General features: G+C 65.1%; 47 protein-coding genes and 7 pseudogenes (2 of these 54 cut by a window edge). 34 read left to right on the forward strand and 20 right to left on the reverse strand.

Features of this window, described 5'->3' with window-relative positions:
- The 8 genes from WS92_RS05455 to WS92_RS05490 all read left to right on the forward strand — a co-directional run.
- Positions 1–1,814, forward strand: partial view of an alpha/beta fold hydrolase gene (locus WS92_RS05455; RefSeq protein WP_059931882.1) — the end only. The gene continues 7,363 nt to the left of window position 1, outside the view; 1,814 of the gene's 9,177 nt are visible here — the last part of the coding sequence; its start codon lies off the left edge, out of view; it ends in the stop codon at positions 1,812–1,814.
- 67 nt (positions 1,815–1,881) lie between these two features.
- Positions 1,882–2,766: an ACP S-malonyltransferase gene (gene fabD, locus WS92_RS05460; RefSeq protein WP_015602775.1), complete on the forward strand. Its 885-nt coding sequence runs from the start codon at positions 1,882–1,884 to the stop codon at positions 2,764–2,766.
- Between the two features lie 49 nt (positions 2,767–2,815).
- Complete coding sequence (locus WS92_RS05465) at positions 2,816–4,075, forward strand: hydroxymethylglutaryl-CoA synthase family protein (RefSeq protein ID WP_171845185.1); 1,260 nt, start codon at positions 2,816–2,818, stop codon at positions 4,073–4,075.
- Positions 4,076–4,125: 50 nt separating this feature from the next.
- Positions 4,126–4,848, forward strand: a complete 723-nt coding sequence (locus WS92_RS05470) for an enoyl-CoA hydratase/isomerase (protein ID WP_006028561.1) — start codon at positions 4,126–4,128, stop codon at positions 4,846–4,848.
- A gap of 54 nt (positions 4,849–4,902) precedes the next feature.
- Positions 4,903–5,142, forward strand: a complete 240-nt coding sequence (locus WS92_RS05475) for an acyl carrier protein (protein WP_009916223.1) — start codon at positions 4,903–4,905, stop codon at positions 5,140–5,142.
- On the forward strand, positions 5,129–6,397 hold the full coding sequence (locus WS92_RS05480) for a beta-ketoacyl synthase N-terminal-like domain-containing protein (protein ID WP_006028563.1): 1,269 nt from the start codon (positions 5,129–5,131) through the stop codon (positions 6,395–6,397). The genes WS92_RS05475 and WS92_RS05480 overlap by 14 nt, the downstream gene beginning before the upstream one ends.
- Positions 6,398–6,402: 5 nt before the next feature.
- The gene (gene fabD, locus WS92_RS05485; protein ID WP_059931976.1) at positions 6,403–7,581 is read left to right on the forward strand and encodes an ACP S-malonyltransferase; all 1,179 of its coding nucleotides are present in this window, start codon (positions 6,403–6,405) and stop codon (positions 7,579–7,581) included.
- Between the two features lie 87 nt (positions 7,582–7,668).
- Positions 7,669–8,637 (forward strand): acyltransferase domain-containing protein, encoded by a 969-nt coding sequence (locus WS92_RS05490; protein WP_082743709.1) that lies wholly within the window; start codon positions 7,669–7,671, stop codon positions 8,635–8,637.
- 49 nt (positions 8,638–8,686) lie between these two features.
- Here the strand turns inward: WS92_RS05490 and WS92_RS34300 are convergent.
- From WS92_RS34300 to WS92_RS05505, 5 genes and pseudogenes are all read right to left on the reverse strand, one after another.
- Positions 8,687–8,848: pseudogene (locus WS92_RS34300) on the reverse strand (IS110 family transposase); the annotation flags it as partial.
- A 225-nt stretch (positions 8,849–9,073) separates the two neighbouring features.
- Positions 9,074–9,190, reverse strand: a pseudogene (locus WS92_RS36375) (IS630 family transposase); the annotation flags it as partial.
- Between the two features lie 55 nt (positions 9,191–9,245).
- Positions 9,246–10,685 (reverse strand): cytochrome P450, encoded by a 1,440-nt coding sequence (locus WS92_RS05495; RefSeq protein ID WP_231755936.1) that lies wholly within the window; start codon positions 10,683–10,685, stop codon positions 9,246–9,248.
- Between the two features lie 665 nt (positions 10,686–11,350).
- Positions 11,351–11,788: a lipocalin-like domain-containing protein gene (locus tag WS92_RS05500; protein WP_171845186.1), complete on the reverse strand. Its 438-nt coding sequence runs from the start codon at positions 11,786–11,788 to the stop codon at positions 11,351–11,353.
- 145 nt (positions 11,789–11,933) lie between these two features.
- A complete protein-coding gene (locus WS92_RS05505; RefSeq protein ID WP_059931890.1) occupies positions 11,934–12,959 on the reverse strand; it encodes a TauD/TfdA family dioxygenase in 1,026 nt (341 codons plus the stop codon).
- A gap of 1,088 nt (positions 12,960–14,047) precedes the next feature.
- On the opposite strand from WS92_RS05505, the gene trpC reads away from it, so the two are divergent.
- The 3 genes from trpC (at position 14,048) to WS92_RS05520 (ending at position 17,553) form a co-directional block, all read left to right on the forward strand.
- Positions 14,048–14,833 carry an indole-3-glycerol phosphate synthase TrpC gene (gene trpC, locus WS92_RS05510; protein ID WP_015603689.1) on the forward strand — a complete coding sequence of 262 codons (786 nt, stop codon included), beginning with the start codon at positions 14,048–14,050 and terminating at the stop codon, positions 14,831–14,833.
- A gap of 291 nt (positions 14,834–15,124) precedes the next feature.
- Positions 15,125–17,158 (forward strand): patatin-like phospholipase family protein, encoded by a 2,034-nt coding sequence (locus WS92_RS05515; protein ID WP_059931892.1) that lies wholly within the window; start codon positions 15,125–15,127, stop codon positions 17,156–17,158.
- Between the two features lie 32 nt (positions 17,159–17,190).
- The gene (locus WS92_RS05520) at positions 17,191–17,553 is read left to right on the forward strand and encodes a hypothetical protein (protein ID WP_009916227.1); all 363 of its coding nucleotides are present in this window, start codon (positions 17,191–17,193) and stop codon (positions 17,551–17,553) included.
- A 214-nt stretch (positions 17,554–17,767) separates the two neighbouring features.
- Here WS92_RS05520 and WS92_RS34305 read toward each other — a convergent pair.
- The 3 pseudogenes from WS92_RS34305 to WS92_RS31125 form a co-directional block, all read right to left on the reverse strand.
- Positions 17,768–17,965: pseudogene (locus WS92_RS34305) on the reverse strand (IS110 family transposase); the annotation flags it as partial.
- A 104-nt stretch (positions 17,966–18,069) separates the two neighbouring features.
- Positions 18,070–18,369 (reverse strand): annotated as a pseudogene (locus tag WS92_RS05530) (transposase); the annotation flags it as partial.
- 199 nt (positions 18,370–18,568) lie between these two features.
- Positions 18,569–18,859, reverse strand: a pseudogene (locus tag WS92_RS31125) (IS630 family transposase); the annotation flags it as partial.
- A 71-nt stretch (positions 18,860–18,930) separates the two neighbouring features.
- Between WS92_RS31125 and WS92_RS05535 the strand changes: the two are divergent.
- Positions 18,931–19,206, forward strand: a pseudogene (locus tag WS92_RS05535) (LysR substrate-binding domain-containing protein); the annotation flags it as partial.
- A gap of 43 nt (positions 19,207–19,249) precedes the next feature.
- Here the strand turns inward: WS92_RS05535 and WS92_RS05540 are convergent.
- Positions 19,250–19,750, reverse strand: a complete 501-nt coding sequence (locus WS92_RS05540; protein WP_059931899.1) for a VUT family protein — start codon at positions 19,748–19,750, stop codon at positions 19,250–19,252.
- Positions 19,751–19,835: 85 nt separating this feature from the next.
- Between WS92_RS05540 and WS92_RS05545 the strand changes: the two genes are divergently transcribed.
- The 4 genes from WS92_RS05545 to WS92_RS05560 all read left to right on the forward strand — a co-directional run bounded on the left by WS92_RS05545 (position 19,836) and on the right by WS92_RS05560 (position 23,852).
- Complete coding sequence (locus WS92_RS05545; RefSeq protein WP_242425352.1) at positions 19,836–20,354, forward strand: phage tail protein; 519 nt, start codon at positions 19,836–19,838, stop codon at positions 20,352–20,354.
- Between the two features lie 513 nt (positions 20,355–20,867).
- On the forward strand, positions 20,868–22,292 hold the full coding sequence (locus tag WS92_RS05550) for a purine-cytosine permease family protein (RefSeq protein ID WP_015602709.1): 1,425 nt from the start codon (positions 20,868–20,870) through the stop codon (positions 22,290–22,292).
- Positions 22,289–23,212, forward strand: a complete 924-nt coding sequence (locus WS92_RS05555; protein ID WP_059931903.1) for an NAD-dependent protein deacetylase — start codon at positions 22,289–22,291, stop codon at positions 23,210–23,212. The genes WS92_RS05550 and WS92_RS05555 overlap by 4 nt, the downstream gene beginning before the upstream one ends.
- Positions 23,175–23,852 (forward strand): DUF938 domain-containing protein, encoded by a 678-nt coding sequence (locus tag WS92_RS05560; RefSeq protein WP_009916232.1) that lies wholly within the window; start codon positions 23,175–23,177, stop codon positions 23,850–23,852. The genes WS92_RS05555 and WS92_RS05560 overlap by 38 nt, the downstream gene beginning before the upstream one ends.
- A gap of 254 nt (positions 23,853–24,106) precedes the next feature.
- On the opposite strand, the pseudogene WS92_RS31135 reads toward WS92_RS05560, so the two are convergent.
- Positions 24,107–24,232, reverse strand: a pseudogene (locus WS92_RS31135) (6-phosphogluconate dehydrogenase); the annotation flags it as partial.
- On the opposite strand from WS92_RS31135, the gene gndA reads away from it, so the two are divergent.
- The 4 genes from gndA (at position 24,221) to WS92_RS05580 (ending at position 27,754) form a co-directional block, all read left to right on the forward strand.
- Positions 24,221–25,636, forward strand: a complete 1,416-nt coding sequence (gene gndA, locus WS92_RS05565; protein ID WP_015604050.1) for an NADP-dependent phosphogluconate dehydrogenase — start codon at positions 24,221–24,223, stop codon at positions 25,634–25,636. The pseudogene WS92_RS31135 and the gene gndA overlap by 12 nt on opposite strands.
- A 198-nt stretch (positions 25,637–25,834) precedes the next feature.
- The gene (locus WS92_RS05570; RefSeq protein ID WP_015603870.1) at positions 25,835–26,167 is read left to right on the forward strand and encodes a DUF4148 domain-containing protein; all 333 of its coding nucleotides are present in this window, start codon (positions 25,835–25,837) and stop codon (positions 26,165–26,167) included.
- Between the two features lie 342 nt (positions 26,168–26,509).
- Positions 26,510–26,872 carry a cupin domain-containing protein gene (locus WS92_RS05575; protein ID WP_171845187.1) on the forward strand — a complete coding sequence of 121 codons (363 nt, stop codon included), beginning with the start codon at positions 26,510–26,512 and terminating at the stop codon, positions 26,870–26,872.
- 126 nt (positions 26,873–26,998) lie between these two features.
- Positions 26,999–27,754, forward strand: a complete 756-nt coding sequence (locus WS92_RS05580) for a peptidoglycan DD-metalloendopeptidase family protein (RefSeq protein ID WP_082743716.1) — start codon at positions 26,999–27,001, stop codon at positions 27,752–27,754.
- A 106-nt stretch (positions 27,755–27,860) separates the two neighbouring features.
- Here WS92_RS05580 and WS92_RS05585 read toward each other — a convergent pair whose 3' ends face one another.
- Entirely contained in the window at positions 27,861–28,496 is a 636-nt protein-coding gene (locus WS92_RS05585; RefSeq protein ID WP_006028582.1) for a Pr6Pr family membrane protein, read from the reverse strand.
- A gap of 261 nt (positions 28,497–28,757) precedes the next feature.
- Between WS92_RS05585 and WS92_RS05590 the strand changes: the two genes are divergently transcribed.
- The 5 genes from WS92_RS05590 (at position 28,758) to WS92_RS05610 (ending at position 34,602) form a co-directional block, all read left to right on the forward strand.
- Positions 28,758–29,294, forward strand: a complete 537-nt coding sequence (locus WS92_RS05590) for a cytochrome b (protein WP_009915702.1) — start codon at positions 28,758–28,760, stop codon at positions 29,292–29,294.
- A gap of 160 nt (positions 29,295–29,454) precedes the next feature.
- Positions 29,455–29,850 (forward strand): DUF2946 domain-containing protein, encoded by a 396-nt coding sequence (locus WS92_RS05595; protein ID WP_059931906.1) that lies wholly within the window; start codon positions 29,455–29,457, stop codon positions 29,848–29,850.
- A gap of 86 nt (positions 29,851–29,936) precedes the next feature.
- On the forward strand, positions 29,937–32,141 hold the full coding sequence (locus tag WS92_RS05600) for a TonB-dependent copper receptor (RefSeq protein ID WP_059931908.1): 2,205 nt from the start codon (positions 29,937–29,939) through the stop codon (positions 32,139–32,141).
- A gap of 328 nt (positions 32,142–32,469) precedes the next feature.
- The gene (locus WS92_RS05605; RefSeq protein ID WP_043283076.1) at positions 32,470–33,564 is read left to right on the forward strand and encodes a triacylglycerol lipase; all 1,095 of its coding nucleotides are present in this window, start codon (positions 32,470–32,472) and stop codon (positions 33,562–33,564) included.
- 3 nt (positions 33,565–33,567) lie between these two features.
- Positions 33,568–34,602: a lipase secretion chaperone gene (locus tag WS92_RS05610; protein ID WP_059931910.1), complete on the forward strand. Its 1,035-nt coding sequence runs from the start codon at positions 33,568–33,570 to the stop codon at positions 34,600–34,602.
- 18 nt (positions 34,603–34,620) lie between these two features.
- On the opposite strand, the gene WS92_RS05615 is transcribed toward WS92_RS05610, so the two are convergent.
- A complete protein-coding gene (locus tag WS92_RS05615) occupies positions 34,621–36,150 on the reverse strand; it encodes a MocR-like pyridoxine biosynthesis transcription factor PdxR (RefSeq protein WP_059931913.1) in 1,530 nt (509 codons plus the stop codon).
- 108 nt (positions 36,151–36,258) lie between these two features.
- Between WS92_RS05615 and WS92_RS05620 the strand changes: the two genes are divergently transcribed.
- From WS92_RS05620 to WS92_RS05635, 4 genes are all read left to right on the forward strand, one after another.
- Positions 36,259–37,371 (forward strand): ABC transporter ATP-binding protein, encoded by a 1,113-nt coding sequence (locus tag WS92_RS05620; RefSeq protein ID WP_059931915.1) that lies wholly within the window; start codon positions 36,259–36,261, stop codon positions 37,369–37,371.
- Between the two features lie 74 nt (positions 37,372–37,445).
- Positions 37,446–38,492: an ABC transporter substrate-binding protein gene (locus WS92_RS05625; RefSeq protein WP_059931916.1), complete on the forward strand. Its 1,047-nt coding sequence runs from the start codon at positions 37,446–37,448 to the stop codon at positions 38,490–38,492.
- 100 nt (positions 38,493–38,592) lie between these two features.
- Positions 38,593–39,852: an ABC transporter permease gene (locus WS92_RS05630; RefSeq protein WP_059931919.1), complete on the forward strand. Its 1,260-nt coding sequence runs from the start codon at positions 38,593–38,595 to the stop codon at positions 39,850–39,852.
- Positions 39,853–39,882: 30 nt separating this feature from the next.
- On the forward strand, positions 39,883–40,722 hold the full coding sequence (locus tag WS92_RS05635) for an ABC transporter permease (RefSeq protein ID WP_006028592.1): 840 nt from the start codon (positions 39,883–39,885) through the stop codon (positions 40,720–40,722).
- 71 nt (positions 40,723–40,793) lie between these two features.
- Here the strand turns inward: WS92_RS05635 and WS92_RS05640 are convergent, their stop codons facing one another.
- Together WS92_RS05640 and WS92_RS36960 are read right to left on the reverse strand one after the other, a co-directional pair.
- The gene (locus WS92_RS05640; RefSeq protein ID WP_059931921.1) at positions 40,794–42,542 is read right to left on the reverse strand and encodes a S53 family peptidase; all 1,749 of its coding nucleotides are present in this window, start codon (positions 42,540–42,542) and stop codon (positions 40,794–40,796) included.
- A 346-nt stretch (positions 42,543–42,888) separates the two neighbouring features.
- Positions 42,889–43,023, reverse strand: a complete 135-nt coding sequence (locus WS92_RS36960; RefSeq protein WP_009915691.1) for a hypothetical protein — start codon at positions 43,021–43,023, stop codon at positions 42,889–42,891.
- Positions 43,024–43,220: 197 nt separating this feature from the next.
- Here WS92_RS36960 and WS92_RS05650 point away from each other — a divergent pair, with 197 nt between their 5' ends.
- The 3 genes from WS92_RS05650 to WS92_RS05660 all read left to right on the forward strand — a co-directional run bounded on the left by WS92_RS05650 (position 43,221) and on the right by WS92_RS05660 (position 46,636).
- Positions 43,221–43,583: a hypothetical protein gene (locus tag WS92_RS05650; protein ID WP_082743718.1), complete on the forward strand. Its 363-nt coding sequence runs from the start codon at positions 43,221–43,223 to the stop codon at positions 43,581–43,583.
- A gap of 226 nt (positions 43,584–43,809) precedes the next feature.
- Positions 43,810–44,184 (forward strand): DUF2784 domain-containing protein, encoded by a 375-nt coding sequence (locus tag WS92_RS05655; RefSeq protein WP_059931980.1) that lies wholly within the window; start codon positions 43,810–43,812, stop codon positions 44,182–44,184.
- Positions 44,185–44,470: 286 nt separating this feature from the next.
- Entirely contained in the window at positions 44,471–46,636 is a 2,166-nt protein-coding gene (locus WS92_RS05660; RefSeq protein ID WP_059931923.1) for a c-type cytochrome, read from the forward strand.
- 413 nt (positions 46,637–47,049) lie between these two features.
- On the opposite strand, the gene WS92_RS05665 is transcribed toward WS92_RS05660, so the two are convergent.
- Positions 47,050–47,919: a LysR family transcriptional regulator gene (locus tag WS92_RS05665; RefSeq protein WP_009915687.1), complete on the reverse strand. Its 870-nt coding sequence runs from the start codon at positions 47,917–47,919 to the stop codon at positions 47,050–47,052.
- A gap of 136 nt (positions 47,920–48,055) precedes the next feature.
- Between WS92_RS05665 and WS92_RS05670 the strand changes: the two genes are divergently transcribed.
- Positions 48,056–49,228, forward strand: coding sequence for a multidrug effflux MFS transporter (locus tag WS92_RS05670; protein WP_059931925.1), 1,173 nt, complete (start codon positions 48,056–48,058; stop codon positions 49,226–49,228).
- Between the two features lie 307 nt (positions 49,229–49,535).
- Here WS92_RS05670 and acnA read toward each other — a convergent pair whose 3' ends face one another.
- The 5 genes from acnA to WS92_RS05695 all read right to left on the reverse strand — a co-directional run bounded on the left by acnA (position 49,536) and on the right by WS92_RS05695 (position 56,709).
- On the reverse strand, positions 49,536–52,253 hold the full coding sequence (gene acnA / locus WS92_RS05675; protein WP_059931926.1) for an aconitate hydratase AcnA: 2,718 nt from the start codon (positions 52,251–52,253) through the stop codon (positions 49,536–49,538).
- A 47-nt stretch (positions 52,254–52,300) separates the two neighbouring features.
- A complete protein-coding gene (locus WS92_RS05680) occupies positions 52,301–53,752 on the reverse strand; it encodes a bifunctional 2-methylcitrate dehydratase/aconitate hydratase (RefSeq protein WP_015603447.1) in 1,452 nt (483 codons plus the stop codon).
- An 84-nt stretch (positions 53,753–53,836) separates the two neighbouring features.
- Positions 53,837–54,346 (reverse strand): hypothetical protein, encoded by a 510-nt coding sequence (locus tag WS92_RS05685; protein ID WP_006028601.1) that lies wholly within the window; start codon positions 54,344–54,346, stop codon positions 53,837–53,839.
- Between the two features lie 155 nt (positions 54,347–54,501).
- The gene (locus WS92_RS05690; protein ID WP_059931929.1) at positions 54,502–55,521 is read right to left on the reverse strand and encodes an HpcH/HpaI aldolase/citrate lyase family protein; all 1,020 of its coding nucleotides are present in this window, start codon (positions 55,519–55,521) and stop codon (positions 54,502–54,504) included.
- Between the two features lie 204 nt (positions 55,522–55,725).
- Positions 55,726–56,709, reverse strand: coding sequence for a malate dehydrogenase (locus WS92_RS05695; protein WP_006028603.1), 984 nt, complete (start codon positions 56,707–56,709; stop codon positions 55,726–55,728).
- Positions 56,710–57,006: 297 nt separating this feature from the next.
- Between WS92_RS05695 and WS92_RS05700 the strand changes: the two genes are divergently transcribed.
- Positions 57,007–57,671 carry the 5' portion of a GntR family transcriptional regulator gene (locus WS92_RS05700; RefSeq protein ID WP_080595196.1) on the forward strand. 136 nt of this gene lie beyond the right edge of the window, so the window shows 665 of its 801 coding nt (coding positions 1–665); it begins with the start codon at positions 57,007–57,009; the stop codon falls past the right edge of the window.

Consider the following 57,671-nt stretch of genomic DNA (forward strand, 5'->3'; position numbering starts at 1 on the left):
TCCCCGGCCATCCGCTGTCGCCCGATGCGAATCCCGGTGTCGATCTCGCCGGCAGCGGCTTGGCGATAGCCGGGGACGCGTCGCAGCCCTGGCCCGCGACGCGTGACGGCCAGCCGCGCTGTGCGGGCGTCAGCAGCTTCGGCGCAGGTGGCGCGAATGCGCACGCCGTGCTGCTGGAGTATCGGGCCGCCCCGGATCGCCAGGATGGGATCGGGGCGCCGGCGTCGGCGTCCCGCGTCTTTCTGCTGTCCGCGCACAGCGAGCCCGCGCTGCGCGCGCAGGCGCGCGCGCTGGCGGCGCATATCGCGCGGCACGTGCCGGCCGGCGAGGCTGGCGCAGCGGCGCTGCGCGACATCGCGTACACCTTGCAGACAGGGCGCGACGCGCTGGCTTGGCGCTTCGGCGTGGTGGCGCGAACGTCCGACGCGCTACAACAGCAACTGCGGCTGTTCGGTGACGCAGCGGCGGGGACGGAGGCGGCGCTCGCGGATTATCGCGTGGCGCGCGTCGCCGAAGCGCGCCACGAGTTCGACGGCGACGAAGACGTGAGGGCGCTCGCACGGCAATGGCTCGAGAAAGGAAAGCTCGCATACGCGCTGCGCCTCTGGCTCGACGGCATCGCGGTCGACTGGCGGGCGGCCTGGGACACGCGCGCGGTGGCGCTGGCCGATCTGCCGTCATACCCGTTTGATCACGCGCTGACGCGGAGCGAGGCTCGCGCGGCCGGCGACGACGCGCTCGACGCGCTCGACGCTCGCGTGCGGCATCTTCTGGTCGACGGGCGGGAAGGGGACGGCGCGGCGAACGGGGATCCGCACGCTGATGCGCGCACGCTGATGCAGCGCGTGCGCGAGGTCGGCGATCTGCTCGGCGTCACGCTGAGCGTGGGCGATGCCTACCGGCATCGCGATGTCGGTGCGCTGCGCGCCGGCCTGCGCAAGCGCGCCCGGCGCGACGAGCTGGCCGGCACGGCTGCCGCGCCGGCGCCCGACGATCCGTTCGCGCGCTACTACCGGATGGCGTTCGGCGCGCTCGACGGATTCGGCCGCGAGTTGCTCGCGCTCGACGACGAGGTCGTGCTCGACATCCTGCACAACGTCGCGCCCGAAAAGCCGCCGCTGTTGTTGCTGATGCCGATGGCCTGCCTCGGCACGGCGTGGCTGCACCAGGTGCGCGCGTTCGCGGCCGACCATTCGGTGATCGTCTGCCACTACCCGGACCATGCGGCGAGCACCGGCGCCGATGCGCTGCGGGCGACGGGCGACGGCCTCGATGGCGTCGCGCGGCTCTTCTGGACGGCGCTCGACCGGCTCGGCGTCGACGCGCCGGTCCATCTCGTCGGCTGGTCGCTGGGCGGGCTCGTCGCGCAATGCATGGCGGGCGCCGATCCCGGTCGAGTGGCGTCGATGACGCTGGTGAACGCGCTCGACGCGCCGGGCAGGGACGGCATCGACCGCGCGATGCGCGTGCTCGTCGACGAGATCTCGACACAGGTGATGCCCGAGGTGGACCGTCATTTCGAGGGCGACCCGCGTGCGATCAAGGCTTGCTACGACGCGCGCATCCTCGACGTCTACCTGGGTTTCGCCGCCGACGCCGCAGCGCAGGCGCGCCTCGCCGATCCGCCGTTTCCGGTGCTGGTGCTCGCGGGCGGCTGCGACCGCGTGGTGCCGCCCGAGGTGGCAAGGCGCTTGCACGCGCGGCTCGGCGGCGCCGCGCTCGAGCTGCTCGACGAAGCCGGCCACTACTTGCCGATGACGCACGCGGGCTGGTTCAACGCGCGGCTGCGGCAGCACCTGGAGGTGACGGTCTGACCGTCCGGCGTCGCCGCGATGCGCGCGGCGGCGTCTTGCATCCGACCCATCCCATCGAGCCCTTCACATGAGAAAAGTCTTTCTGTTCCCCGGACAAGGCGCTCAGCGCCGCGGCATGGGGCGCGAGCTGTTCGACGCATATCCGGCGCTGACGGCGCGTGCGAGCGAGCAGCTCGGCTACGACGTTGCCGAGCTGTGCACGCACGATCCGCGTCGCGAGCTCGGCGACACGCGCTTCACGCAGCCGGCGCTGTATGTCGTCAGTTGCCTGTCGTATCTGAACAGGATCGACGCCGGCGAGGCCTCGCCCGACGTCGTCGCCGGACACAGCCTCGGCGAATACGCGGCGCTGTTCGCGGCTGGCGCATTCGATTTCGCCACCGGCCTCGCGATCGTCGCAAAGCGCGCCGCCCTGATGAGCGAGGCGCCGGGCGGCGCGATGGCCGCGGTGTCCGGCATCGATGAGCGTCGTGTCCGGGAAATATTGGACCATTACCGCGGCGAAATTCATGACAATGAGCCGGGACCCGAGGTGGCCAACCTCAACCATCGCCTGCAATGCGTGATCTCGGGGGCGCGCGAGCAGCTCGCCGAACCGTTGCTCGCGCAACGGTTCGAGGCGGCAGGCGCGAGCTTCATTGCGCTCGACGTCGGCGGCGCGTTTCATTCCGTGCGCATGAAGGCGCTGGCCGCGCGTTTCGCCGATTTCCTGTCGGGCATCCGGTTGCGGCCGCTGCGGATGCGCGTCGTCTCGAACTGGACGGCGCGTGCCTATCCGGCTGGCGACTATCGGCCGGCAATGGTGAACCAGATGTTCAGTCCCGTGCGGTGGTACGAGTCGGTCTCATGGCTGCTCGCGCGGGGCTATCGCGAATTTCACGAGGTCGGGCCGGGCGACGTGTTGAGCCGGCTCCAGCGCCACATCGAGCGCGAGCCGTTGCCGGGCGCGTGACGCGGCGGCACGGCACCGGATGAATCCCCAGAGAAGGCGAGAGAAGAACGTGAACATGGTCGGAATCGAAGCAATGAATCTGTACGCGGGCGTGGCCCGCCTCGACGTCACGGCCCTGGCCCGTCATCGCGGCCTCGACATGCGGCGTTTCGAGAATCTGCTGATGAAGGAGAAGACGGTTGCGCTGCCGTACGAGGACCCGGTGACGTTCGCGGTCAATGCCGCGAAGCCGATCGTCGACGCGCTGACGCAGCAGGAGCGCGACCAGATCCGGATGGTGATCACCTGCACGGAATCGGGCTTCGATTTCAGCAAATCGATGAGCACGTATTGTCACGACCTGCTCGGGTTGGGCCGCCACTGCCGGATTTTCGAGATCAAGGGGGCCTGCTATTCGGGCACGGCGGGCCTGGAGACGGCGATCAACTTCGTGCTGTCGCGAACGCGTCCCGGCGGCAAGGCGCTGGTGCTGGCGACCGACGTGTCGCGCTTCATGGTCGAGGATCGCGGCGACGCGCTGTCGGCGGATTGGTCGTTCTCCGAACCGAGCGGCGGCTCCGGCGCCGTCGCGATGCTGGTCAGCGACCAGCCGCACGTGTTCCAGATCGATGCAGGCGCGAACGGCTGCTACGGCTACGAGGTGATGGACACCTGCCGTCCGGCGGCGGATGCCGACGCCGGCAATGCGGACCTTTCGCTGCTGTCCTACCTGACTTGCTGCGAGAACGCGTTCCTCGACTATCGCGAGCGCGTCGCTGACGCGGACTTTGCGGCGACATTCTCCTACCTCGCGTTCCACACACCGTTCGGCGGTATGGTCAAGGGCGCGCACCGCACGATGATGCGCAAGCTCGCGATGGCGAAGCCGCCTGCGATCGAGGCGGATTTCGAGCGACGCGTGGCGCCCGGACTCGCCTACTGCCAGCGTGTCGGCAACATCATGGGCGCGACCGCCGCGCTGTCGCTCGCGAGCACGATCCGCCACGGCGATTTCAGCGAGCCGCGCCGCGTCGGCGTATTTTCTTACGGCTCCGGTTGCTGTTCCGAGTTCTTCAGCGGCGTCGCGACGCAGGATGGCGCGCGCCGGCTTGCCGAACTCGGGATCGGCGAGCATCTCGACCGGCGCTACAACATGACCCTGGACGAATACGAGACCGTGCTCGCGCGCAGTCGCGAGATCCGCTTCGGCACGCGCGATCTCGACGCCGATGCGACGCTGCTCCGGCAGGCGCGCGGCGTGCATCGCAGGCCGACGCTGTTCCTGAAGTCGATTCGCGACTTCCATCGGGAGTACGAATGGGTGAGCTGAGCGGGACCTGGCACAACCTGCGGGTCCGGCTCGACGACGGTATTTGCCGGATGCGGATTGAGCGGCCCGATACCGGCAACGCGATCGATGCGCGGCTCGTCGACGAAATGGGCGACGTGCTCGATCGCTGCGAGCCGGCGACGCGGATCGTCGTGATCGAGGGCCTGCCCGATGCATTCTGCGTCGGCGCCGATTTCGCGCAGCTCGATGCGCGCCGCGCCACGGACGAGGCGCCGACGGCACCGGACCCGGCGCCGCTCTATGATCTGTGGCGGCGGCTCGCGACCGGCCCGTTCGTCAGCATCGCGCACGTCGAGGGCCGGGCGAACGCGGGCGGTGTCGGCTTCGCGGCCGCCTGCGATGTCGTGCTCGCCGCGCGTACAGCGAGCTTCGGCCTGTCCGAGCTGCTGTTCGGGCTGATGCCGGCCTGTGTGCTGCCGTATCTGATCCGTCGCGTCGGCATCGCGAAGGCGCACTACATGACGCTGACGACTCAGCCCGTCGATGCCGCGCGCGCGTGCGAATGGGGGCTCGTCGACGTTTGCGAGGCCGACAGCGCCGATTCGCTGCGCCGCCATCTGTTGCGGCTTCGGCATCTGAAGAAGGACGCGATCGCGCGCTACAAGCGCTATGCGGCGTCCCTTGACGGCAGCCTTGCCGCCGCGCGCGCGCCGGCCATTGCGGCCAATCTCGAGGTTTTCCGCGACGCCGCCAACCTGCATGGCATTTCGCGTTTCGTGAACGCCGGCAAGCTGCCGTGGGAGCACGAATGATGCGCCGGCCGTGCCGGCGCGCAACAGGATATCAACCGACAGGAGAGCAGGGCCGTGAGTCAACAACGGATTCTGGAATTGATCGCGAAGCATACCCGGGAAGTCGTCCCGGGGCTGGAGGATCACGTATTCGCGCCGGGCGACTCGCTGCGCGATCTCGGCGCGAACTCGATCGACCGCGTCGACATCATCGTGATGACACTCGAGGCGCTGTCGCTTGACGTGCCGCTTGCCGCGATGGCGAATGCGCGGAACATCGGCGAACTCGCGGGCATCATCGATGCGAACGCCTGACGCTCCCGTCGTCAGCGGCATCGGTGTCGTCTCCGCGATCGGCCAGGGTCGCGCGGCGTTCCTCGACGCGTTGCTGGAAGGGCGGCACCGATTCGACGCGATGCGCCGGCGCGGCCGGCAATGGCAGCCCCACGGCGAGACCCCGGCCACCGCATTTCCGGGTGCGGAGATCGATGCGCTGGCAATCCCGGAGTCGATGCCGCGGGGCATGTTGCGCACGGCGTCGCTGTCGGCGCAGGCGGCGCTCGTCACGCTCGACGAGGCGTGGCGCGATGCGCGCCTCGACGATGTCGCGCCGGAGCGCATCGGCCTCGTGATTGGCGGCAGCAATGTGCAGCAGCGCGAGCTTGCGTTGCTGCACGACGCGTATCGCGATCGCATCGCGTTCCTGCGGCCGACCTACGCGATGTCGTTCATGGATACCGATCTGTGCGGCATCTGCACCGAGGCATTCGGCATTCGCGGTTTTGCGCAGACCGTGGGCTCGGCGTCCGCGAGCGGGCAGATGGCGGTGCTGCAGGCCATCGAGGCGGTGGGCTCGGGGCGCGTGGACGCCTGCATCGCGATCGGCGCGCTGATGGACCTGTCGTACTGGGAATGTCAGGGTTTCAGCTCGCTCGGCGCGATGGCGGCCGGCCCTTGCGCGACGCAGCCGGCGCTGGCGTGCCGGCCGTTCGACGCCGATCGCAACGGCTTTGTCTACGGCGAAGCCTGCGCGGCGCTCGTGATCGAGCGCGACGGTTCGCGGCCGCGTGACGGCGTCGAACCGTACGCGCGGATCGCGGGCTGGAGCGTGGCGCTCGACGGCAACCGCAATCCCGATCCATCGCTGGAGGGCGAGGCCGCGGCGATCCGTGGCGCGCTCTCGTGCGCCGGCCTCGATGCGAGCGACATCGACTACGTGAATCCGCACGGCACCGGATCGGTGCTCGGCGACGTCATCGAATTGCAGGCGCTACGTGCTTGCGGGCTCGATCACGCGTGGCTGAACGCCACCAAGTCGATCGTCGGCCACGGACTGACCGCGGCCGGCGCAGTCGAGCTGGCCGCGGTGCTGCTGCAGATGCGGGCCGGGCGCCTGCATCCGACGCGCAATCTCGACAACCCGATCGATCCGGGCTTCCGGTGGGTACGGCAGGAGCCGGTGGCACACACGATCCGGCATGCACTGAACCTCAGCATCGGTTTCGGCGGTGTGAACACCGCCGTCTGCGTGAGCCGCCATGACGCGGGCGCCGATGTCTTCCAGGAGTGACGACGATGAAGATATTCATGTTTCCGGGGCAGGGATCGCAGGCGAAGGGCATGGGCGCCGCGCTGTTCGATCGCTTCGACGGTCTGGCTCGGCAGGCGAGCGACGTGCTCGGTTACTCGATCCGCGAGCTGTGTCTCGACGATCCGCGCGATGAGTTGAAGGACACGCGTTTCACGCAGCCAGCGCTCTATGTCGTGAATGCCTTGTCGTACTTCGCGCGCGTAGAGGACGGCGGGGGCGATCCCGACTTCGTGATGGGCCATAGCCTCGGCGAATTCAATGCGCTGCTCGCGGCCGGGTGCTTCGATTTCCTGACGGGCCTGAAACTGGTCCGCTACCGCGGCGAACTGATGGGGCGCGCCGCAAACGGCGCGATGGCCGCGATCGTCAATGCCGACCAAGCGAGCATCGAACGCATGCTCGCCGAGAACGGACTGACGCAACTGAGTCTCGCGAACTACAACACGCCCTCGCAGATCGTGATCTCGGGCGCGGCCGACGAGATGACGAAGGCCCGGCCGCTGTTCAGCCAAGGGCGCATGCGCTTTTATCCGCTCGCCACGAGTGGCGCGTTTCATTCACCGTTCATGCGTGCGGCGCGCGAGGAATTTGCGCGCTTCCTGCAATCGTTCCGATTCGCGGCGCCGCGCGTGCCGGTGATCTCCAACGTGACTGCGCGGCCCTACGAGCCCGACGGTATCGATGTGCGACTCGCCGGCCAGATCGACAGCGCGGTTCGCTGGTGTGACAGTGTCCAGTATCTGCTCGGCGTTGCCGAGCGGCGCGGCGAGCCGGCGGTATTCGAGGAACTCGGCTACGGCGAGGTGCTGGCCCGTCTCGTGCAGACCATCCGCGAGCAGACGCCTGCGGATCTGATTGCCGGCCTGGCCGGCGAGGCGGACGTAATGGCGATGACCGGCGAGAAGGAGGCGGAGGCGATGGTGGGAGCGGCCGCGCCTGCACGGCGCCCGGGCGCCGCGCTGACGGATTCGCGCAGCGCCGCGGAGAAAGTCTCGGACTGGAACCGTCATCATCCGGTCGGCACGCGCGTGAGCTCGACGCGGCCCGAATATCGCGACCTCGTTACGCGGACCGAGGCGGTGCTGCTGTTCAATCATCGCGCGGCGGTCTACATGAACGGCTATCACGGCTACTTCGATCTCGATGAGCTGACTGCCGTCTAATATTCGTACTACGTGCCGGCCGCCTGTCGCGCGCGCCGGTATCCCGATCGTTGAGCGGCCTTCAGGACGGAAGAAAGGTATAGACCGATGCCCCGACCGCGCGTTGTTTTCCTGTTTTCCGGGCAAGGCTCGCAATCTTTCCAGATGGCGCGCCCGCTCTACGAACGGCAGCCTCTGTTCCGTGAATGGATGGATCGGCTCGACGACGTCGCACGCGAGCTGGCCGGTGCGTCCGTGGTCTCGACGCTGTATTGCCGAAGCCGCGCGCAAACCGACGTGTTCGATCGCACGCTGTTCAGCCATCCTGCAATCTATATGGTCGAATACGCGCTGGCGCGCACGTTGATCGAGGCCGGCGTCGAACCCGATGCAGTGCTCGGCACGAGCCTCGGCACCTTCGCGGCCGCGGCCGTCGCCGGGTGCATCGATGCGCGCGACGCACTCGTCGCCGTGATTCGTCATGCCCAGGCTCTGGAAGCAAGCTGCGAGCACGGCAAGATGATCGCGGTGCTTGCCGGCCCACGGCTGTTCGACGAGGCCGGACTTGGCGCTCACGCTGAACTCGCGGCGCTGAATTTTGCCTCGCATTTCGTGGTGAGCGCGAGCCTGACCGGCGCATCCGAGGTGGAGCGCATCCTGCGTGCACGGGACATCGCCTATCAGTACCTGCCGGTTTCCTTCGCATTTCATTCGTGCTTCGTGCGCGCGGCTGAAATGCCGCTCGAAGCGGTGCTCGATACAATGGCCGTGGGCGCTGGGCGGCTGCCGGTGGTCTGCTGCGCGAGCGGAGAGATGGCTCAGCCCGTGCGCCGCGCGCATTTTCTCGCGGCGGTGCGCGATCCCATCCGCTTCGAGGCGGCGATCACCCGGCTCGAAGCCATCGGACCGTGTGATTACGTCGATGTCGGCCCTTCGGGCACGCTAGCCACTTTCGTCAAATATGCGGTGCCGGGTGCGGCGCCGCGTGCGCACCCGATCTTGACGTTGCTCGGGAACGACTTCGAGCAGCTTGCCGCCGTCGTTGCACGCTTCTCGGTGCGCGAGGCGATCCGCTAGGGTCCCTCCGCTGATTGGCGCGCAAAGTCCATGCCGCTCTATGCGGCTTGTCGGTCTTGGCTTCGCCGGCATGCAGATCGGCGATGCGACGCATGGCCAGTCCCGGCAGACGGGCGACGAGTACGCCTTCATTGCGGGCAACGGGCCACGGGAGCTGGCCTTTACCGACGACGAAGACATCGACGGCGATATGTTGTTGGGCTTCTTGCATCACAGTTTATGCAGAGTGAACGAATTGGCCTGCAACAACGGTGGCAAGTCTCGGCATCCACGTTACGGACGGCGCGGGATATCCCGGCCAAACCCCCTATCAGCGATCACCAGCCACCCATCAGGCCCGGTGACAACACCCCCTTATAAGGACCGCGACTGGGGGCGGGAATCATGTCGGACCTGGCTGGCCAAAGCACCGATTATCGGGGCGGGAAGATAGTAACGCGGGCACGGCACCGTCGAGCGCGTTCAGGAGGGGGCGCTGCGTGGTGATGCTGTGTCGGGCATCCTCATGCGCGACGCCTTCGACGTAGCCCACCGGCAACATGAGTTGCGTACGCGCGCGCACGACGCAGGCTCCTCTTGTCCACGCGACGTATGGGCAGCATGCCTGATCACAATCTCTCGACCTTCAACGCCACTTCGCCGGAGACACTACCCAAGGGATTCATGCAATGAACCGCATCGTAATCCTTGGCAAGACTGAATTTATACCGAGTCAGAACAATGCTCCAAAATACTTTCGCCTCAAGATTCGCCAAGGCGGCGCCGACACAAGTATGAACGCCGTGTCCGAAGGGGAGGTATTGGCCACGATGCCGTTGGTATTCCGCGCGCTCCGGCGAGAATCGCTCGGGGTCGAAGCGCTGTGGATGATCCCAAAGATCGGAATCCTGACCAAGCAGGCCGGTGAAATTGAAGACCAGCGTTCGAGGGGGAACGACGTAAGGGCCGACTTGACATTCGCCTAGGGAAACGCGGGGCGTGATGGCGGATACGGGATACATTCGAAGCGTTTCCTTCCAGACCTGGGTGGTTCGCTCCATGCCGTTGAAGTCCGCCAACGCCGCTTGCTCAGGTAGCCGCATGGATTCTGCTCGCAGGACCTCCTGCCAATGAGGATGCTTGGCAAGCAGATAGGCCATGCTGGTGATTCCCATCGTCGTCGTGTCGAACGCGGCGAAGACAATGTTGAGCATCAAATCAACCAGTTGGTCGTCGTCCAGGCCCCCCGTATCCTCCCTCGACTTGCACAGTTGACTGAACAGGTCCGTCCCTCCTTCGTCGCGGCGCTTTGGAATCAGGTCGTACATGATGCTGCTGAGCGTCGCGACCCCGTCCAAACCACGTCTCCATCGTTCGTTGAGGTGCCGATTCTTCAACACGACGGGAATCGCATTCCAGTAATCACGTGTGGCTCCTTCGAGACGTGCGGCTTCGCTCGAATCCTCAATGCCGAAGAAAAGGCGTGCTGCAAGTTGGGAAAAAATTTGACGGGCCTCCACTCGGAACGGCACTTCTCCATCGCGAGGCCACGCCTCGATATTCCGAGTGAATTCCTGCTGGATGATGGCCAAATAGCTAGCGAGCGCGCGATCGCTGAAAGCAGGTTGAACCAAAGTGCGCACCTGCCGGTGAGCATCGAAATCCAACGACATCAAGCGGCTCTTCTTCTTCAGGTCGATATCGAAACTGAGCCCTCGCGTCACTCTCTCTACCGCAAGTGCAGTCGACCAACATCGATCCCCGTTTTTTAATATTTGAGAAATGACCTCCTGATCGACCACGCCGACGATCGAATACGGGCCGAGCTGATTGCGAAACACCTTGCCGTGAATATTTGCCTGATTCGCGAAAAACTGTAGCCCTTCGCGCTTATAGGCGAAGAGGGATTTCATTCCTGCAATGAATCCGCTGGTTCCGGGGATGCTCTTGGGTACTTTTGCCAAAGGAGGAAAGGCTTCAGGCCGCTCCGGGTTTTTGATGATGGCTGCAACTTGAGGATCTATGTTGAAGGGTCTGATCTTGGCCGCATCATATTCAACTTTGCTCATATCTCTCATTTGCGAACTCCATTGTTCGTGATTTAACCGATCTTCCGGCGACCCGCTTCAAGCTCGCGCTTTTGATGGAGTTCGCCCGTTTCGCCGCATCGACCGTCTCCGCCGGCCATCCTCAACGTCGGCTTCACCCGGCTGCTGCGCCTGCGCGTCAAACACCGCGGATCGAACGCCGGCCTCGTCTGCAAGTACGTCTTGCCCTTGAGGATCTGCCGATACGGCTTCCTGAACTACTGCACGACCATGTCCTTCTTCGACGGGGCAACGATATGCGTCAAGCGCGGCAGTCCTGCCGCATGGTGCGACGAGATTGCCTACCGCCTCCCGTTCCAAACCGCTCGAGCTCATTGCCACGCTCGATCGATCGCAGTCGCTCAATTTGGCCACGCGGGCTCGCGGAGGCGGCAAGTCGCCGTTCACGCGAAAGTCGGCGCAGGAAATCTTCCTTCAGTACAGGCGTCTTCGAACTCATCGGCCCCTTGTCTGGATTTGCACGATTTACGCGTCAATATGCTTGCGCCTTGCAATTGCCACTGTGCCGTTTCTGCCTCCCTGTCTTGCTTGGCGCATTGTTTACGTTCAGGCGCGACTCAACGCTCAAGTCGAGTTGTTTCAATAAAATAGCCGGAATTACCAGAACCTCCGTTCTCGGCCGTTGATCAGGTTTCACGTATCCAAACCAGGCGGCTCGAGCCGGAGGCGGTTGCATTATCGAGAACGAGCTTGCCGTCGTCACATTTCATATCCCGCAACAAATTCATTCCGGTAAAATCCGGGTAACTGGACAAATCCACGTGATGCAAGACGGTTTTCCCCTCTATGGAATATTTTCCGGAGTAGCTCAGGATTCCGGAATTTGCGCGAATCAATCGAATCATGCCGATCATTTTTTTTATGCTGAATATGTTTTTCCAAAATGCCTCTGGAATGAATTCGATATTTTTCCTTCCTCGGGCGATCATGATCACGGACATGTACCCGGTGTCCGTATAGATGATGCGTCCCATCGGGCTGCGCCCCATCGGGTAGATGATTCGACCATTCGCCAACCTAAATTCGCTTGCCTCCAGCGACCAAGTTCCGGTCAACTCATTCATGATTTTCTCGCATCGAAAAATTGACTGGATGGTGAAGCTAGTCAAAGTGATGATTGTCCGGTTTGGTCGTCGATAATCGGATGCGATGGCGCCGATGCAATTTATCCAGTCATCGACGATCCAACCGGGATCGTGCCTGAAACATTCAGGAGTTGTGCGCCTCCAACTGCGCCATTGTCATGGAAGTACGGAACGAGCCGAGAATCGTGCGCGTACCGATGCACGCACGGCGGCCATGCGATGCGCGCATGTTGTCGATATAGAGAATGTCGGATTTTTCCCATTCCACATGATATTCACGCTGCTCGTAAGCATGAAGCAAATGCCGTATTACATCGTCGGGAATTGGAGCGCCGTTTCCGTATAAGGCCGTCTGCCATATTTCATCTTGCGAGCGCGGAGGCGGGGCGTTCGGGTACGCCCGCTTGACCAAATCCCACCAACTCGCTGGATGGCAGACGCAAACCGAACTAAAGAAGCTTTCTTCCTGGGTGATGGGGTGACGCCTGACGGCCGTGGCATGCTGGAGAATCTGCAGGTGGTCATCGCTGATCCAGATCGGTTCGATCTTCCGCTCCGCGCATATCTCGTTTACTCTGGTCCGGTCGCTCGTTCCAAAAGTATCTTCTATCGACTTGTACGGCATGTGTTTAGGGAAGTTCCGTACATACCGGATGCCAAATTTCAGGAACGGCTCCAGGATCGACGGAGCCATGTCGCGTAAGAATTGGCGGGAATCGCATACGGACGTCGTTCCGCCCGTGCCTGGTGCGGGCGGTTGTTCGCAGAAGAAGAGAACATGCATCGGCCAGTAAAAGTTATAGGCCATCTCATTGTGCTGCGGCAATGCCATGGAACCGGGTACGTCTATCGTGAAGACATTGGCGTCGACGGACGTATGCGGTCCGCTCCCGGCGGTGTAATCGAATTCGGACGGCTCGAGCAATTCCGCGATCGAGCCAAATGCTTTCCGGTCGCAATCCAGCCCGCGAATCAACACGACGCCATAGCGCAGAAGTGCTTCGCGCAGCAATTGACGGTGTTTCGTGACCCACGCGACCGCGGGCGGGCTGGAAGCCGCGTGAACGCGAAGGAGGAATTTCTGCTCGGGGAAGAGGAGTTCCGCCTGAAAATCCTCTATAGATCTAAGTCGGTCTAAAAGAGCTGTCATGAAATGATTCCAGCAAGTTGGATTTTGGTTCCGCCGATGGAAAGCGGGCAGCCGGCCTCTCCAAGGAAACATGGATTTACTCGATTCGGCAGTAATCCATGACGCGCCGAGAGGTTCGCAGATGTGAGCTTTCGGAGTGGAGCGTGCGAGTAAAGCGAGATGTGCCGACCAGCGCCGCGCTCATGGACTTTCAGCTACCGGTCGCTCTTGCCAGGCAGTGTCGTGTTCCGAACACCTTGGTTCACGAGACCGCGCTCCCGAAGGAATGGCCCGCAAAGAGTCGACGCCGAATCGGGCAATGTAATGCGCGACACAGAGCCTCGATCGAGAATGCGAGACAGGTTTTCGGAATGTGCACGCTGGCGAACCTGTCGGTTATGCGGAATTTGCCGTGGTCGATTCATGGGAGCAATTCGTCGTGCACATGAAAAGCGCTGCGTTATCAAGCGTGTTTACGAAGAAAGTTCATCGAAGCGGACGCTGCTTCACTCTTGCATTCCTACGATTCAATGCCATTTCGTCTTCAACGTGGGCAATGCCAATCGATTAACGTTTACGTGGGGCTGGTCAGTAGTCGGCGGCGTTTTGGTGTACTGAGAACAATAGTCGTCTGAAAGCAGTTTGTATGCACTGAATATCCGGTACAACGCGCGGATTTGACGGATGGGCGAGGCATTCCTTCAATGCAAGTGGGAGATTGTCCGGCGATGCGTCGAGCGTGCCGCCGCTCAGCATGCCGTGCTACGGGCCGGCGAGGTCGCGCAGGGTAAGCGGCGCGTCGGGGCGGTTGTCGTGATCGGCCTCAGCGTCGGACCGATCCTTGAAAAACCATTGCGACGAAGATTCCGGCAAACCTGATTGCGCTCTGGCAGCGAATCAGCATCCGATCGCCGATGCGAGGAATCATTCATCCATGAAAACCCGGATGCAACGAAACATACAATTACATTACAGTGGCAAATAAATATCCTTCCAATTGCACCTTTCGAGACGGCGCTGCCGCCAGCATGATCGCCTGACCGGATCATGTGCGCAATCTGCTCCTGCGGTCTCTATAACCTTGTTTTATGAATTGTGGAGAAACTCAAATGAGCGATATTCTCGAACGAATCATCGCGGTCAAGCGCGAAGAAGTCGCAGCGGCCATGCGCAGTACGCCAGTCGAGGCGCTAAAACGGGAAACCTCCACATGTGATTTGCGCGATTTCGTTGGGGCGTTGCGTTCGAAGCACGCGACCGGCGACGCGGCCGTCATCGCGGAAATCAAAAAGGCGAGTCCGTCGAAGGGCGTGCTGCGCGAGCATTTTGCGCCAGCCGACATCGCCCTCTCGTATGCGTTGCACGGAGCCGCGTGCCTATCCGTGCTGACCGATGAGCAATTTTTCCAAGGTGGAGTCCGCTATCTCAAGGAGGCGCGTTCCGCTTGTACGCTGCCCGTGTTGCGCAAAGACTTTATCATTGACGCGTACCAGATCATCGAAGCTCGTGCGATGGGGGCGGACGCGATCTTGCTGATTACCGCAGCGCTCGACACGTCACAGATGCAGGATCTCGAGGCGTATGCGCACTCGCTCGGGCTTGCAGTGCTGGTTGAAGTGCACGATAGCCATGAGATGGAGCAGGCGCTGACGCTGAAGACGCCACTTCTCGGCATCAACAATCGCAACTTGCGCACGTTTGAGACGACGATCCAGACGACTCTTGACATGCTCGACATGATTCCGCAGGACCGGATTGTCGTTACTGAATCGGGCATCTTGTCGAGGACCAGCGTCGAAACAATGCGCGCCGCGAACGTGAACACGTTTCTCGTCGGCGAGGCGTTCATGCGCGCGGAGCATCCGGGAGCCGAACTTGCACGATTGTTCTTCTGATGGTGATCGAGTATTTGCATCAGCGGAATTGTTCGCGGTTGAGATAGACAACTCGCTCTGTCGATGGTGGAACCCCGCGGCTTCGACACCCGGTTGCTTGATCGTCCGCGGAAACAGAATGATCTTGGTCGACATTCTGCTGAATCGGCTACTATTAGGTTTGCCGATTCAGTCGGCCACCAAATTATCGGTTTGAGATTGAAAGAAACAAAAAATCACTGAAATTTCAGTAATTATCAAAACGAATTTGGAAGCATTATTGACTCTGTTCAGTGAAACAGGAGTAAGTCGATGCCGATCAATAGACAGATTTTGATGGCTGGCCAGGTTCGCGAATCAAAGCCATTATCTCCAATCGCAGGTGCCGCGCCTGGCGTACACATTAATACCGAGTCGAACTTGCTCGCAGATGCTGCGAAAATAGCCGCCGGTATCGGGTTGAAGTTTAACGTGCAGGCAGGGCGAGTTGCCACGTCCGCATCAGCATACGTGCCATTGGCTCAGAACGTGGGTCCACGCAATTTGACATTGGAAAAAAATCAGGACGGCAAAGCACGAATTTCGCTGAACTATCCGGAAATAAAAAATCTTGTATTGAGTGGTGGAGGTGCAAAGGGAGCTGCGTATCCCGGCGCGGTAGTCGCGCTTGAGGCCCAAGGGGTCATGTCGAAAATTAGGTCAATATCGGGATCGTCAGCCGGCGCCATTACTGCCGCCCTACTTGCATCTGGTATTTCCAGCGAACATTTCACTAAACTATCCAATAGTGTTGATTTTGTGGATTTGCTTCGGCAGCGGGCTGGCCCGCCGGCATTCCAGATTGGCAGACACGTTGCGGAGGAGATTCTGCGCGATACAAGCAAGCGTATCGGCGAGAAAACAGGGATCGGCAAGAATGTAGGAGACACGCTCACGATTTTGATGAATGCACAAACACGTGCGCCTGCGCTGGAAAATCTGATCCGCGAAGAATCACGCGCGAGCGTGATGGCACATTTATCAGGTCTTGAGCTGAAAAAATGTGGCGAACAGAAAGCCGCCATCGAAGCAATTCGCTTCCGGCTCGAGGCAGGTGGGGCGGTGACGTTTGGGGATCTTCATACGTTGAGTCCACATATTCCAGCTATCAAGGAGTTGAGTTGCACGGGGACGATGATGGAGAAGAATCGTCCTCAGATCGCGATTTTTTCGGCGGAAACTACGCCAGAAATGGATATTGCAAAAGCGGCTCTCATTTCTAGCTCCTTACCCTTCGTTTTTGCGCAACAGACGCATAGTTCGGCCTTTGGCACCGCGCGCTATCAGGATGGTGGGATCATGTTCAATGTCCCCGCGCCGGCCCTTGTCAATCATGAATCCGCTAGCCGGGCGCTGCCGCACCCGGATGCATTGATTTTGATGTTCAGCGCGGTGCCGGACAAGCCGATCGCGCCTTCCGGCCTATCGGACGTCATCGCGGACTGGCTGACCGGTGCACCGATGTCAGCATTAAATTCGTTGCAAATGCGCGGCTTAGGTGATTTGCGTGAGCAGATTGTGCAAGTGCCATTAAAAAACGAGCGTGGCGACTTCTCGGGATTGATGAGCGGGACGCTGAACTTTGGCATGTCGATAGACGACAAGCGAGCGATGCAGCGCGACTTACAGTCGAAGGTTGAAGAGCACATTGCTCTACGCGGTCAGCAGAAAATCACCATGGAATTCCTGTCCACGGATGCCGCTATGTTGGCACTTGCCGATAGTGAATTTCACACATTACACGATGATCATCCACACTTGACTGCGAATCTGCATAGATTTCGTACTCGTGCGAACGAGATGCTTGGCGATCTCTCGAATTCAATTGCCGGGATGGAGCGTCTTGCACCGGATAGGCTGGCTTTGCTCGTTCAACGACTCGACGAATTGACCGAAGGCGATGCTGATAGGGCGACATATTTGGCGAGGAAAATGTTGGACCCGCAACAGCCCAAATCGCTCGCACGCATCACCGATGCGATTCGCGGCGCGGAGACAAATTCACCGACATTGCGTGCGGTACAGGCGCTGAACGAGAAGCAGGATACAGTCAACGCATCGCGTAGAGCAATCTCGGACATTATCTATCGTGCACGCTTCAAGTATGGTCAAACAGCAGCCAACCACGCATTACTCAATTTAACTGAGGATCGACTCAACAAAGCATCAACGCGTAAAGAGTATAACGAAGCGTTGTCAAATTTGGCGGCGAATTACAAACCGCGAATCAGTGTTTTATCTGAATCTATTTCTTCGAAAACTATCGATGACGCCAAGGCGTATCGCATTCCAGACAGGCGAGTGTGAGTTTGGTCGGCGAATGGAGAAAGGAGATATTGATGTTTGATTACCAGACTTGGGTCGAGAGTTGGCTCAGTGAGATGCGCGTTCAAGTGTCTGATTCTACCCTGATCACACTTACTATTGACGAACACCCCTTTCTGCTCAAGCAAATGAACGATGTTTATCTGATGGCGGTTGGTATCGGTCCAGTGCCACCTTCGTTGAACCAGGGGCAGGCACTACTACTGCTGAACCTCAATGCGTTCAATGCTAGGACACAGCCGTTGCAGGTAGGAATCGTCAATGGAGGGGACCTCGTGGCATGGCTTCGCGAGCCTTGGGCGACGGCTGATCTTTCTAGCCGTTATAGTTTGATGATGCAGACGGCGGCCGATTTGCGAAAAGAACTATCGATGTGAAGCGGAGCAGCCCCCTGAAACACCGGATATAGCCTCTCACTTAAACTAGCGGGTAGGCATAAGGCTGTGTTTTTGACTAACACCAGGCAGGAAGTGATGGAAGTGTTGACGGGCCCGGAGCGCCCGCCGGCGATGCGTCTCCGACCTCTGATTGACAGGAAATGGCATCAAGCAACGCCTGGATGCTCGGGCGTGTGACCGGGCGAGCCAGGCGCAGGCGCAGGCGCTGACGCTCGGAGAGTCGCATGGCCACAAGCTGGCATCGCCGGGTGACCAGAGCCGCCAGATTCTGCTGCGCGGGATCGCTGAGCGGTCGCACGAAGCGCTCGTAGTCGGGACGTTGGGCCAGTACGGCAGCGAACTCGGCGAGGGTGGTTGCATCGATGTGGTCGGTCTTGGCTACGCGCTGCATCTGTATTAGCCGGGACTCGATCTGACAGGTAGTCGGACCGACAAAGAACGAGTCTTTAATGGGGGATGAGTTTCTCCTTGGCGAGTTCGAGCGAATCGAGGAAAGTACGCAATCGCCTTCTCTATCACCGCCGTATCGACAATCATCCGCTTCAGGCTCGAAGTTTTGATGACGTTTGCACGTTTGGCCGCTTCGGTCGTCTCGGCCAACAGTTCTTCTACGCCGGCTTCGCCCAGTCGCTTGCGCCAGCGCGTCAGGCTCAAAGGATCGATCGGCGGCTTCGTTTGCAAGTATGTCTCGCCGGCGAACACTTGCCAGTATGGATTCTCTAACCATAGCCAAATGATCTCTTCGTCCGACAGGTCGAACGCATGTCGCGAGTAGAGCAGCCCGGCGATCTTCCTCTGGTGCTGGCGTCTTCGGATCCACTCATACATCATCAGGATTTTCAGGATTCACGTATCAATATGCTTGCTCCCTGCAAATTCAACAACACCGTTTCGATCTGGCAGCCTCGCTGCATAAATCTTTCAGAACTGTTCAGGGCCGGCTAATGAGGCAGGGCTGCACCGCGATAGAGGAAGAATGATTGCCGAGTTTGCGGAGGGCGGTTTCGACGGCAATCGTGCGCACGCTCCAGTGAGTGGATCCATCTGCCGGCTTCGTGTGCAGGGTCTTGTGAATCAGTTGAGCCAGCCGCTCATCGTCGATCGTGCGTGGCTTGCCGGGACGTTGTGCGATTGCGCTGTTGGATTCGCCGTCAGCAGCCGCCAGCACGATGCGCGCCCGCGCGACCAGCGCAGCCGAAATCGAACGAGAACGTGCTATCGACATCAGTTGCGAGCGTTCGTCTTCGCTCAGCACCAGTTCCGCCTTCGGTCGTCCCATTGGCATGCTGACGTCTCCCGTTCCGTTGACGTCAACATGCTACGCGAACATTTTTCAGTTAACAACGGAACAGGACACTAGCACGTGTCGTAATCGATCTTTGCATGAAGCGCGGTTTCGTGCCAACAGCTTCACGGATCGTTTCTCCCAAAACGTCGATGCTGAATTTGGTCGCGGCTGGTTACGGGGTGGCGATTGTTCCGGAGCGGATGACGACGTTAGGCTTGAGCGACGTGTCCTTCGTACCGCTTCCTGATGAGGGCGCGAAATCGAGATGTGCACTGCTGTTATCCGTCGAACCGACTATCTTGGCGCAGACATTCGCGGATCTATTTGTGCGCGCGCAGAGCTGAGCGTCAGTGCAGCCGTGCCGCCTTCAGCTCACTCCTTCCCGCTTCAGTTGCTTTCGCATCCGGCGACACGGACATTGCGAAAGACAAGCCACGACCAGACAGCGCCGCCGGCGACCTTCGCGAGGAACTGCAGAAACGCGATTGTCGGGAATATCGTGCCGAACGCGATCAGAGGGAAGATGAGCGAATCCACGGCGGCGCCGGCTATGTTGGCGCCGTTTGCGCGTGCGAGAACGGGATAACGGCGGGCAGCCTGGAACACGATTGCGCTGGCGACGGCCGCGGCACTGAATGCAGCGAGAGACGCCACCGCGATTATGCCCGACGCGGGATTGAGCAAATAGCTTGCGGCGCCCGCGCCTGCGATCAGCGCGAACATGCGTGCCCACAGCGCGCGCCCCCGCCAGTTGAGGTGCAGGCGATCACGGATCGCCAGATCGAGGCCGATCAGCAGGAAGGCGTTGATCGGCGTGGATGCCGGGCCGAAGTGCGCGACGCTCAGGTTCGCTGCGACGACGGCCGCGATGTAGATCAAGACGTACATGGTTCCTCTGCAGTAAAAGTCCTCGTTGCGCCGGCTCCGGAATGTTCGGCGGTGGCATTGCATCAGCGCGTCATGATGCTCGAGCATGAACTGCCGGTGCGCTAGGATAATCGTTCCCGCCATCTTGAGCATGCGTGCCTCGCCCGTCTTCGCGGACCGCACGTTCCTCGTCGACGGCAAGGCCGTCCGGCGCGAGGGCGCGCTGAAGGGCGAGCTGAAGCTCGATCCGGGCGCGCGCATCGTGCTGGCCGAAGGCTCGACCGCGTTCCCGTCGCTGACGTTCGCGAACGACGGCGCACCGGACGCCGGCCTGTTCCATATCGCCGACGGCCACTTCGGCGTGACGAGCAACGGCGTTCAGACCGTGCATTTCGCGCCGGAAGGAACGTACTTCGACAAACCGGCATTCGGCAGCCACCCGGACGCGAGCGACCGGTCGAATCGCTTCGCGACGACGCAATGGATCGCGAGCGAGCTCGCGTCGGCCACGGTCGGGCAGATTGTCTTCGAAATGCGCACGGCGGCGCGCGCCTGTACCGCATCGGCACCGGCGCGCCCGCCGAGATCACGCAGGCGGGCATCACGCCCGAGGACGCGGGCCTGACGCCGCCGCCGCGGCTGTCGGACGAATACGTGTGGCGCGACGGGACGTGGGTGGTCAATGCGGTGGTGGTCGCGGGCAAGGAGCGGGAGGCGGCGATGAACGCGTTCATGTCGCGGATGGAGAAGGCGCGCGCGAAGAATCTCGGCAAGGCCGACGCGCCCGCGCTTCGACGCGCGCGCGCAGTATCAGATGAAGCTCGTGCGCGTGGTGGACGCGCCGGCGGGGGCGCTAGGGCAGAAGTTGGTGTTGGAACCGCAGCGGTAGGCGAAGGTGTAGTCGGAGGCGAAGGTGGAAGTCTCGGCCTATCGAGAGCGGTGCGGCCCGCCATTTCGTTGCGGGCCTCGCAAAGCCTTCGCGTCCGGATTTGTCGCGGGGTGGTTTGCGGGATAGTGCGCGGGGATTCACCACATTGCCGCCTCGGTACAAACCCGAATCCCCAAAAGAGTTGTCTATACAATTTTGAGCGGCTACCGTGAGCATTCCGAACCTCAGACATTTCCGGGACCCGCCGCCATGCCGAACGTCACCGATGCCCAACGCCGCCCGCTGCGCGAACGCCGCACGATCGACCACATCCCCGACCACGAGCGTCACGGCAAGCTGTCGAGCCAGTTCACGCTGTGGCTCGGCGCGAACCTTCAGGTGACGGCGATCGTCACCGGCGCGCTCGCAGTCGTGCTGGGCGGCGACGTGTTCTGGTCGCTCGTCGGACTCGCGCTCGGTCAGTTGCTCGGCGGCGCGGTGATGGCGCTGCACGGTGCGCAAGGGCCGCGGCTCGGCTTGCCGCAGATGATTTCGAGCCGCGTGCAGTTCGGCATCTACGGCGCGGTGATTCCGCTCGTGCTCGTCTGCCTGATGTACGTCGGCTTCTCCGCGAGCGGCACCGTGCTCGCCGGTCAGGCGCTCGCGCAACTGCTCGGCGTCGCCGACACGGTCGGCATCTTCGCGTTCATCGCGGTCGTCGTCGTGCTCGCGGTGTTCGGGTATCGGACGATTCACGCGCTCGGCCGCGTGTCGAGCGTCGTCGGCGTGATCGCGTTCGTCTACATGTTCGCGCGGCTCCTCGGCGGCCATGATGTCGGCGCGCTGCTCGCGATCCGGCATTTCTCGCTGCCGAGCTTCCTGCTCGCGATCTCGCTGTCCGCGTCGTGGCAGATAGCGTACGGGCCCTACGTCGCCGACTATTCGCGCTATCTGCCGCGCGCGACGTCCGCGCGACGCACGTTCTGGGCGATCGGTCTCGGCTCGGTGCTCGGCGCGCAGGCGTCGATGGCGTTCGGCGTGTTCGCGGCGGCGCTCGCGGGCAAGCAGTTCGCCGGGCACGAAGTGCAGTTCATCGTGAGTCTCGGCGCGAGCGGCGCGACGGCCGCGCTGCTCTATTTCGCGATCGCGTTCGGCAAGCTGACGATCACGACGCTCAACGCATACGGCAGCGTGATGTCGGTCGCGACGATCGTCACCGGCTTCTCGGGCCGCGCGCAGATCACGCAGCGCGCGCGGATGGCCTACGTGCTCGCGATGGTCGCCGCGGTCGCCTGGCTCGCACTCGTCGGTCGTCACGCATTCCTGAAGGATTTCTCAGCGTTCATCCTGTTCCTGCTCGCATTCTTCACGCCGTGGAGCGCGATCAATCTGGTCGACTTCTACTGCGTGACGAAGGAGCGCTACGACGTGCCCGCGCTCTACGATCCCGACGGCCGCTACGGCCGCTGGAACATCGCGGGCGTATCGATCTACGCGATCGGCGTGCTCGTGCAGATGCCGTTCATCGCGACCGAGTTCTATACCGGGCCGCTCGTCGCGAAGTTGGGCGGCACCGACATCTCGTGGATCATCGGCCTCGCCGTGCCCGGCATTCTGTATTATGTGGCGGCACGCAGGCAGGCCGCGCACGTCCCCGAGCGGCTGATCCTGCCGGACGAGCCCTCATTGTCATGACCGATTCCGCCGTTGTTTCGTCGCAGCCGCTTTCATCGCCGGACGCCGCGCCGTCGGCCGATCCGCGCGCGCTCGACGCGCTGCACGCGTTCGTCGAGCGACATCCGCGCCTCTTCGTGCTCACGGGCGCGGGCATCAGCACCGATTCCGGCATTCCCGGCTATCGCGACCGCAACGGCGCATGGATGCGCTCGCCGCCGATCCAGTACCGCGAGTTTCTCGATTCCGACCATGCGCGCCGCCGCTACTGGGCGCGCAGCATGCTCGGCTGGCCCGTGGTCGGGCGCGCGCAGCCGAACGCATCGCATCATGCGCTCGCGCGGCTCGGCGCGGCGGCGCGCATCGGGCGGCTCGTCACGCAGAACGTCGACGGGCTGCATCAGAGCGCGGGCAGCGTCGACGTCATCGAACTGCATGGCGGCATCGGCGGCGTCACGTGTCTCGATTGCGGCGCGCATCACGCGCGTGCGGCGATCCAGCCCATCCTCGAAGCGGACAATCCTGCACTGCTCGTTGCCGAGGCGGAGCCCGCCGCCGACGGCGACGCGCATCTCGAATGGCGCGCGCTCGACACGTTTCGCGTGCCTGCGTGCCCGGCGTGCGGCGGGCTGCTGAAGCCGGCCGTCGTGTTCTTCGGCGAGAACGTGCCGCGCGAGCGCGTCGCGGCCGCCGCGCGCGCGCTCGACGACGCCGATGCGATGCTCGTCGTCGGCTCGTCGCTGATGGTGTATTCCGGCTACCGGTTCTGCGTATGGGCGAGCGACCAGCGCAAGCCGATCGTCGCGATCAATCTCGGGCATACGCGCGCCGATCCGCTGCTGACGCTGAAGGTCGAGGCGTCGTGCGGGCGGACGCTCGCCGCGCTCGCCGCGCGTCTCGGGCTTGCGGCGAGCGACGCGCGCGGCCCGCTTCACGTCTGACTCGTCCATCCTGATTCGTTTCGTCATGCCGATCGATTCCACTTCGCGCCAATGGGCGGCCGCCGCCGAACGCAACCGCGAGCCGATTCTCGCTGTGCTGAAGCGCGTGCTGCCCGCGCGCGGCGCCGTGCTGGAGATCGCGAGCGGCACTGGCCAGCACGCGGTCCACTTCGCGGCTGCGCTGCCCGATCTCGTCTGGCAGCCGACCGACGTGGAGTTGGCCGCGCGCGCGTCGGTTGCCGCGTGGGCGGCCGATGCCGCGCTGCCGAACCTGCGCGCGCCGCTCGCGCTCGACGTGTGCGCAAAGCCGTGGCCGCTAGCCGCCGCCGATGCGCTCGTCTGCATCAACATGATCCACATCGCGCCGTGGGCGGCCGCGTGCGCGCTCTTCGAAGGCGCGGCGCGCGTGCTGCCCGAGGGCGGCGTGCTGTATCTGTACGGGCCGTATCGCCGCGGCGGCGCGCACACGGCCGAATCGAACGCGCAGTTCGATGCGCAGTTGCGCAGCCGCAATCCGGCGTGGGGCGTGCGCGATCTGGAGGCGGTAGTCGAACTCGGCAGTGCGTCCGGCCTCGTGCTCGACGAGATCGTCGAGATGCCGGCGAACAATCTGAGCGTCGTGTTTCGAAAGCGCGCGTAGGCGCGTGTGCGTCGGGCGCGGCGCGGCGGCGCTGGCGTGAGCGTCGGATTCGTTGAACGAGACGAACGCGCGATCGTAGGGATCGTAGAACGAGCAGAACGAAACAATCGCGACGGCCCGCGATCGCAAGCATGGACACCGCCATCCGTTCGACCACGACACGTCGGCAGTATCCCGAATCAACGCCGAAGCGCCGCCGAAGCCGCATCGAGGGACCGCCAGACGTCGCGAGGCGTCAAACCGAGCCGCCACCCGATTCGCCTCCGGACGCCTTTCATTCGCGGCGCGCTCGCGCGGTTTCCCTTATCCTTGCGCCTGTGCGCGCGACCCCGGTGGGTCGCGCCCTGTTTTTTCCGGAGAATTGAACAATGGGCAAACAAGCAATCGGTGTGGTCGGTCTCGCGGTGATGGGGCGCAATCTGGCCTTGAATATCGAAAGCCGTGGCTACGCGGTGTCGGTCTACAACCGCAGCCGCGAGAAGACCGACGAACTGATCGCCGAATTTCCCGATCGCAAGCTCGTGCCGGCCTATACGCTCGAGGAATTCGTCGCGTCGCTCGAAACGCCGCGCCGCATCCTCCTGATGGTGAAGGCGGGCGAAGCGACCGATGCGACGATCGCGGCGCTCAAGCCGCTGCTCGGCAAGGGCGACGTGCTGATCGACGGCGGCAACACGCACTTCACCGACACGATCCGCCGCAACCAGGAACTCGCGCAGGCGGGCCTGCATTTCATCGGCACGGGCGTGTCGGGCGGCGAGGAGGGCGCACTGCGCGGCCCGTCGATCATGCCGGGCGGCCAGCGCGACGCATACGATCTCGTCGAGCCGATCCTCGAGCAGATCGCCGCGAAGGCGCCGGCGGACGGCGAGCCGTGCGTCGCGTACATGGGGCCGGACGGCGCGGGCCATTACGTGAAGATGGTCCATAACGGGATCGAGTACGGCGACATGCAACTGATCGCGGAGAGCTACGCGGTGCTCAAGCAGGTCGCGGGCCTGACGAACGACGAGTTGGGCGAGGTCTACGCCGAATGGAACCAGGGCGAGCTCGACAGCTACCTGATCGAGATCACCGCGAAGATCTTCGGCAAGAAGGACGACGAAACGGGCGAGCATCTCGTCGACGTGATTCTCGACCGCGCCGCGCAGAAGGGCACCGGCAAGTGGACGAGCCAGAACGCGCTCGACCTCGGCGTGCCGCTGCCGCTCATCACCGAATCGGTGTTCGCGCGCGTGCTGTCGTCGCTGAAGGCGCAACGCGTCGCGGCGAGCAAGGTGCTGAGCGGGCCGTCTCCCGCGCCGCTCGAAGGCGATCGCGCCGCGTTCGTCGAATCGGTGCGCCGCGCGCTGTACCTGTCGAAGGTGATCTCGTACGCGCAGGGCTTCGCGCAGCTCGATACAGCATCGAAGGAATACGGCTGGAACCTCGATCTCGGCACGATCGCGAAGATCTTCCGCGCGGGCTGCATCATCCGCGCGCGCTTCCTGCAGAAGATCACCGATGCGTATGCGAAGAACACCGCGCTCGCGAATCTGCTGCTCGACCCGTATTTCCAGGACATCGCGGCGAATTACCAGTCCGCGCTGCGCAACGTCGTGATCGCCGCGGTGAAGGCGGGCGTGCCCGTGCCGGCGTTCGCGTCGGCGGTTGCGTATTTCGACAGCTACCGGTCGGCGCGCCTGCCCGCGAACCTCGTGCAGGCGCAGCGCGATTTCTTCGGCGCGCACACGTTCGAGCGCACCGACAAGCCGGGCAGCTTCCACGCGAACTGGGCCGAGTGACACGCGAGATCGGTAATTGTTGCGATCGTCTACGTTATTGGTCGGGTTTTTCTAGGGATGGAACGGCGATTGTTATCGGTCTCGAAACAGTGTTTTCGTCGATACATGGTTTTCCCTAAGTGCCTCCGTGACTAGACTGTGATTAATCGCTGCTCGCATGGTGCTTGCGGCGAAGCAAAAAATCACGGAGGTTTGATCATGAAATCGCTTTTCGCTACCGTCGCAGTCGCCGCCGCCCTCGCCGTTCCGGCCGTTTCGTTCGCCCAGCAATCGAATGGCCCGGTGACCCGCGCGCAAGTCCGGGCCGAGCTCATCCAGCTCGAGCAGGCGGGCTATAACCCGGCTTCCGACCGCGTGAACTACCCCGAGGAAATCCAGGCTGCCGAAGCCAAGATCCACGGTCAGCAAAACGTCGCCGCGCAAGCCGACACGAGCGGCTACGGCGCGCAGCCGGCGGCCGCGGCCGAATCGGGCGCGCCGAACAAGGTGAAGCGCATCGCCGACGGCGCACCGGTCTACAAGGGTCGTTGAGCGGCACGGTTGTCCGTCGCGCGTCGCGGCTGAACGCGAGCGCGGCGAGTCGCGGCCCGCGCATGGCAGTTCTCAGCCCGCGTGTTCCATTCGTTGGAACGCGCGGGCTGAGCTTTTTGGCGCGCCGAAACAGGGCGGTCGCGCGTGTGCCGCCGTCAATTCCGATCCGGGCATCGGGCGAGCGGCGCGCGGCGGATGGCGCACCGGGATTCAACACCGCATTCCGGACGCTGCACCGCCGCTCGTAGCGGGTGAGCGCGCTCGTCGCGCGCGCCTTCGCCGATCGGCCGATTCCCCGACAACTTACGTCGGCGATGTCCGGCGAGTTACTATCCGTCCGGCATGGTGCCGCGCGATCGTCGCGCCGGCCGCCACGGTGCCACGGGAATGTCCATGAAGATCGTACGCAGCAAGAGCTTCACCGCGCCGCGGGCGTGGGGCGCCGTCGACATCGCCAACATGCGCGGCGTCACGACCCGCCTGCATTGGACGGATCAGCCGTACAAATGGCACGTCAACGATGGCGAAGAGGTGTTCGTCGTGCTCGACGGCCGGGTCGAGATGCGCTATCGCGACGCCGGCGTCGAGCACGCGGCCGTCCTGGAGGCAGGCGACATCTTTTTCGCATCGGCAGGGACGGAACATGTCGCGTGCCCGCTCGGCGAGGCCCGGATTCTCGTCGTCGAAACCGAAGGCAGCGTTTGAGGTCCGATCGGAATGGCGCGGCTCGCGATGCGTCGGCCCGGCCGGGTGCGGTTCGCCGGGCTTGCCGGGCCGATCGCGCACGAAGTCCCGGCGGCGGCGAGCGTGCCGCCGCAGCGAAGTGAATTGATGGAGGTACGCTTGAGAAGCATTCTGTTCGTCCAACGCTCCGGCATCGGCTGGACGGTGCGCACGGCGCTCGTCGCGGCAGGCGCGGCGCTCGCCGGCGGTTGCACGCTGACGCCGTGGACCGACTCCTGGCAGCCGACGCACGTGCCGCCGCAGTCGGCGCAGCGCGCGTCGTCGGGCGTGCCGGCCGGTTATTACCGCGTGAATTCGGGCGATACGCTCGCAAGCATCGCGTCCGCGTTCGGGCAGCGCCCGCTCGACGTCGCGAGCTGGAACCACATGGCGCTGACCGACATGGTGACGCCCGGCCAGGTGCTGCGCGTCGCGCCGCCGCCGAGCACGGCGACGTTTGCGCCACCCGCCGCGCAGCCGCAAGCGGCCGCGCCGGCGCTCGCGTGGCCCGCGCGCGGCACCGTGACGACGCCGTTCGGTGCCGGCAGGAACCACGGGATCGTGATCACCTCGGCGGGCGGCGATCGCACGGTGCGCGCCGCCGCGCCCGGCCGCGTCGTGTACGCGGGAACGGGCGTCGCCGCCTATGGCCCGCTCGTGATCCTGAAGCACGAGAACGGCCTCATCACCGCGTACGGCCACAACGACAGGCTGCTCGTCAACGAAGGCGACGCGGTGAGCGCGGGCCAGCCGGTCGCGGAGATGGCGACCGACGCGAGCGGCCGCTCGACGTTCGAGTTCGAAGTGCGGCGCAACGGCAAGGCCGTCGATCCGCTCGGCCTGCTGCCGCGCAACGGCTACTGACCGACTTCCAGCGCCGCCCCCCGCGCGCGATGCGCGGCTGAGCGGCGCGATCGTGTCGCCACCGGGCCCGGCCATCCGGCGTGCGCGCGTGCGCGCGGCGCCGTCGTCAAGCGTGCTCCGTCTGCGGCGCGAGCGCGCCGGCGCGGTTGCCGAGCAGCACGATCAGCGCGGCGAAACCGAGGCTGCCCGCCGCGATCGCGCCGCTGTATGCGGCGACCATCAGATAGCCGTGCGCGCGCGGATCGACGAACGGGTACGGGTACCAGTCGATCAGCGCGCCGCGCACGAGCGTATAGCCGAGATACGCGACCGGAAACGCGAGCCACCGCGCGAGCTGCGACCAGTCGATCCGCACGCGCGGCGCGACGTACAGCCAGTCGAGAAACACCGTGATCGGGATGATCCGATGCAATATCCAGTTCGTATAATAAGGCGTCGCATGATGCAGCGTGTCCAGATGCGCGAGCAGCAGCTCGTAGACGATGCCCGTGATCGCCATGTACAGCACGACGGCGCCGCGCGCGGACTCGTATCGTCGCGACGGCGGTTTCGTCGCAAGCCATAATCCCGCGAGCAGCACGATGGCCGCATACAGGCTGCTGAGCTGCGTGAAGTAGCTGAGGAAGTTGTCGAGCCGGAAAGTCGGCGTGTTCCATCGGCGTGCGATGCTGTGACAGGTCGCGGAAAGGATCAGTCCGCAGCCGACCAGTCTGTAGGCTGCGACAAAAGCGGCTTTCTGCATGATGGGGCCTTGCGTGTAGCGGTGAAGCGGGCGTCGTGGCGGATGCGTGCCCGACTGCTCGAATATTGATTCGAGAATAGTTCAAGCATTGCCGCGCCGACATGCGGCTCTACCCGAGCCCGCCCGGCACGCGATCCGCGATCATGCGGAAACTTGATCGAGCCGCAGGGCCCGCGCATCGCGCGTCATTACAATTCGACAACGTCGTGTGCGGCGCCGCGCGCGATCCGGTGGTTCCCTTCAATACGAACGAGACTGATCATGAATCGTATCCTCGCCGGCCAGGCGCGCTACAGCCGTCCCGCCGTCTTCTTCCATTGGGCGATTTTCCTGCTCGTCGCGCTCGCGTACCTCGCGATCGAAGTGCGCGGGCCGAAAGGGACCGACAGCCGGGTGTTCTGGTCGAACGTCCATTACCTTGCCGGCACGCTCGTGCTCGCGCTGGCCGTGCTGCGGATCGTCTGGCGCTTGGCGGGCGGCGCGCCGCGCGAGCTGCCGCAGCCGGCGTGGCTCGCGCTGTTCGCGAAGCTCGCGCATCTCGCGCTGTACGTGTTCATCGTCGCGCAGCCGCTCCTCGGAATCATGACGCTGAACTTCGGCGGCAAGCCGGTGACGCTCGCGGGGATCGACTGGTCGTTTACGCTGTTCGGTCCGAACGCGGCGCTGCGTTCGACGATCAAGGAAGCGCACGAATTGATCGGCAACGTGTTCTATTACGTGATCGGCCTGCACGCACTCGCCGCGCTCTGGCATCACTTCGTGAAGCGGGACGCGACGCTGCGCCGGATGACGTTCTGACACGCTTCGCCGCCGCGGCGCGCATCGTTGCGGATGCAACGATGCGCGTGCGCGGTTCGCGCGACCACGACCGGCCCCGCGACCGTTTCACGCTACCCAAGCCAGCCAACATTCTGTAACATTCGGGCGGCATTACATTCCCTTTACGCCATCCCGAACCATGTCCAACCGATTCCGCAAACTGACTGCCTGGCTGGGCATGCTTGCGGTCTGGTTGGCGAGCGTCGCGCCGCTCGTCTCGCAGGCAAACGCGCGGCTCGCCGCGCCGTCTTCCGCCGCGGTGATCTGCGGCGACGAGCACGGCGCACGGCCGGCTGCGGCGGGCGCCGCGCACGGCGGCCCGGCGCGCGACGGCGCGGCGCATCATGCGCTGCATCTCGACGCATGCGGATACTGCGCGTTCTTCGCGCACAGCCCGGCGATCGGCGCGGCCGCGCCATCGCTCTTCTCCATGCACGTGGCGGCCGTCGCGCCGTCCGTTCCTTCCGGGGCCGCCGCGCCCCCGCTCGAGCGCTACACGCACGCCTATCCGCGCGCGCCGCCGGCAGACGCCTGAACGCCTGACTTCATTTCCGTTCATGCAGTCCCCGCATCCGTTTGATCCGACGATCGCGCGGAGGGGCGTCTTTCGAGTTTCGATTCATGACATCCAAATTCTTGCGTCACGCGCACGCCGCGCGTGGAGACCGTGCGCGCCGTCGGCGGCGCGCGATCACGCTTACCGTTCCCGCGCTCGCAGCGGGTGCGTTCCATCTCGCGCCGGCCGCCGCGCAGACCGACGATGCCGCGCACCGTCACGGCGCGCCTGGCGCGATGGGCAGCGTTGCGCCCGACGCGACGGCCACCGCGACGAACCGCACGACAGCCGGCGCCGCGCCGGAAGCCGCGATGCTGCCGACGATCGAAATCGTCGCGGCGCCCGAATCGACGCCGCTCGTCGTCGTCACCGATCCGAAAACGCCGCGCCAGCCGTTGCCCGCGAGCGACGGCGCCGATTACCTGAAGACGATTCCCGGCTTCGCGTCGATCCGCAGCGGCGGCACGAATGGCGATCCGGTGCTGCGCGGGATGTTCGGCTCGCGTCTGAACATCGTCGCGAACGGCATGTCGACGCTCGGCGCATGTCCCGGCCGGATGGACGCGCCGACGTCGTACATCGCGCCCGAGAGCTACGACAAGGTGACGGTCGTCAAGGGGCCGCAGACCGTGCTGTACGGGCCGGGCGCGTCGGCGGGCACGGTGCTGTTCGAGCGCGTGACGCCGCGCTTCAAGACGCCGGGCATGCGCTTCGACGGCAGCGTCGTCGGCGGCTCGTTCGGGCGCAACGATCAGAACGTCGACGTGACGGCCGGCACGCCGGACTTCTACGGGCGCGTGACCGCGAACCACGCGCATTCGCAGGATTACGAGGACGGCAACGGCCGCACGGTGCCGTCGCAATGGGACAAGTGGAACGCGGATGCGGCGCTCGGCTGGACGCCCGACGACAACACGCGGCTCGAGCTGACGGCGGGCACGGGCGACGGCTACGCGCGCTACGCGGGCCGCGGAATGGACGGCGCGCATTTCCGGCGCGAGACGTTCGGCCTGAAGTTCGACAAGAAGCACATCGGCGACGTGCTCGACCGCGTCGAGGCGCAGGTCTTCTACAACGAAGCCGATCACGTGATGGACAACTACACGCTGCGGATGCCCGATCCGACGAGCAGCATGCCGATGCGCATGGCCTCCGAAGTCCGCCGCCGCACGCTCGGCGCGCGCGTCGCGGCAACGCTGCGCTTCACCGACGCGTTCCAGCTCGTGACGGGCGTCGACGCGCAGTCGAACCGCCTCGACTCGCGCTCGGCGATGGGGATGCAGAACTACGGCGACAAGCCGTGGAATCCGCAGGCGAACATGTGGAACGCGGGCGCGTTCGGCGAGCTGACCTGGTATGCGAGCGACGCGTCGCACGTGATCGGCGGCGCGCGGATCGACTATGCGGCCGCGCGCGACAAGCGCGCGACGACGGGCGGCATGAATATGAGCATGCGCAATCCGACGCTCGACGATCTTCGCTCGCGCGTGCTGCCGAGCGGCTTTGTGCGCTACGAGCGCGATCTCGCGTCGCTGCCCGTCACGTGGTACGCGGGCATCGGTCATGCGCAACGCTTCCCCGATTACTGGGAACTGTTCTCCGCGAAGCGCGGCCCGACCGGCTCGGTCAACGCGTTCTCGGCGATCAAGCCCGAGAAGACGACGCAGCTCGACATCGGCGCGCAGTACAAGAGCGACAAGCTCGACGCGTGGGTGTCCGCGTATGCGGGCTACGTGCAGGACTTCATCCTGTTCGATTACGCGACGGGCCCGATGGGGCAGACGACGCAGGCGACGAACGTCAATGCGCAGATCATGGGCGGCGAGCTCGGCGCGTCGTGGCGCCCGCTCGCGCCGTGGCGTTTCGATGCGTCGCTCGCGTATGCGTGGGGGCGCAACGTGCAAAGCGGCGCGCCGCTGCCGCAGATGCCGCCGCTCGAAGCGCGCTTTGGGGGCGAGTACACGCGCGGGCCGTGGTCGGCGGGCGGGCTGTGGCGAGTCGTTGCGCCGCAGCATCGCTATGCGCTGAACGAGGGCAACGTCGTCGGCAAGGACTTCGGCCCGAGCGCCGGTTTCGGCGTGCTGTCGCTGCACGCGCAGTACAACGTGAGCAAGGCGGTGCAGATCTCGGTCGGCATCGACAACGTGCTCGACAAGGCTTATGCGGAGCACCTGAACCTCGCCGGCAACGCCGGTTTCGGCTATCCGGCGAACGTGCCCGTCACGGAGCCCGGCCGTACCGCGTGGGTCCGTCTGAGCACCAAGCTCTAAGCTTCCCCCATCCGTTCCTTTCCCCCGCATCGCAGTGCAGCATCCGCGATGCGGGCGGCTTACCCGCTTGGCCTCGCCGCTAGCGTCAATCGATTAGAGAGCCGTGTCTAACCGACGGAAAATTTTCGTTAGGCATGCTTCACTCCTTTGGCCGGCGCAGGAGGCGCTCGTTTCAATCGTCAAAGATCGTCGTCGCGTCCTGTGCGGCGCCGTTGAGCCGTGCAACTGTGTCCGGCATGCAGGCTGCGTATTCGGGCAGTGCAAAACGTAGTCAGGCGCACAGAAACAATATCCTCATCCGATACGATTCAAACAAAAGGAGACGTACATGGCCAGATCGATGCGATCCAGAGCAGTGGCGGCGGCGGCCGCGTTCGCGATGAGCGCGGCGCCGGCCGCGAGCATCGGGACTTTTCTCTCGCTTGCCGGCACGCAATCCGCCGTCGCGGCGACGACCGTCGTCGACAGTTACGCGGCGACCCGATATCCGATCATCCTCGTGCACGGCCTGACCGGCACCGACAGATACGCGAACGTTCTCGACTACTGGTACGGCATCCAGGCGGATCTGCAGGCGCACGGCGCGCAGGTCTACGTCGCGAACCTGTCCGGCTTCCAGAGCGACGACGGGCCGAACGGCCGCGGCGAACAACTGCTCGCATACGTGCAGCAGGTGCTCGCCGCGACGGGCGCATCGAAGGTGAACCTGATCGGCCATAGCCAGGGCGGGCTGACGTCGCGCTACGTCGCAGCCGTCGCGCCGCAGCTCGTCGCGTCGGTGACGACGATCGGCACGCCGCATCGCGGCTCCGAGTTCGCGGACTTCGTGCAAACCGTGCTGGCGTACGATCCGACCGGATTGTCGTCGACGGTGATCGCCGCGTTCGTCAATGTGTTCGGCATCCTGACGAGCAGCAACAACAACACGAATCAGGACGCGCTCGCCGCGCTGAAGACGCTGACGACGTCGCAGACCGCGACGTACAACCAGAACTATCCGAGCGTGGGCCTAGGCGCGCCGGGCTCGTGCCAGACGGGCGCGCCGACGGAGACGGTCGGCGGCAACACGCATCTGCTGTATTCGTGGGGCGGCACGGCGATCCAGCCGACGCTGTCGGCGCTCGGCGTGACGGGCGCAACCGATACGAGCACGATCCCGGTCGTCGATCCGGCGAATACGCTCGATCCGTCGACGCTCGCGCTGCTCGGCTCCGGCACGGTGATGATCAATCGCGGCTCCGGCGCGAACGACGGCCTCGTGTCGCGCTGCAGCTCGCTGTATGGCCAGGTGCTCAGCACGAGCTACAAGTGGAACCACCTCGACGAGATCAACCAGTTGCTCGGCGTGCGCGGCGCGTATGCGGAGGATCCGGTCGCGGTGATCCGAACGCATGCGAACCGGCTGAAGACGCAGGGCGTGTGATCGATGAAGGGTGAGGGCGGCTTCGCGCGACGCGTCGCGCTTTACGGTGCGGCCGGCGTCGTTGCGGCCGGCGCGGTCTGGTATGTCGTCGGCGCGCCGGCGAAGCGCGATGCCGGCGCGGCGGGCGCAGCGCCGGGCGTCGCCGCGTCCGCGCCCGCCGTCGCGGCGCAGAGCGCCGATGTGGGCTCCGCTGCGAGCGGGCTGCCCGCGTCGCTGGCCGGCTCGTCGGCGCCGCGGCTGCCGCTCGACGCGCACGGTCATCTCGCGAAGGCGCGGGCCGTGCGCGATTTCTTCGACTATTGCCTGAGCGCGCAGAGCGAGCTGAGCGCGCAGGCGCTCGATGCGCTCGTCGCGCGCGAGCTCGCCGCGCAGCTCGACGGCACGGTCGCGCAGGGCGAGGCGCTCGACGTCTGGAAACGCTATCGAGCGTATCTCGATCAACTCGCGAAGCTGCCGGACGGCGGCGCGCCCGGCAACAAGCTCGACCTCGCAGCGCTGCAGCTCGCGCTCGACCAGCGCGCATCGATCGCGAGCCGCACGCTCGGCGACTGGGCCGAGCCGTTCTTCGGCGCCGAGCAGCAGCGGCAGCGCTACGATCTCGCGCGGCTGAGGATCGCGCGCGACGCTTCGTTGACGGACGCGCAGAGGGCCGCGCGCCTCGCGGCGCTCGAACAGCAACTGCCGCTCGACCAGCGTGCCGAGCAGGCGCGCGAAAAGCAGCAGAACGATGCGATTGCGCGGATCGCGCAATCGCAGAAGTCTGGTGCGTCGCCCGACGAAATGCGCGCGCAGCTCGCGCAATCGCTCGGGCCGGAAGCCGCGGAACGCGTCGCGAAGATGCAGCAGGCGAACGACGCGTGGCGCGCGAAGTACGACGAATATGCGGCGCAGCGCGCGCAGATCGACGCACAGAATCTGTCGCCGCAGGATCGCGACACGCAGATCGCGCAACTGCGGCAGCGCTACTTCACGCAGCCGGGCGAGGCGCTGCGCGCGGCGTCGCTCGATCGCGGCGGCGCGGCGGCGCAGCCGCAATAGCGGCGCGCGTCACGCGCGTCACGCGACACGCTGCTTCGCACTGCGATCCAGATGCACTTCGATCGTTTGCGCGAGTGTGTCGAACGCAGGCGCGATCCGCTCGTTCGGCACGCACGCGTAGCCGAGCAGCAATCCCTCGCGTGCGGTGTCCGCGTGGTTGTAGTACGTCGTGAGCGGACGCACGATCACGCCCGCGTCGAACGCGGTCTGCGTGATCGCTCGATCGTCGCAGCCGTTCGGCAATCCGAGCACGAGGTGCAGGCCCGCCTCGTCGCCCATCACCGGCAGCGCATCGCCGAAGCGCGCATGGATCGCGTCGATCAGCAACTGGCGGCGCTCGCCGTACAGCGCACGCATCCGGCGCACGTGCGACGTCAGATAGCCGTCCATGATGAATTCGGCGAGCACGGCCTGCTGCATCAACTGTCCTTCGCGATACAGCTCGGATAGCCCGGTCCTGAACGTCTCGACGAGATGTTCGGGCACGACCATGTAGCCGAGGCGCAGGCTCGGGAACAGCATCTTGCCAAGGCTGCCGACGTAGATCACGCGGCCCGCGTCGTCGAGCCCCTGCAGCGACGCGAGCGGCCGGCTGCCGTAGCGGAACTCGCTGTCGTAGTCGTCTTCGATAATCCAGCACTGATGCTGCCGCGCATACTCGAGCAGCATCCGGCGCCGCGCGAGGCTCATCACCATGCCAAGCGGATATTGATGCGACGGCGTGACGAGCGCGAGCCGCGGCGGGTGCTTCAGGTCCTGCGCGCGCGGCGCGAGCCCTTCGTGGTCGACGGGCACGGGCGCGAGCACGAGCCCCGCCGCCTGCAGCACGCTGCGCACGCCCCAGTAGCACGGCTCCTCGACCCACGCGCGATCGCCGACGTCGGCGAGCAGGCGCACCGACAGGTCGATCGATTGATGAATGCCCGTCGTGATGATGATCTGGTCGGGCGAGCATTTGACCGAGCGCGCGACGCGCAGGTAGTCGGACAGCGCGCGCCGCAGCGGCCGGTAGCCGCCGCCCGGCGCATAGGTCAGCAGTTCCGGATTCGCTTCCTTCCACAGCCGCGCCTGCAGGCGGCTCCACGTGCGCGTCGGAAACTCGGACACGTCCGGCACGCCCGGCATGAACGCTCCCCACTGGCGGCGCGACACGCCCGCATGCCGGATCAACTGCGCGCCGCGCGTCGACAGCGCGCCGTGCGCGCGCTGCTGCACGTCGCGCGATTCGTCTGACGGATGCGCGAGCGCGCCGGCTTGCGCGCGCATCGCCGCCGCGTCGGGGCGCGTGTCGGCGACGTAGGTGCCGCTGCCCGTCGTCGTCAGCACGTAGCCTTCCGTCGTCAACTGGTCGTACACATGCAGCACGGTGTTGCGCGCGATCGCGAGATCGGTGGCGAGCGTGCGCGAGCTCGGCAGCTTCGTGCCGGGCGTGAGCTCCCCCGACAGGATCGCCTGCTGCATCAGGCGCAGCAGTTGCCGGTACATCGGCTCGGCCGAGTGCCGCTCGAGTCGCGTGGCAAGCCAGTCGGAGAGGATCACGGTATCCAAAGTGGTTCTACCGGAAATATTGAAATGGTTCCCTATTGTAGAACCGTGTGCACCGTATAGTGAATCGCATCTCGAAATGTCGAGCCAAGACGAAAAGGGGACGGGACGATGAAGACCGATGATGTGATCGTCAGCTTTCGCGGCGTGCGCAAGACTTATGACGGCGAAACGCTCGTCGTCAAATCGCTCGATCTGGACATCCGGCGCGGCGAATTCCTGACGCTGCTCGGGCCGTCCGGCTCGGGCAAGACCACCTGCCTGATGATGCTCGCCGGCTTCGAATTCCCGACGGGAGGCGAGATCCGCCTCGACGGCGAGCTGCTGAACAACGTGCCGCCGCACAAGCGCAACATCGGCATGGTGTTCCAGAACTACGCGCTCTTTCCTCATCTGAGCGTCGAGCAGAACGTCGACTATCCGCTGAACGTGCGGCGCCTGCCCGCCGCGGAACGCAACGCGCGCGTCGCCGCCGCGCTGACGATGGTGCAGATGGAGCGTTTCGCGAAGCGCTATCCGGCGCAGTTGTCGGGCGGGCAGCAGCAGCGGATCGCGCTTGCGCGCGCGCTCGTGTTCGAGCCGAAGCTCGTGCTGATGGACGAGCCGCTCGGCGCGCTCGACAAGCAGTTGCGCGAGCACATGCAGTACGAACTGAAGGCGCTGCACGAAAAGCTCGGCCTGACCTTCGTCTACGTGACGCACGATCAGGGCGAGGCGCTGACGATGTCCGATCGCGTCGCGGTGTTCGACAAGGGCATCGTGCAGCAGCTCGACACCGTCGACCGGCTCTACGAATCGCCATGCAACGAGTTCGTCGCGAATTTCATCGGCGACAGCAACCGGCTGTGCGGCACCGTCGCGAGCGTGAACGGCGAGTTTTGCGAGTTCCGGCTCGACGACGGCACGCGTCTCGTCGGCCTGAATACGGGCAACGCGCAAGTGGGCGCGTCGGGCATCGCATGCATTCGTCCGGAGCGGATGAACGTCGCGCCGGGCGGCGGCCGCGCGGCGAACGGCGCGGCAGGCGGCGCGGCGAACGCGCTATTCGGCGAAGCGCGCAGCCTCATCTACTTCGGCGATCACGTCCGGATGCGCTGCGCGTTGCCGGGGCAGGACGAATGCTTCGTCAAGGTGCCGCTCGGCACCGGCGCGCTCGATGCGTTCGCGCCCGGCGCGCCGGTCTCGCTCGAGTTCCAGCCCGAGCATCTGCGGGTCTTCGCATGAACGCGAAGCCGCGCGTTGCGCGTCGCTCTTCGTATAACCACCATGCTCCATCATCCGTCACGAGAGGAAACATCATGCACCACACGTTCAACACGCCGCGCCGCGCGGTTGCGCTGCTGTCGCTCGCCGCGTTCTGCGCGACGGCCGGCGCGGCCGAGCTGACCGTCGTCAACTTCGGCGGCGCGAATGGCGACGCGCAGAAGGCCGCGTTCAACCAGCCGTTCGAGAAGACGACCGGCAACAAGGTGACGGCCGTCGAATACAACGGCGAGCAGGCAAAGGTGAAGGCGATGGTCGAGGCGAAGCACGTGAACTGGGACGTCGTCGAAGTCGAGTCGGGCGACCTGAACCGCGGCTGCGACGAAGGCCTGTACGAGAAGCTCGACTGGGCGAAGATCGCGAAGAAGTCCGATCTGATTGCCGAATCGCCGCAAACCTGCGGCGTCGGCTTCTTCGTGTGGTCGACGGCGCTCGCATACGACGCGGACAAGCTCAAGAGCGCGCCCGCCGGCTGGGCTGATTTCTGGGACGTGAAGAAATTCCCGGGCAAGCGCGGGATGCGCAAGGGCGCGCGCTACAACCTCGAGTTCGCGCTGATGGCGGACGGCGTCGCGCCGAAGGACGTCTACAAGGTGCTCGCGACGAAGGCGGGCCAGGACCGCGCGTTCAAGAAGCTCGACGAGCTGAAGTCGAACATCCAGTGGTGGGAAGCGGGCGCGCAGCCGCCGCAGTTCCTCGTCGCGGGCGACGTCGTGATGTCGACCGCTTACAACGGCCGCATCAGCGCCGCGCAGAAGGAAGGCAAGAACCTGAAGGTGGTGTGGAACGGCAGCATTTACGATCTGGACTACTGGGCGATTCCGAAGGGCACGCCGAACAAGGCGCTCGCCGAGAAGTACATCGCGTACACGCTGTCGTCGAAGCCGCAGCAGGACTACGCGCAGCACATCGCGTACGGCCCCGCGAACGTCGCCGCGATCAAGGCGCTCGACGCGAAGACGCTCGCGAACCTGCCGAACTCGCCGGCGAACGGCAAGAACGCGGTGCTGCAGAACATCACGTTCTGGACCGACCACGGCGACGAGCTCGAGCAGCGCTTTGCCGCTTGGGCGTCGAAGTGACGGCCGCATGAGCCGATGAAGCAAACGGCCGCGCGCGTCATGACGGCGCGCGCGGCGTTCCTCCGAACGGCGTTTCGGCTGGAGACAACCGTTGAATACGATGACGATCGCTACGCAGTCGGCGCCGCCGACTCCATCGCTCAAGCGTGAACTGAAGGCGGCCGAGGCCAGGATGCGTGCGATGGCGCTGCTGCTCGTCGCGCCGCTCGCGATATTCCTGCTGCTCGTGTTCGTGGTGCCGATCGGCGCGCTGCTCACGCGCGCCGTGCAGAATCCCGAGATCGCGGCTGCGCTGCCGCGCACCGTCGCCGCGCTGTCGAACTGGGACCGCAAGGCGCCGCCCGCCGATGCCGCTTACGCGGCGCTCGCCGCCGACCTCACGCAGGTCGCCGACGGCGAGGCGATGGGCGCGCTCGCACGGCGCCTGAACACCGAGATTCCCGGCTATCGGTCGCTCGTCGCGAAGACCGCGCGCGCGATGCCGCTGACGGGCGACGCGAACGCGCCGCTCGCGCCCGCGCAGACGCGCGCGAAGCTGCTCGAGCTCGATGCGCGCTGGGGCGACCCCGCGTACTGGCAGGCGATCGCGAAGAACAGCGGCCGCTATTCGCCGTTCTATCTGCTCGCGGCGCTCGATCACAAGCAGGACGGTTTCGGCAGCATCGTGCCCGCCGATCCCGATCAATCGATCTATCTCGCGGTGTTCGGCCGCACGCTGCTGATCGGCTTCACGGTCACGCTGTTGGCGCTCGCGCTCGGCTACCCGCTCGCGTACTGGATCTCGACGCTGCCCGAGCGCCGCGCGAATCTCGCGATGATCCTCGTGCTGATTCCGTTCTGGACGTCGGTGCTCGTGCGCGTCGCCGCGTGGATCGTGCTGCTGCAAAGCGAAGGGCTCGTCAATCGCGCGCTGATCGACGTCGGCCTGATTTCGCAGCCGCTCGCGCTGCTGTTCAATCGCGTCGGCGTGTACATCTCGATGACGCACATCCTGCTGCCGTTCATGATCCTGCCGCTCTACAGCGTGATGAAGTCGATTCCGCCGAGCTATCAGCGCGCGGCGGTGTCGCTCGGCAGCCATCCGTTCGCGGCGTTCTGGCGCGTGTACGTGCCGCAGACCTATCCGGGCGTCGGCGCGGGCGCGCTGCTCGTGTTCATCCTCGCGATCGGCTACTACATCACGCCCGCATTGCTCGGCGGTCCGAACGATCAGATGGTCAGCTACTACGTCGCGTACTTCACGAACGTGACGATCAACTGGGGAATGGCGTGCGCGCTCGGCGGCCTGCTGCTCGCCGCGACGCTCGTGCTGTACGCGATCTACGGACGCTTCACGCGCTCGCAGCCGAGCCTCGGCTGAGCAAAGACGGAACCAACGGGGGAAACGAACATGAAACTGCTGGCGAAGCCGCTTTTCGCGCCGCACATGTCGGGGATCGAGCGCGCATGGTATTTCGCGCTGCGCGGCCTCGTCGCGCTGACGCTGCTGTACCTGATCCTGCCCGTGCTCGCGATCGTGCCGCTGTCGTTCTCGTCGAGCACGTTCCTCGTCTATCCGATTCCGGGCTTTTCGATGCGCTGGTACGAGAACCTGCTCGCGTCCGACGAGTGGCGGATGGCCGCGAAGAACAGCTTCATCGTCGCGCCGGCCGCGACGCTCGTCGCGACCGTGCTCGGCACGCTTGCCGCGATCGGCCTCACGAAGACCGATTTTCGCGGCAAGGGGCTGCTGATGGCGGTGCTGCTGTCGCCGATGATCGTGCCCGTCGTGGTGGTGGGCGTCGGCATGTATCTGTTCTTCGCGCCGCTCGGCCTCGCGAACACGTACGCGGGGCTCATCTGCGCGCACGCGGCGCTCGGCGTGCCGTTCGTCGTGACGACGGTCGCCGCGACGCTGCAGGGCTTCAACCAGAATCTCGTGCGCGCGAGCCTGTCGCTCGGCGCGAATCCGGTGACGACGTTCTTTCGCGTGACGCTGCCCGTGATCGCGCCGGGCGTGATGTCGGGCGCGCTGTTCGCGTTCGCGACGTCGTTCGACGAAGTGGTCGTCACGCTGTTCCTCGCGGGCGCCGATCAGACGACGCTGCCGCGCCAGATGTTCACCGGCATTCGCGAGAACATCAGCCCGACGATCGCCGCGCTCGCGACGATCCTCATCGTGTTCTCGACGTGTCTGCTGCTCGCGCTAGAATGGCTGCGCGGACGCAACGCGAAGCGCGCGGTGAGCTGACGCATTGGCGGCGCGCGGCGCGTCCTCCTGCCGCGCCGGCCGCTTGCCGCTATCGCGCTACGAGCGCCCGCTCAATTGAAGCCGCCCGACTGGATCAGTTGATTCAGGTTCGAGATGTTGATGCTGCCCCAGCCGGTCGGGTAGTCCCAGCCGGTCGACGCCTTGTAGCCGTATCCCGAATAACCGTTGTTGCCGGACGTGACGTCGTAGCGCACGAGCGATGCATGCGTCGGAATCGAATGGTAGAAGCGCGCGGCCGGGAAGCCGAGGCCGGTGCCGTTCGCCGACAGGATCCGTGCCCAGAAACCGGTGAAGATCGGCGCGGACAGGCTCGTGCCGCCGATCTGCTGCAACTGGCCGTAGTTGTAGATATACGCGCCCGTGCTCTGCGCGGCGTCGAACGACACGTCGGGCAGCTTGCGGTTGCTGCCCGACTGCCACGACGGATTCGGCAGGATCGTGCTGACGCCGCCGCCCGTCGCCCACAGCTTGCCGTTGCCGTCGAGCCCTTCGTTCCACACGGTTTCGTTCGAGAATGCGCCCGACGATGACGTGTAGAGCGTCGTGCCGCCGATCGCGAGCACGTGCGGCGAAGACGCGGGCCACGATACCGAGTAGTTCGAACCATCGGGATAGCCGCGGTTGTTGCACTCGTAGACGCCTTCGTCGCCCGACGACACCGCGAACGTCTGGCCTTGCGCGACCGCCTGCGTGAAGATCTGCTCTTCGGCGGAAAGCGTGCCGTCCGCGTTCGCGTCGGTTTCGCACCAGCCGAGCGATACGTTGATCACTTTCGCCGTGTTGTCCGACACGGCCTGGTTGAACGCCTGCGTGAGGCCGGTGTTGCCCGACGCGTTGAGGTCGGCCATGTAGAAGATCAGTTGTCCGACCTGACCGCCCGCGGCGCCGACGATCGACTGGCTGTCGAGATCCCATTCGCCCTGGCCTTCCTGATCGTCGCTGTAGTTGCCGCCGGAACCGTTGGTCTGCACGGTCTGCGTCGACACGTCCGGATAGCTGTTCGCGCTCGTGAACTGCTGCAGATCCGACAACGCTTGCGACACGCCGCCGATCGTCATGATGCCGACCGTCGCGTTCGCCGCGTTCGGCACGCCGGTCGCGTTGTAGAGCGCCGGGAATTCGGACGGATAGTGGCCCGTCGCCGTGCCGGATGCGAGCGCCTGCGGCTTCGCGATCGCGCCGATCTTCGACAGCGGCCGCGCGCGCGCGACGTTCTGCAAACCGAGCACGGAGCCGACGATGTCGCCGAGCGCGCGCGGCACTTGCGCCGTCGAAGCGTTCGCGAAGCCCGAGCGGCCCGCGTACTCGAAGTGGACGAGCGGCGTGTTGAACGCCTGCTTGACCGTGCCTGCGGTGCCGCGCGCGGAGACGAGCATGCGGTTCGGCGCGACGCGGACGTCGACGAAGCCGTTCTTGCGCAGATAGTCGACGACCTGCTTCACCTGCGCGTTGGTCGGCGCGTAGTTCGACAGGAACTGCGCGCTCGTGATGTACTGCCGGTACTGCGAGCTATGCGGATCGTTGACGTTGCGCGCGACGGCTTTCAACTGCTCGGCGTTGCGCAGCTTCAGGCTGATCACGACGTGCGCGGCTTCGCCGGAGGCGAGCTCGAGCGACGCGGTGTTCGCGCTGCGGGCGAGCGTGTCGAGTTGCGCGTGATTCAGGAAAGCTTGGGTATGCGTATCGACCCAGTCCGTCGCGCCGTGCGCGACGCCGGCGGCGAGCGCGAGCGGCCACACGCAGGCAAGTCGCCTGCACAGCGGGGAGAGGGGGAGTGCAAAATCGGCGGTCCTGTTCATCGAGTGTGTCCTTTTGAGAGAGTGCGACGTTGTCAAGCTCTGACCCTTGTGGGGACGAGAGCGCGCTAAGCGTATGCGAGCACCGTTCTCTCGGGTAACTGCCAGTTTCGTTAGCTGTCACTGTTGACAGAGAAAAAGTGACACACCCGTTCACTATTTGAGTGGCGAACGAAAAATGAAAGTAAAAAGGCGGGCCGATGAAATGATTTGGGATGCTGAATGAAAGGGTGTGACGCGCACGTGCGACATTCGCCGTTTTTGACAGGTTCTTCTAGAGTTCGCGTCGCGGCGGCGAACCGGCACCGCCGAGATGTCGAGATGTCGCCCGCGGCGTGCCGTGGCCGTTTTACGGACGAAGCAGATCGAAGCTGGCGAGCGCGACGACGCCGCTCATCGCCATCATCGGCACCGAATGCCGCCCCAGGTAGAGCATTGCGGCGGCCGCCCAGGTTGCGATGAAAAACGCTCCGATTCGCTTCATGATGGATTCGCGGCAACGGCCGCGCAAAATGTGACGCGGATCGGGCCTCCGCGCGTGGCTTGTCGGTCGGGCGGAGATGAACGAATAGGACCCGCGCCGACGCCGATATTATAGGGTTTTCCCTTGGACCGACGCATGACGCGATGACGCAGCCGAAGAGCCGCGTCGCGCGTGATCGGGCGGCGCGGACGGTGCGAATGCGCGTGCGAGAAGCGACACGCGACGATATCGACGAGCTCGGCCATCCGATCGCGGCGCCAATGGGCGTCTTCAAGGGACGCATTTACGGCGATGGCTGGGAACTGACGCTGAGCGGCTACATCGACTACGGCTCGCCCAATGCGGTGAGGTTCCAGGGCCGCGGCAAGGTGGGCGGCGAGGAGTGGATCTACGATTGCGTCGGCTACCTGAGTCCGGCCTGGCCGAACGGCACCAAGCAGCGGCCCGCGCTCGCCGGATCGATCGTGCGCACCGCGCCGCATTCGAACGGAGAGGGCGGCGTCGCGCCGGCGGGCGTGGTCTGCTCGTGGTATGCGGTGCTCGACAAGCCGGCGCACTGAGGGCCGGTACAGGACCGATACGACCAACTAATCGCAACCAATACGACCGAGTCCCGGTGCTCCGGACGAAGCGCCCGGGCCGGCCGGGCCGCTTGCTGCCGCCACGATGCAGCCGCGGCGGCGCGCGTTCCGCACGCGTCGACATCGATACAATGATCCCGGCGGGCAGCGTGCCGACATGCGCATGCCGCCCGCGCGGCATGCTGCCGCTCGCGCATGGGACCTCATGACCTGGCTCGCCGATATCGTACTCGTCGTGCACGCGCTGATCGTGCTGTTCATCGTCGGCGGGCTCGCCGCGATCTGGACGGGCGCGGCGCTCGGCTGGCGCTGGGTGCGCGACCGGACGTTCCGGTTCGCGCATTTGCTCGCGATCGGCGTCGTCGCCGCGTTGGCGGTGCTCGGCATCGATTGCCCGCTGACGGTGCTCGAAGACCGGCTGCGCACCGGCGCACCGGGTGCGCAGGGCTTCGTGCAGCGCTGGGTCGGCCGGCTGCTGTACTACGACTTGCCTGCGTGGGCGTTCACCGTCGCGTACGTGCTGTTCGCGCTGATCGTGTGGCTGACGTGGAGGCGGATTCCCGCTCGCGGGAACCGATAGCTCGCCCGACGGCTAAGCCGAATCGAATCGTCGCATGCGCTGTCCATCGATGATCGCGGGCCATGCCGGCCGGCATGCCGCCGCGGCTGATCCTGCTTGACGGGAATCAAGCGCACAGCGCAAAGATGACCTCATACTGACCCCGTACTGACGACCCACAAAGGCATCGCGATGCGCCGGGCTCGCTGCGAAGCGCGCGTCGGCGCCGACGCGCGCGGCACGCGCGCCGCGTCCGTCCCATGCGCATGCCGCCGATCAAAATAAAGCTCGCCTTCCGGGGACCACTATGAAGTCATGGGGTAACACGCTCGCACGATGTGCGATCGCGGGGCTTTTCGTGGCAGCCGCCTTCGCCCAGATTTCGTCTGCGAGGCCGGCATCCGCTGCGTCCGCGCACGCCGTCGTGCCGCGGATCATCGACGATCTGCCGGCCGACTATTCCGCCGATCTCGACGCCGCGACGCGCGCGCAGGCGGAGCGCGGACGTTACATCGCGCGACTGGGCGACTGCGTTGCGTGCCACACCGGCGACAAGTCGAAGCCGCTGGCGGGCGGCCTGGCGTTGCAGACGCCATTCGGCGAGTTGCACTCGACCAACATCACGCCCGACCCGCAGACCGGCATCGGGCGCTATACGTTCGAGCAATTCGATCGCGCGATGCGCACGGGCGTCGCGGCCGACGGCCATCATCTCTACCCGGCGATGCCTTATCCGTCGTATGCGAAGGTGTCGCCGGAGGATATGCGGGCGTTGTATGCGTACCTGATGAAGGGCGTGGCGCCGGTGCCGCAGGCCAACCGCGCGCTCGCGTTGCGCTTTCCGTTCAACCAGCGCTGGGGCCTCGCGCTGTGGAAATGGGCCTTCCTCGACGACACGCCGTTCCAGCCCGACGCGACCCGGAGCGCCGAATGGAACCGGGGCGCCTATATCGTCCAGGGGCTCGGCCACTGCGGCGCCTGCCATACGCCGCGCGGGCTCGGCTTCCAGGAGAAGGCGATGTCGGGGGCGGGCTCCGCCGGCCAGTATTTCCTCGCCGGCGAGACCGTCGAAGGTTGGCGCGCGCTCAGCCTGCGCGCGCTGTGGACGCCGCGGGACACGGCCGAGATGCTCAAGACCGGACGCAACCGCTACGGCACGGCGTCGGGCAACATGGTGGACGTGGTCCAGCACAGTACGCAGTACATGAGCGACGGCGATCTGCTGGCCGTGGGCGCGTATCTCGAATCGCTGCCCGCCGCCGGGCACGACAAGCCGATGCAGGTGCCGCGAGGCGCGGCGCCGGCGATCACGCCCGCGGGATCGCCGGCCGCCGCTCCGTCGTCATGGGTGCCGGCCGATCTCTACACGTCGCGAGGCGGCTTGGGCTACCTGCAGTTCTGCAACGACTGCCACCGTTCGGACGGGGCCGGCGTGCGGGACGTCTTTCCGCCGTTGGCGGGCAACGCAGCGCTGCAGTCGGAGGACCCGTCCACGCTGGTCCACATCATGCTGACCGGCTGGCGTTCCGCGCAGACGGTGCGTCATGCGCGGGTGCTGACCATGCCTGCGTTCGCGCAACTGAGCGATCAGGAGATCGCGGAGATCCTGAACTTCGCGCGCAAGAGCTGGGGCCGGGCGGACGCCCGCGCGATCGGCGCCGGTACGGTCGGCGGCATGCGCAGGCAACTGCGCGCGGGCGCGGGAGACGGCACGCGGTTCAAGACGCCGCGCCTCGCCGACATGCTCGCCGAGCCCAACGCGAGCCAACTCACGCTGGGGGCGCGCCTGAACATCGACACGCGCCAGATGCTGCCGAAGAACGTCGGCAATGCATTGAACTGCGCGAGCTGCCACCTCAACGCGGGCACGGTCGCCGGCGGCTCGCCGTACGTCGGCGTATCCGCGTTCTTTCCCGGCTATGCGCCGCGCGCCGGCCGGGTGATCACGCTCGCGGACCGCATCAACGGCTGCTTCCTGCGGTCGATGAACGGCAAGCCGCTGCCGCCAGACTCGGAGCAGATGAAGGCGATGGTCGCCTACTTCGACTGGATGCGACGCGAAAACAAGCCGGGAGACAAGGTCGAGGGCCGTGGCGTCGGCAGGATCAGCCAGCGGATCGTGCCCGACGTCGGCAACGGCAAGCAGATCTATGCGGCGCAGTGCGCGCTGTGCCACGGCTCGAACGGCGAGGGCGTCAGGAATGACGCAGGCCGGTGGGTGTACCCGCCGCTCTGGGGCGACGAATCGTTCAACATCGGCGCGGGCATGGCGCGCACGTATACGGCCGCAGGATTCGTCAAGCGCAATATGCCGATCGCATTCCACGATCGTTTTCCGCTTGGACAAGGCGGGCTGACCGATCAGGAATCCGTGGACGTCGCCGAATATTTCACGCACCAGCCGCGGCCGGACTTCGCGGGCAAGGTCAAGGATTGGCCGAGGGACAAGAAGCCGGCCGACGCGCGCTATTGATCGCGCAAACGCCGCGGAACGGCTGGTTTTCGCGGCGCCTCGCGAGTGCCTCGCGATCCGGCTTGCGCATCGAGGAACGCGATGCCGGCACGGTGCGCTTCGCTGGCCGCGCGCTCGCGCCGATCGTCGTTCGGCTCTCGACGAATCCAGTTCGCGCCGAAGCCAGGCTTCGGGGCAGGGCATGGCCTCGGACAGATCCCCCCGATCCCGGCCGCGACGAATCGAAAAAAGATCATCGAAGATTACCGGGGCGCGCGGGGCAAACCGCCGGCGCTCGCCCAGTTTGAGTCGTTGGCGCGTCTGCGTCGAGCGACAGAAATCGGGCGCATAACGGTCAGACGTCAACGAACGCATATGCGCGAAAGTGATCGCTCCAGGCGCCGAAGCGTCGGCTGACTGGATGCGCGCTCTAATCAAAGGTTGAATTGCCCGGCAAGCGCGTCGACTACGACACGGACCCGCGCCGTGCGCGCGAGGTCAGCGTGCAATACCATCCACGCCTCATAGGGCGAGCTCCTTCGCCGGGCTGGCCAGATCCGAACAAGCTCCGGATATCGCTGCGCCATATACGTCGGCAATTCCCCCAGTGCGAGACCGGCCCGCACGAACGCACTGAGCATCAGGCTGGAATCCAGCTCCGCGACGACACGTCCCCGCGCTCTCGACTCGCCGACGAACGTGTCGTGCTGACGTTTCGTGACGCCCGGCTGGTAGACCGCAAGATCGTGGCCGGAAAATTCGCCGCCTGGTCTCGGCTCTCCTCGCCGCGCGACATAGCTGCGCGACGCGTAAAGCCCGACCTCCCAGCTTCCGAGCCGCCGCACGATCAAGCCCTGCAGTTCCGGCCGCTCCGTGCGGATGGCGATGTCCGCCTCGCGGCGCGACAGATCGAGCAGACGCGGAGTCGTGCTCAGAAGCACCCGGATACCGGGATGTCGTGTCTGGAGCCGCTCGATTGCCGGAATGACGAAATCGATGGCCAGCGTATCGGTCGTGGTGACGCGCACGTCCCCTTCTATGCGTTCGTCGGCGCCTTCGCTGCGGCGCTCGAACGATACCGCGAGGCGCTCCATTTCCCTCGCAGTTTCCAGCACCTGCTCGCCGCTGCGGGTCAGCACGAATCCTTCGGTGGTGCGCAGGAACAGGCGGCTGCCTAGCGCGCCTTCGAGGCCGCCCAGGCGCCGCCCGACCGTGGTCTGATCGATGCCCAGTTGCTGCGCGGCCCCAGTCAGCGTGACCGACCGATGCACGGCCAGAAAGATTCGAACGTCGTCCCAGTTCATGTTGGATATCGGTCTGCAAATTTGCAGGTATGGTATGCGATATCGTGCATTTTCACACGAAGCTCGAATCTCTAGCATGACGGCTCCCACTGCCATAACCGCATGCCCCCTGACGGCGTGCAACGGAGCCCAGTTCATGCCGCGCATGTCTTTCATTTTTACGATCGCGATGCTCAATGCGTTCGGCCTGATCGCATCGGACGTCTATCTGCCCGCGATGCCGCACATGGCCACCGTATTCGGGGTCGCCGACTGGCGGATGCCACAAACGGTCTCCGTGTATCTGCTGGTACTCGCGATCGCGCAACTCGTCTACGGCCCGCTTTCGGACCGCCACGGCCGCAAGCCCGTCCTGTTCGCCGGCATCGCGTTGTACTTCGTTGGCTCGCTAGGTTGCGCAGCGGCCACGCACTTCGGCGCATTCCTCGCGTGGCGCATGGTGGAGGCCGCCGGAGCCGCGGCGGGCCTCGTCATCGGTCGGGCGCTGATTGCCGATACGTGCAGCAAGCAGGCGTCCGCCAAGGTCTACGCCGTCGTTTATCCGCTGGTATCGCTGTCGCCGGCGCTGGCTCCGGCGGTCGGCGGCTATCTTGCATCGACGCTCGGCTGGTACGCCGACTTTCTCTTCGTCGCCGGATTTGCGTTCGCCGCACTACTGATGGCGATGACGATGCTGCCGGAAACGCTCGCGCCGCATGACAGGAAGCATCGCGCGCCACTCGCGGGCTTCGCGCACGTTCTCCGCGACGGAGCCTTTCGACGTTACACCGTCATTGTCTGTGCGATCTATTGCGCCTGGTTCATCTACCTGACGCAATCGCCTTTCATATTCGCGAGCCTCGGTTTGCGCGAGGCGCAGAGCGGTTGGCTATATCTGCCCCTGACCGGAAGCATCGTAACGGCCAACCTGCTGGCCCGGCGATGGCTGGATCGCTGGACGTACGATCGGATCGTCACCACCGGCGTCGCGTGCTTCGTGCTGGGCGGACTGGCGTTCGCCGTCGTCGCGACGCGCGGCGTCACAAGCGTCGCGGCAGTGATCCTCCCGATGTGCGTGGTCAGTCTCGCAAACGGCTCGTCACTGTCGCTTGCCGTATCGGGCGCGGTCACGGGCGCGCACGGGCAGGCTGCGACCGCATCCGGACTCGTCGGGTTCTTCCAGATCAGCAGTTCCGCATTGGTGGCATCGTTGATCAGTGCAGCATGCGGCACGGGGTCAGCGGTGCTGGCATCTTCGATTTTGCTTTTGGCGCTGCTCGCGATGGCGGCGTGCATCTCACCGCGTCCGGAAGGCGAGTGTATCGAGTGAATTACTGGCTTTAGCGCCTGTTTCTGCCAGTCGAACGCCCGCAACATTCCGCCGCGCCATTTAGACGGACCAAGCGAAGCCGCGCCTCATTGAACCATCTAACGACGGAAGTCTCGCGTTGCCATTTGCATATCCCCTTGGGCACGGCAAGCGGACATTTCCTTCGGTGCGGTGACAGGCCGCTTCGGGCGGGCACGCACCATCCACGAAACTCCGCGACGAATCGAAAAAAAGCCCGGCCAGGCCGGGCTTCAAATCGACCGCGCACGCATCGCTGCATCGCGCGGTCCCTGCAAAAACAGTGCGCTTACGCCGCAAGCAGCGAGCGCAGCACGAACGGCAGGATGCCGCCATGCTTGTAGTAGTCGACTTCGATCGGCGTATCGATGCGCAGCAGCACCGGCACGCGCTTCGTTTCGCCGTTCTTGCGATGGATCACGAGCGTGACGTCCTGCTGCGGCTTGAAGTCGTCGCCGAGGCCTTCGATGTCGTACGTCTCGTCGCCGGTGATGCCGAGCGACTGGATGCTGTCCGAGCCCTTGAACTGCAGCGGCAGCACGCCCATGCCGACCAGGTTCGAACGGTGGATCCGCTCGAAGCTGCGTGCGATCACGGCCTTCACGCCGAGCAGTTGCGTGCCCTTGGCCGCCCAGTCGCGCGACGAGCCCGTGCCGTACTCTTCGCCCGCGAACACGACGGTCGGCGTGTCGGCGTCGATGTACTTCATCGCCGCGTCGTAGATCGACAGTTGTTCGCCGCTCGGCTGGTGGATCGTCAGGCCGCCTTCGACGCGCGTGCCGTCCGCCTTCGCCGGGATCATCAGGTTCTTGATCCGCACGTTCGCGAACGTGCCGCGCATCATCACGTCATGGTTGCCGCGGCGCGAGCCGTAGCTGTTGAAGTCGGCCTTCTGCACGCCGTTCTCCTTCAGCCACTTGCCTGCCGGAGAATCCTCCTTGATCGAGCCCGCCGGGCTGATGTGGTCGGTCGTCACCGAATCGCCGAAGATGCCGAGCGCGCGCGCGCCCTTGACCGTCGCGATCGACGCGGCCGGCTCCATCGCGAAATCGCTGCCGAAGAACGGCGGCTCGGCGATGTACGTCGACTTCGGCCAGTCGTAGACCTGGCCCGATTCGCCCTCGATCTTGCTCCAGAGGTCGCCCTTCTTGGTCAGGTGCGAGTAGTTCTTCTCGAACTTCTCCGGGTCCAGCGCGAACCTGAGCAGCGACTGGACTTCTTCGCTCGACGGCCAGATGTCGCCGAGGTAGATGTCGCGGCCGCCCTTGCCCTGGCCGACCGGCTCGGTCATCAGGTCCTTCGTGATGTTGCCGGCGATCGCGTACGCGACGACGAGCGGCGGCGAAGCGAGGAAGTTCGCGCGGATGTTCGGGTGGATGCGCGCCTCGAAGTTGCGGTTGCCCGACAGCACGGCCGCCGCGACGATGTCGTTCTTCGTGATCGCTTCGTTCAGTTCCGGCGTGAGGTCGCCCGCATTGCCGATGCAGGTCGTGCAGCCATACGCGGCCACTTCGAAGCCGAGCTTCGCGAGGTACGGCAGGAGGCCCGTCTTCGTCAGGTACTCGGTGACGATGCGCGATCCGGGGGCCAACGAAGTTTTGATGTGCGGCGCGACGGTGAGGCCCGCTTCGACGGCCTTCTTCGCGACCAGGCCGGCGGCCAGCAGCACGCTCGGGTTCGACGTGTTCGTGCACGACGTGATCGCGGCGATCAGCACGTCGCCGTTCTTCACGGTGATGCCGTCGCTCGTCTTGTACTCGGCCGTCAGATCGTCGGCCTTCTTCGCGAAGCCGTTTTCCGCGACGGGCTTCGAGAACAGATCGGTGAACGTCGACTTCACGTTGCCGATCTCGATGCGGTCCTGCGGGCGCTTCGGGCCCGCGAGCGACGGCGCGACCGTCGCGAGATCGAGCGTCAGCGTCTTCGTGTAGTCGATTTCGCCGGCCTTCGGGATGCCGAACAGTTCCTGCGCCTTGAAGTAGTTCTCGAACGCGGCGATTTCCGCCTTCGTGCGGCCCGTGCCCTTGAAGTAGTCGATCGTCTTTTCGTCGACCGGGAAGAAGCCCATCGTCGCGCCGTATTCCGGCGCCATGTTCGCGATCGTCGCGCGGTCCGGCAGCGCGAGCGTCTTCGTGCCTTCGCCGAAAAATTCGACGAACTTGCCGACGACCTTTTCCTTGCGCAGCATTTCGGTGATCGTCAGCACGAGGTCGGTGGCCGTCACGCCTTCGCGCAGCTTGCCCTTCAACTCGACGCCGACGACGTCCGGCGTGAGGAAGTACACCGGCTGGCCGAGCATGCCGGCTTCCGCCTCGATGCCGCCCACGCCCCAGCCGACCACGCCGATGCCGTTGATCATCGTCGTGTGGCTGTCGGTGCCGACGAGCGTGTCGGGGTAGTAGACCGTATCGCCGTCGTCCTTCTTCTTGTGGACGCCGCGCGCGAGGTACTCGAGGTTCACCTGGTGGACGATGCCGACGCCCGGCGGCACGACCTTGAACGTGTCGAACGCCTGCATGCCCCACTTCATGAACTGGTAGCGCTCGTTGTTGCGCTGGAACTCCAGCTTCATGTTCAGGTCGAGCGCGTCCTTCTGGCGGAAGTAGTCGATCTGCACCGAGTGGTCGACGACGAGATCGACCGGCACGAGCGGCTCGATCTTCTTCGGGTTCTTGCCCGCGCGCTTCGCGACGCCGCGCATGGCCGCGATGTCGGCGAGCAGCGGCACGCCCGTGAAGTCCTGCAGCACGACGCGCGACACGACGAACGGGATCTCGTCGACGCGCTTCGCATTCGGCTTCCAGTTCGCGAGCTGCTCGATGTGCTCTTCGGTGATCTTCTTGCCGTCGTAATTGCGCAGCACGGACTCGAGCACGATGCGGATCGACACGGGCAGGCGCTCGATCTTCGTCTTCAGTTCCTTGCCGAGCTTCGGCAGCGAGTAGAACTTGCCTTTGCCGGAACCGCTGTCGAATTCCTTGAGTGTTTTGTGGAGATTGTGGGCCATGGTGATTTCCTGGGTTTAAGGCTAGGAAAGAACTCTGTATTTGACGGCTAGATCACATACAGATCGACGTATTCATCGACCGGCATCGCCTCGAGCTTTGCCTGGTCCAGCGACACGTCGAGAATCGCTTGTTGCTGCTTCGCCGGGAAGCGGCGCGCGAGATTCGTCCTGAACTTGTCGATCAGGAGCGCCATCCCTTCGGCGCGCCGCCGCATGTGGCCGATCGGGTATTCGACCGCCACCTCGGCGAGCGTCGATCCGTCGTCGAACTCGATCGTGAGCGCATTCGCGATCGAGCGCTTCGCGGGATCGTGATAATCCTTCGTGAACTGCGGGTCCTCGACGCACGCGATCTTCGCGCGCAGCGCGTCGATCCGCGGATCGGCGGCCACCGTGTCCTCGTAGTCGGCGGCCGCGAGGCGGCCGAACAGGAGCGGCACGGCGATCATGTACTGGATGCAGTGATCGCGGTCGGCCGGGTTCGCGAGCGGGCCTTGCTTGTCGATGATGCGGATCGCCGCCGCGTGCGTGCGCACCGTGATGCGGCGGATCTCGTCGGCGGTGCGCCCGGCAGCCGCGAGTTGCGCATGCAGCGCCATCGCGGCCTCGACGGCCGTCTGCGCATGGAACTCGGCCGGATACGAGATCTTGAACAGCACGTTCTCCATCACGTACGTGCCATACGGGCGCTGGAAGCGGAACGGCCTGCCGCCGAACGATACGTCGTAGAAGCCCCAGGTCTTCGCGGTCAGCGCGGACGGATAGCCCATCTCGCCCGTCTTCGCGATCAGCGCGAGACGCACCGCGCGCGAGGTCGCGTCGCCCGCCGCCCACGACTTGCGCGAGCCGGTGTTCGGCGCGTGGCGATAGGTGCGCAGCGCCTGGCCGTCGACGAACGCAAGCGACAGCGCGTTGATCAGCTCGTCGCGCGTGAGGCCGAGCAGGCGGCCGACGGCCGCGGTCGACGCGACCTTCACGAGCAGCACGTGGTCGAGGCCGACTGCATTGAACGAATTCTCGAGCGCGAGGCAGCCCTGGATCTCGTGCGCCTGGATCATCGCGACGAGCACGTCCTTCATCGCGAGCGGCCGCTTGCCGGCCGCGACGGCGGTGCGCGACAGCCAGTCGGCCGTCGCGAGGATGCCGCCCAGGTTGTCGGACGGATGGCCCCATTCGGCCGCGAGCCAGGTGTCGTTGAAGTCGAGCCAGCGGACCGCCGCGCCGATGTCGAACGCGGCCTGCACCGGGTCGAGCTGGAACGACGTGCCGGGCACCTTCGCGCCGTGCGGCACGATCGTGCCCGGCACGATCGGCCCCAGCAGCTTGGTGCAGGCGGGATACGCCAGCGCCTCGAGCCCGCACCCGAGCGTATCGATCAGGCAGTGGCGCGCGGTTTCGAGCGCGAGCGCACTGTCGATGCGATGGTTCAGCACGTAGTCGGCGATATCGACCAGCACTGAATCCGGCGCTGGCCGGACGTTCGGGATCGGGGCGGACATGGACATCCAGGCTCCTGTCGACCGGAGTCGGCGCTTCAGCGCTTGCTCCGGTCCGATGCAAGATGGTTGCTGTCGGGATCGACGTCAGTTCGACGGCTTCAGCTCGTTCGACTGGGTCGGCGCGACCGCGTTGCCGGCCGCCATTTCGGGCGTCTGGCACTCGTCGGCGAGGCGGCTGTCGTCCTTGTCGCTGAAGAGCATGCCCTTCGTCGGGATCACGACGAGCTTCATGCCGCTCGCCGGGTCATAGAACACGTCCGCGCCCGTCGTCGTCTGCTGGCGAGGCAGCTTGTAGTTCTTGTTGGCCCAGTGGACCGTGACGATCTGGTCGCGCTTCATGTCGCCGGCCAGATCGTACGACAGGCCGTCCTTGCACGCCCACTTGACCGCGCCTTCCGGCACCGGATCGGTCTTCGCGGCGGCGCGCGCCTGCGCCTTCTTGCTGCGCGGGATCAGGTGGCGCTTCGGCGCGGGGCGCTTCGGCGTGGCCTTCTTCGCGGTGGCCGACGAATCCTGCGCGAACGCGCTCGGCGCCGCGGCCAGCATCGTGGCGGACAGAGCGCCGATGGCGGTAGCGATCAGCAGTTTCTTCATGGAATCAGAACCTTACGTTTAATCGGTTAACAAGGGCGGACGCACAGCTCGTCCACCGGGTGGGGTTGGAACTGCACGCGCCCCGGAAGCGCGCAGCGGCCGCTATTTTCACCTATTTGGCGTGTCGCATTCAGTTTTTGCGCCCCGTGCACTGTTCATTTTTCGCGTGGCTCCGCCGCCCGCTCGTCGGCATCGCGAAAGAGCGGCGCCGACTCGGCCGGCAGCGGCTGGCCGGTCGCGCGCGCGCGGCGCAGCACCGACCAGTAGTAGCGGTAGCTCGCGCGGTCGTGCAGCGCGTCGTCATGCCGCGTCGGGCCCCAGTCGGCCGCCTGCGCGGCGAGCAGGATGCGGCTCGCGCGCGCGATGTCGTCCGCGCGCGGCGCGAACGCGGCGACGATCTCGCGGATCTGCGCCGGATGGATGCTCCACATCCGCGTGTAGCCGAATTCCTCGCGGGCGCGGCGCGCGTCGTTCGCGACGACGCGCATGTCGCGCACCTCGGTCGTCACGTTGTGCGACGGCGTCTTGCCGTGCGCGTGGCACGCGGCGGCGATCTCGAGCTTCGCGCGGCGCACGAGCGGGTGATCGAACTGGCCGGGCGAGCGCATCGCGTCGTCCGGAATCGCGCCGTGATGCGCGGACACGAAATCCATCAGGCCGAAGCTCAGCGTCGCGACGCTCGGCAGCGCGGCGATCCGCGCGGCGTCGGCGAGCGCGCCGTGCGTTTCGATCAGCACGTCGACGGGAATCGGCTGCGCGATGCCGAGCTCGATGCGGGACGCCTCGATGAACGCGCACATCTCGGCCGCGTCGGCCGCGCCGCCGGCCTTCGGCAGCGTCAGATAGGCGGGCGGGCGCGCCGCGCGCAGGATGATGCGCACGTCGTCGCGCCAGTGAGGGTGGGAAATGTCGTGGAGGCGGGCGCCGACGCGCCCGAAGCGGTTCGCCTCGCCGCCGACGAGCGCCGCGACGAGCGCCGCGTGCCCGGCTTCGCGGCCGACGGCCGCGCCGTCCTCGCAGTCGAGCGTGATGTCGAACACGGGCCCGAGCTCGGCCTGCAGCGCGAGCGATTTGAGCATCAGCTTCTCGCTGCCCGCGTAATGATCGCAGCACGGCAGGATCGCGGGCGGCGCAACGCCTTCGTACAGCACTTCTGCGGGTGTGAGCGAGGACATCTGTTCTTCTGCGTCGGTTCAGGGGCTGGGCCAGCGTGAAAATCGGATTCGGGCGGGCTCTGCGAGGCGCCGGGGTGCGGCGCCTGGGGCAAAGCCCGCGCGAATCGGATATCGACTCGATTCGCGCGGCCGGCGCGGCTGGGCGCGACGCCCGGGCGCCGGCTCGGCCGGGCCGCCGCGGCGCGGCGGGCCCGGCCAGGCGCATTACTTCAGCAGGTGGGCGACGCCGTCGCGCTCTTCGAGCAGCTCGGCGAGCGTGCCGTCCATCTTCTCGCGCGAGAACGCGTCGATCTCGAGGCCTTCGACGCGCTTGTACTCGCCGTTTTCGCAGACGACCGGCACGCCGTAGATGATGTCCTCGGGGATGCCGTACGAGCCGTCCGACGGGATGCCCATCGTGACCCACTTGCCGTTCGTGCCGAGCACCCAGTCACGCACGTGGTCGATCGCCGCGTTGGCCGCCGACGCCGCCGACGACAGGCCGCGCGCCTCGATGATCGCCGCGCCGCGCTTGCCGACGGTCGGGATGAACGTGTTGCGGTTCCATTCGTCGTCGTTGATGAGCTTCAGCAGCGATTCGCCTTCGGCGCTCGCGAAGCGGAAGTCGGGGTACATCGTCGGCGAGTGGTTGCCCCACACGGCGAGCTTCTCGATCGACGCGACCGGCTTGCCCGCCTTGGCGGCGAGCTGCGACAGCGCGCGGTTGTGGTCGAGGCGCAGCATGGCCGTGAAGTTCTTCTTCGGCAGATCCGGCGCCGACTTCATCGCGATGTACGCGTTCGTGTTGGCCGGGTTGCCGACCACCAGCACCTTCACGTCGCGGCTCGCGACTTCGTTCAGCGCCGCGCCCTGGACCGTGAAGATCTCGGCGTTCGCCGACAGCAGGTCCTTGCGCTCCATGCCCTTCGAGCGCGGACGCGCGCCCACCAGCAGCGCGACGTCGGCGTCCTTGAACGCGACCTTCGGGTCGTCGGTGATCACGACGCCCGCGAGCAGCGGGAACGCGCAATCGTCCAGCTCCATCACGACGCCTTTGACGGCGGCTTGGGCTTGCGGGAGGTCGAGCAGTTGCAGGATGACCGGCTGATCCTTGCCGAGCAGGTCGCCGTTCGCGATGCGGAACAGCAGCGAGTAAGCGATCTGACCTGCGGCGCCGGTGACGGCAACGCGCTTTGCGGGCTTAGCCATTGAAAATCTCCAGGACATTGAGCGTGGGACGCTAGGGAAAACGCCATTCTATGCGCGTTACGCGAAGCGTTGCTTTAAAGCAGGGCGGAGGACTCGCGGCATGCTGCGCGACGACGCCTGAAGATAGGCAGAGGCACGTGGCCCGGGACGCGCAGCAGCCCCGCGAACCCTTGCTCGACCCGGAGTTTAGGAGTCGGGACGGGTAAAGTCAAACGGTATCTTATGTCTTATATAAGACAGATGTTTTCGAGGGAAAAATCTGGACGAAAAAGCGCGATTCGTGATGAAATGCGCGCCATGACTTCCAATCAGGCGAGCGCACCCAATCCGAACGGCCAGGCCGGCTCCACGCAGCCCGGCGGCGAGGCCGCGGCCGCGCCATCGCCCACTTTCAGCCCGCTCTACCGGCAGATCAAGGCGCTCATCACGCAGAGCCTCGAGGCGGGCGAGTGGAAGCCCGGCGAGATCATCCCGAGCGAAGTCGAGCTCGCCGGCCGGTACAAGGTGAGCCAGGGCACGGTGCGCAAGGCGATCGACGAACTCGCGGCCGACAACCTGCTCGTGCGCCGCCAGGGCAAGGGCACGTTCGTCGCGACCCACAGCGAGGAGCGCGCGCAATTCCGGTTCCTGCGCCTGCTCGCCGACGACGGCGCCGAGCATCCGCACGTGAGCCGCCTGCTCGAATGCCGGCGGATGCGCGCCCCCGCCGAGATCGCGCGCCAGCTCGACCTGAAGCCCGCCGATCCCGTCGTCCAGGTGCGGCGCGTGCTCGAGTTCGACGGTGCCGACACGGTGCTCGACGAAATCTGGCTGCCGGGCGCGATGTTCCGCGGGCTCACATTCGAGCGCCTGAGCGAATACAAGGGGCCGCTCTACGCGATGTTCGAGAGCGAGTTCGGCACGCGGATGATTCGCGCGAGCGAGAAGATTCGCGCGATCGCGGCCGAGCCCGCCGTCGCGGA

Origin of the sequence: Burkholderia sp. MSMB1588, assembly GCF_001546925.1 — a bacterium.
GTDB classification, from domain to species: domain Bacteria; phylum Pseudomonadota; class Gammaproteobacteria; order Burkholderiales; family Burkholderiaceae; genus Burkholderia; species Burkholderia humptydooensis.

Coding starts and splice junctions, on each gene's coding strand:
- WS92_RS05640 (WP_059931921.1), bottom strand. CDS start 42,542: ATGAACAGGACCGCCGATTTTGCACTCCCCCTCTCCCCGCTGTGCAGG.
- WS92_RS05505 (WP_059931890.1), bottom strand. CDS start 12,959: ATGACAGCTCTTTTAGACCGACTTAGATCTATAGAGGATTTTCAGGCG.
- WS92_RS05650 (WP_082743718.1), top strand. CDS start 43,221: ATGCGCGTGCGAGAAGCGACACGCGACGATATCGACGAGCTCGGCCAT.
- WS92_RS05500 (WP_171845186.1), bottom strand. CDS start 11,788: ATGAATGAGTTGACCGGAACTTGGTCGCTGGAGGCAAGCGAATTTAGG.
- trpC (WP_015603689.1), top strand. CDS start 14,048: ATGAGCGATATTCTCGAACGAATCATCGCGGTCAAGCGCGAAGAAGTC.
- WS92_RS05695 (WP_006028603.1), bottom strand. CDS start 56,709: ATGGCTAAGCCCGCAAAGCGCGTTGCCGTCACCGGCGCCGCAGGTCAG.
- WS92_RS05520 (WP_009916227.1), top strand. CDS start 17,191: ATGTTTGATTACCAGACTTGGGTCGAGAGTTGGCTCAGTGAGATGCGC.
- WS92_RS05690 (WP_059931929.1), bottom strand. CDS start 55,521: ATGTCCTCGCTCACACCCGCAGAAGTGCTGTACGAAGGCGTTGCGCCG.
- WS92_RS05550 (WP_015602709.1), top strand. CDS start 20,868: ATGCCGAACGTCACCGATGCCCAACGCCGCCCGCTGCGCGAACGCCGC.
- WS92_RS05680 (WP_015603447.1), bottom strand. CDS start 53,752: ATGTCCGCCCCGATCCCGAACGTCCGGCCAGCGCCGGATTCAGTGCTG.
- WS92_RS05585 (WP_006028582.1), bottom strand. CDS start 28,496: ATGCAGAAAGCCGCTTTTGTCGCAGCCTACAGACTGGTCGGCTGCGGA.
- WS92_RS05685 (WP_006028601.1), bottom strand. CDS start 54,346: ATGAAGAAACTGCTGATCGCTACCGCCATCGGCGCTCTGTCCGCCACG.
- WS92_RS05590 (WP_009915702.1), top strand. CDS start 28,758: ATGAATCGTATCCTCGCCGGCCAGGCGCGCTACAGCCGTCCCGCCGTC.
- WS92_RS05575 (WP_171845187.1), top strand. CDS start 26,510: ATGGTGCCGCGCGATCGTCGCGCCGGCCGCCACGGTGCCACGGGAATG.
- WS92_RS05630 (WP_059931919.1), top strand. CDS start 38,593: ATGACGATCGCTACGCAGTCGGCGCCGCCGACTCCATCGCTCAAGCGT.
- fabD (WP_059931976.1), top strand. CDS start 6,403: ATGAAGATATTCATGTTTCCGGGGCAGGGATCGCAGGCGAAGGGCATG.
- WS92_RS05595 (WP_059931906.1), top strand. CDS start 29,455: ATGTCCAACCGATTCCGCAAACTGACTGCCTGGCTGGGCATGCTTGCG.
- WS92_RS05495 (WP_231755936.1), bottom strand. CDS start 10,685: ATGAGCAAAGTTGAATATGATGCGGCCAAGATCAGACCCTTCAACATA.
- WS92_RS05470 (WP_006028561.1), top strand. CDS start 4,126: ATGCGGATTGAGCGGCCCGATACCGGCAACGCGATCGATGCGCGGCTC.
- WS92_RS05555 (WP_059931903.1), top strand. CDS start 22,289: ATGACCGATTCCGCCGTTGTTTCGTCGCAGCCGCTTTCATCGCCGGAC.
- WS92_RS05610 (WP_059931910.1), top strand. CDS start 33,568: ATGAAGGGTGAGGGCGGCTTCGCGCGACGCGTCGCGCTTTACGGTGCG.
- WS92_RS05580 (WP_082743716.1), top strand. CDS start 26,999: ATGGAGGTACGCTTGAGAAGCATTCTGTTCGTCCAACGCTCCGGCATC.
- WS92_RS05620 (WP_059931915.1), top strand. CDS start 36,259: ATGAAGACCGATGATGTGATCGTCAGCTTTCGCGGCGTGCGCAAGACT.
- WS92_RS05655 (WP_059931980.1), top strand. CDS start 43,810: ATGACCTGGCTCGCCGATATCGTACTCGTCGTGCACGCGCTGATCGTG.
- WS92_RS05490 (WP_082743709.1), top strand. CDS start 7,669: ATGCCCCGACCGCGCGTTGTTTTCCTGTTTTCCGGGCAAGGCTCGCAA.
- WS92_RS05635 (WP_006028592.1), top strand. CDS start 39,883: ATGAAACTGCTGGCGAAGCCGCTTTTCGCGCCGCACATGTCGGGGATC.
- WS92_RS05600 (WP_059931908.1), top strand. CDS start 29,937: ATGACATCCAAATTCTTGCGTCACGCGCACGCCGCGCGTGGAGACCGT.
- WS92_RS05570 (WP_015603870.1), top strand. CDS start 25,835: ATGAAATCGCTTTTCGCTACCGTCGCAGTCGCCGCCGCCCTCGCCGTT.
- WS92_RS05625 (WP_059931916.1), top strand. CDS start 37,446: ATGCACCACACGTTCAACACGCCGCGCCGCGCGGTTGCGCTGCTGTCG.
- WS92_RS05660 (WP_059931923.1), top strand. CDS start 44,471: ATGAAGTCATGGGGTAACACGCTCGCACGATGTGCGATCGCGGGGCTT.
- WS92_RS05605 (WP_043283076.1), top strand. CDS start 32,470: ATGGCCAGATCGATGCGATCCAGAGCAGTGGCGGCGGCGGCCGCGTTC.
- WS92_RS05670 (WP_059931925.1), top strand. CDS start 48,056: ATGCCGCGCATGTCTTTCATTTTTACGATCGCGATGCTCAATGCGTTC.
- WS92_RS05515 (WP_059931892.1), top strand. CDS start 15,125: ATGCCGATCAATAGACAGATTTTGATGGCTGGCCAGGTTCGCGAATCA.
- gndA (WP_015604050.1), top strand. CDS start 24,221: ATGGGCAAACAAGCAATCGGTGTGGTCGGTCTCGCGGTGATGGGGCGC.
- WS92_RS05665 (WP_009915687.1), bottom strand. CDS start 47,919: ATGAACTGGGACGACGTTCGAATCTTTCTGGCCGTGCATCGGTCGGTC.
- fabD (WP_015602775.1), top strand. CDS start 1,882: ATGAGAAAAGTCTTTCTGTTCCCCGGACAAGGCGCTCAGCGCCGCGGC.
- WS92_RS36960 (WP_009915691.1), bottom strand. CDS start 43,023: ATGAAGCGAATCGGAGCGTTTTTCATCGCAACCTGGGCGGCCGCCGCA.
- WS92_RS05540 (WP_059931899.1), bottom strand. CDS start 19,750: ATGTACGTCTTGATCTACATCGCGGCCGTCGTCGCAGCGAACCTGAGC.
- acnA (WP_059931926.1), bottom strand. CDS start 52,253: ATGGCCCACAATCTCCACAAAACACTCAAGGAATTCGACAGCGGTTCC.
- WS92_RS05545 (WP_242425352.1), top strand. CDS start 19,836: ATGAACTGCCGGTGCGCTAGGATAATCGTTCCCGCCATCTTGAGCATG.
- WS92_RS05480 (WP_006028563.1), top strand. CDS start 5,129: ATGCGAACGCCTGACGCTCCCGTCGTCAGCGGCATCGGTGTCGTCTCC.